This window comes from Acetobacter orientalis (genome assembly GCF_000963965.1).
Taxonomy (GTDB): domain Bacteria; phylum Pseudomonadota; class Alphaproteobacteria; order Acetobacterales; family Acetobacteraceae; genus Acetobacter; species Acetobacter orientalis.
Window position 1 is genome coordinate 57,672 of sequence record NZ_BAMX01000001.1, and the last position, 57,671, is coordinate 115,342.

General features: G+C 54.2%; 49 protein-coding genes (2 of these 49 cut by a window edge). 26 read left to right on the forward strand and 23 right to left on the reverse strand.

Going from position 1 to position 57,671, the window contains the following annotated elements; genetic code table 11:
- A protein-coding gene (gene cobD, locus Abor_RS00225; protein ID WP_084594285.1) for a threonine-phosphate decarboxylase CobD crosses the window boundary here: on the reverse strand, positions 1-231 show its start. Its footprint begins 924 nt before the window's first position; 231 of the gene's 1,155 nt are visible here — the first part of the coding sequence; its start codon is at positions 229-231; its stop codon lies off the left edge, out of view.
- Between cobD and cbiB the strand changes: the two genes are divergently transcribed.
- The 6 genes from cbiB to Abor_RS00255 all read left to right on the forward strand — a co-directional run bounded on the left by cbiB (position 230) and on the right by Abor_RS00255 (position 6,579).
- On the forward strand, positions 230-1,219 hold the full coding sequence (gene cbiB, locus Abor_RS00230) for an adenosylcobinamide-phosphate synthase CbiB (RefSeq protein WP_048839819.1): 990 nt from the start codon (positions 230-232) through the stop codon (positions 1,217-1,219). The genes cobD and cbiB overlap by 2 nt on opposite strands.
- Positions 1,216-1,854, forward strand: a complete 639-nt coding sequence (bluB, locus tag Abor_RS00235) for a 5,6-dimethylbenzimidazole synthase (protein ID WP_048839820.1) — start codon at positions 1,216-1,218, stop codon at positions 1,852-1,854. The genes cbiB and bluB overlap by 4 nt, the downstream gene beginning before the upstream one ends.
- Positions 1,855-1,965: 111 nt before the next feature.
- Positions 1,966-2,427 (forward strand): nuclear transport factor 2 family protein, encoded by a 462-nt coding sequence (locus Abor_RS00240; RefSeq protein WP_048839821.1) that lies wholly within the window; start codon positions 1,966-1,968, stop codon positions 2,425-2,427.
- A gap of 3 nt (positions 2,428-2,430) precedes the next feature.
- Positions 2,431-3,030, forward strand: a complete 600-nt coding sequence (locus Abor_RS00245) for a TetR/AcrR family transcriptional regulator (RefSeq protein WP_048839822.1) — start codon at positions 2,431-2,433, stop codon at positions 3,028-3,030.
- 197 nt (positions 3,031-3,227) lie between these two features.
- Positions 3,228-5,129 carry a hypothetical protein gene (locus tag Abor_RS00250; protein WP_048839823.1) on the forward strand — a complete coding sequence of 634 codons (1,902 nt, stop codon included), beginning with the start codon at positions 3,228-3,230 and terminating at the stop codon, positions 5,127-5,129.
- 154 nt (positions 5,130-5,283) lie between these two features.
- The gene (locus Abor_RS00255) at positions 5,284-6,579 is read left to right on the forward strand and encodes an MFS transporter (protein WP_048839824.1); all 1,296 of its coding nucleotides are present in this window, start codon (positions 5,284-5,286) and stop codon (positions 6,577-6,579) included.
- Between the two features lie 317 nt (positions 6,580-6,896).
- Here Abor_RS00255 and cobS read toward each other — a convergent pair whose 3' ends face one another.
- Together cobS and cobT are read right to left on the reverse strand one after the other, a co-directional pair.
- On the reverse strand, positions 6,897-7,715 hold the full coding sequence (gene cobS, locus Abor_RS00260; protein WP_048839825.1) for an adenosylcobinamide-GDP ribazoletransferase: 819 nt from the start codon (positions 7,713-7,715) through the stop codon (positions 6,897-6,899).
- Positions 7,712-8,755 carry a nicotinate-nucleotide--dimethylbenzimidazole phosphoribosyltransferase gene (gene cobT / locus Abor_RS00265; protein ID WP_048839826.1) on the reverse strand — a complete coding sequence of 348 codons (1,044 nt, stop codon included), beginning with the start codon at positions 8,753-8,755 and terminating at the stop codon, positions 7,712-7,714. Before cobT ends, cobS begins: the two co-directional genes overlap by 4 nt.
- Before the next feature lie 59 nt (positions 8,756-8,814).
- Here cobT and cobU point away from each other — a divergent pair, with 59 nt between their 5' ends.
- Positions 8,815-9,381 (forward strand): bifunctional adenosylcobinamide kinase/adenosylcobinamide-phosphate guanylyltransferase, encoded by a 567-nt coding sequence (gene cobU / locus Abor_RS00270; protein ID WP_048839827.1) that lies wholly within the window; start codon positions 8,815-8,817, stop codon positions 9,379-9,381.
- A 16-nt stretch (positions 9,382-9,397) separates the two neighbouring features.
- Here the strand turns inward: cobU and Abor_RS00275 are convergent, their stop codons facing one another.
- The gene (locus Abor_RS00275) at positions 9,398-10,519 is read right to left on the reverse strand and encodes a glycerophosphodiester phosphodiesterase family protein (protein ID WP_048839828.1); all 1,122 of its coding nucleotides are present in this window, start codon (positions 10,517-10,519) and stop codon (positions 9,398-9,400) included.
- Positions 10,520-10,595: 76 nt separating this feature from the next.
- Between Abor_RS00275 and Abor_RS00280 the strand changes: the two genes are divergently transcribed.
- Together Abor_RS00280 and Abor_RS00285 are read left to right on the forward strand one after the other, a co-directional pair.
- Positions 10,596-10,760, forward strand: a complete 165-nt coding sequence (locus Abor_RS00280; RefSeq protein WP_158319702.1) for a hypothetical protein — start codon at positions 10,596-10,598, stop codon at positions 10,758-10,760.
- A gap of 73 nt (positions 10,761-10,833) precedes the next feature.
- Complete coding sequence (locus tag Abor_RS00285) at positions 10,834-12,288, forward strand: NAD-dependent succinate-semialdehyde dehydrogenase (protein WP_048839886.1); 1,455 nt, start codon at positions 10,834-10,836, stop codon at positions 12,286-12,288.
- Positions 12,289-12,352: 64 nt separating this feature from the next.
- Here the strand turns inward: Abor_RS00285 and Abor_RS00290 are convergent, their stop codons facing one another.
- Positions 12,353-14,647 carry a TonB-dependent receptor gene (locus tag Abor_RS00290; protein WP_084594286.1) on the reverse strand — a complete coding sequence of 765 codons (2,295 nt, stop codon included), beginning with the start codon at positions 14,645-14,647 and terminating at the stop codon, positions 12,353-12,355.
- Between the two features lie 81 nt (positions 14,648-14,728).
- A complete protein-coding gene (locus tag Abor_RS00295) occupies positions 14,729-15,199 on the reverse strand; it encodes a DUF2946 family protein (protein WP_048839829.1) in 471 nt (156 codons plus the stop codon).
- A 225-nt stretch (positions 15,200-15,424) separates the two neighbouring features.
- Between Abor_RS00295 and Abor_RS00300 the strand changes: the two genes are divergently transcribed.
- The 3 genes from Abor_RS00300 (at position 15,425) to Abor_RS00310 (ending at position 18,044) form a co-directional block, all read left to right on the forward strand.
- On the forward strand, positions 15,425-16,468 hold the full coding sequence (locus tag Abor_RS00300) for an energy transducer TonB (protein ID WP_158319703.1): 1,044 nt from the start codon (positions 15,425-15,427) through the stop codon (positions 16,466-16,468).
- Positions 16,469-16,634: 166 nt separating this feature from the next.
- On the forward strand, positions 16,635-17,219 hold the full coding sequence (locus Abor_RS00305; RefSeq protein ID WP_048839831.1) for an acyl-homoserine-lactone synthase: 585 nt from the start codon (positions 16,635-16,637) through the stop codon (positions 17,217-17,219).
- Between the two features lie 120 nt (positions 17,220-17,339).
- Positions 17,340-18,044, forward strand: a complete 705-nt coding sequence (locus Abor_RS00310; protein ID WP_158319704.1) for a helix-turn-helix transcriptional regulator — start codon at positions 17,340-17,342, stop codon at positions 18,042-18,044.
- Between the two features lie 13 nt (positions 18,045-18,057).
- Here the strand turns inward: Abor_RS00310 and Abor_RS00315 are convergent, their stop codons facing one another.
- Positions 18,058-19,527 (reverse strand): cryptochrome/photolyase family protein, encoded by a 1,470-nt coding sequence (locus tag Abor_RS00315; RefSeq protein ID WP_048839833.1) that lies wholly within the window; start codon positions 19,525-19,527, stop codon positions 18,058-18,060.
- 172 nt (positions 19,528-19,699) lie between these two features.
- Between Abor_RS00315 and msrB the strand changes: the two genes are divergently transcribed.
- Positions 19,700-20,095, forward strand: coding sequence for a peptide-methionine (R)-S-oxide reductase MsrB (msrB, locus tag Abor_RS00320; protein ID WP_048839888.1), 396 nt, complete (start codon positions 19,700-19,702; stop codon positions 20,093-20,095).
- A gap of 27 nt (positions 20,096-20,122) precedes the next feature.
- Here the strand turns inward: msrB and Abor_RS00325 are convergent, their stop codons facing one another.
- Positions 20,123-20,815, reverse strand: coding sequence for a TetR/AcrR family transcriptional regulator (locus Abor_RS00325; RefSeq protein WP_232015020.1), 693 nt, complete (start codon positions 20,813-20,815; stop codon positions 20,123-20,125).
- A gap of 335 nt (positions 20,816-21,150) precedes the next feature.
- On the opposite strand from Abor_RS00325, the gene Abor_RS00330 reads away from it, so the two are divergent.
- Positions 21,151-22,764 (forward strand): bifunctional aspartate transaminase/aspartate 4-decarboxylase, encoded by a 1,614-nt coding sequence (locus Abor_RS00330; RefSeq protein ID WP_048839835.1) that lies wholly within the window; start codon positions 21,151-21,153, stop codon positions 22,762-22,764.
- 179 nt (positions 22,765-22,943) lie between these two features.
- Here Abor_RS00330 and Abor_RS00335 read toward each other — a convergent pair whose 3' ends face one another.
- A complete protein-coding gene (locus Abor_RS00335) occupies positions 22,944-23,675 on the reverse strand; it encodes an SDR family NAD(P)-dependent oxidoreductase (protein WP_048839836.1) in 732 nt (243 codons plus the stop codon).
- Between the two features lie 291 nt (positions 23,676-23,966).
- On the opposite strand from Abor_RS00335, the gene Abor_RS00340 reads away from it, so the two are divergent.
- The 3 genes from Abor_RS00340 (at position 23,967) to Abor_RS00350 (ending at position 27,167) form a co-directional block, all read left to right on the forward strand.
- Positions 23,967-24,932 (forward strand): thiamine pyrophosphate-dependent dehydrogenase E1 component subunit alpha, encoded by a 966-nt coding sequence (locus Abor_RS00340; protein WP_048839837.1) that lies wholly within the window; start codon positions 23,967-23,969, stop codon positions 24,930-24,932.
- A 66-nt stretch (positions 24,933-24,998) separates the two neighbouring features.
- Entirely contained in the window at positions 24,999-26,027 is a 1,029-nt protein-coding gene (locus Abor_RS00345; RefSeq protein ID WP_048839838.1) for an alpha-ketoacid dehydrogenase subunit beta, read from the forward strand.
- 3 nt (positions 26,028-26,030) lie between these two features.
- The gene (locus Abor_RS00350; RefSeq protein ID WP_048839839.1) at positions 26,031-27,167 is read left to right on the forward strand and encodes an acetoin dehydrogenase dihydrolipoyllysine-residue acetyltransferase subunit; all 1,137 of its coding nucleotides are present in this window, start codon (positions 26,031-26,033) and stop codon (positions 27,165-27,167) included.
- A 399-nt stretch (positions 27,168-27,566) separates the two neighbouring features.
- Here the strand turns inward: Abor_RS00350 and Abor_RS00355 are convergent, their stop codons facing one another.
- The 6 genes from Abor_RS00355 to Abor_RS00380 all read right to left on the reverse strand — a co-directional run bounded on the left by Abor_RS00355 (position 27,567) and on the right by Abor_RS00380 (position 35,027).
- On the reverse strand, positions 27,567-28,853 hold the full coding sequence (locus Abor_RS00355) for an NAD(P)/FAD-dependent oxidoreductase (protein ID WP_048839840.1): 1,287 nt from the start codon (positions 28,851-28,853) through the stop codon (positions 27,567-27,569).
- 127 nt (positions 28,854-28,980) lie between these two features.
- Positions 28,981-30,033 carry a WD40 repeat domain-containing protein gene (locus Abor_RS00360; RefSeq protein WP_048839841.1) on the reverse strand — a complete coding sequence of 351 codons (1,053 nt, stop codon included), beginning with the start codon at positions 30,031-30,033 and terminating at the stop codon, positions 28,981-28,983.
- Positions 30,030-31,025 carry a CobW family GTP-binding protein gene (locus Abor_RS00365; protein WP_048839842.1) on the reverse strand — a complete coding sequence of 332 codons (996 nt, stop codon included), beginning with the start codon at positions 31,023-31,025 and terminating at the stop codon, positions 30,030-30,032. Before Abor_RS00365 ends, Abor_RS00360 begins: the two co-directional genes overlap by 4 nt.
- 199 nt (positions 31,026-31,224) lie before the next feature.
- Complete coding sequence (locus Abor_RS00370) at positions 31,225-32,598, reverse strand: chloride channel protein (protein WP_048839843.1); 1,374 nt, start codon at positions 32,596-32,598, stop codon at positions 31,225-31,227.
- A 221-nt stretch (positions 32,599-32,819) separates the two neighbouring features.
- Complete coding sequence (locus tag Abor_RS00375; protein ID WP_048839844.1) at positions 32,820-33,734, reverse strand: cation diffusion facilitator family transporter; 915 nt, start codon at positions 33,732-33,734, stop codon at positions 32,820-32,822.
- An 81-nt stretch (positions 33,735-33,815) separates the two neighbouring features.
- Complete coding sequence (locus tag Abor_RS00380) at positions 33,816-35,027, reverse strand: cation diffusion facilitator family transporter (RefSeq protein ID WP_084594292.1); 1,212 nt, start codon at positions 35,025-35,027, stop codon at positions 33,816-33,818.
- Between the two features lie 129 nt (positions 35,028-35,156).
- Between Abor_RS00380 and Abor_RS00385 the strand changes: the two genes are divergently transcribed.
- Entirely contained in the window at positions 35,157-36,815 is a 1,659-nt protein-coding gene (locus Abor_RS00385) for an NAD(P)/FAD-dependent oxidoreductase (protein ID WP_048839845.1), read from the forward strand.
- Positions 36,816-36,837: 22 nt separating this feature from the next.
- Here the strand turns inward: Abor_RS00385 and Abor_RS00390 are convergent, their stop codons facing one another.
- Positions 36,838-37,644: an alpha/beta fold hydrolase gene (locus Abor_RS00390; RefSeq protein ID WP_048839846.1), complete on the reverse strand. Its 807-nt coding sequence runs from the start codon at positions 37,642-37,644 to the stop codon at positions 36,838-36,840.
- A 256-nt stretch (positions 37,645-37,900) separates the two neighbouring features.
- Here Abor_RS00390 and Abor_RS00395 point away from each other — a divergent pair, with 256 nt between their 5' ends.
- A complete protein-coding gene (locus Abor_RS00395; protein ID WP_048839847.1) occupies positions 37,901-38,740 on the forward strand; it encodes a hypothetical protein in 840 nt (279 codons plus the stop codon).
- 247 nt (positions 38,741-38,987) lie between these two features.
- On the forward strand, positions 38,988-41,465 hold the full coding sequence (locus tag Abor_RS00400; RefSeq protein ID WP_048839891.1) for a TonB-dependent receptor: 2,478 nt from the start codon (positions 38,988-38,990) through the stop codon (positions 41,463-41,465).
- A gap of 80 nt (positions 41,466-41,545) precedes the next feature.
- Here Abor_RS00400 and Abor_RS00405 read toward each other — a convergent pair whose 3' ends face one another.
- The 6 genes from Abor_RS00405 to Abor_RS00430 all read right to left on the reverse strand — a co-directional run bounded on the left by Abor_RS00405 (position 41,546) and on the right by Abor_RS00430 (position 51,259).
- Positions 41,546-43,534, reverse strand: a complete 1,989-nt coding sequence (locus Abor_RS00405) for an OPT family oligopeptide transporter (protein WP_048839848.1) — start codon at positions 43,532-43,534, stop codon at positions 41,546-41,548.
- Positions 43,535-43,797: 263 nt separating this feature from the next.
- Entirely contained in the window at positions 43,798-46,716 is a 2,919-nt protein-coding gene (locus tag Abor_RS00410; protein ID WP_048839849.1) for a TonB-dependent receptor, read from the reverse strand.
- 97 nt (positions 46,717-46,813) lie between these two features.
- Complete coding sequence (locus tag Abor_RS00415; protein ID WP_048839850.1) at positions 46,814-47,713, reverse strand: FecR family protein; 900 nt, start codon at positions 47,711-47,713, stop codon at positions 46,814-46,816.
- Positions 47,691-48,254 (reverse strand): RNA polymerase sigma factor, encoded by a 564-nt coding sequence (locus tag Abor_RS00420; protein WP_048839851.1) that lies wholly within the window; start codon positions 48,252-48,254, stop codon positions 47,691-47,693. Before Abor_RS00420 ends, Abor_RS00415 begins: the two co-directional genes overlap by 23 nt.
- Positions 48,255-48,393: 139 nt before the next feature.
- Positions 48,394-50,181 carry an alginate export family protein gene (locus Abor_RS00425; RefSeq protein ID WP_084594287.1) on the reverse strand — a complete coding sequence of 596 codons (1,788 nt, stop codon included), beginning with the start codon at positions 50,179-50,181 and terminating at the stop codon, positions 48,394-48,396.
- A 550-nt stretch (positions 50,182-50,731) separates the two neighbouring features.
- Complete coding sequence (locus Abor_RS00430; RefSeq protein ID WP_048839852.1) at positions 50,732-51,259, reverse strand: hypothetical protein; 528 nt, start codon at positions 51,257-51,259, stop codon at positions 50,732-50,734.
- 299 nt (positions 51,260-51,558) lie between these two features.
- Here Abor_RS00430 and Abor_RS00435 point away from each other — a divergent pair, with 299 nt between their 5' ends.
- Entirely contained in the window at positions 51,559-51,792 is a 234-nt protein-coding gene (locus Abor_RS00435) for a DUF3126 family protein (protein ID WP_048839853.1), read from the forward strand.
- A 152-nt stretch (positions 51,793-51,944) separates the two neighbouring features.
- Here the strand turns inward: Abor_RS00435 and Abor_RS00440 are convergent, their stop codons facing one another.
- Positions 51,945-52,565: a DUF2939 domain-containing protein gene (locus Abor_RS00440; protein ID WP_048839854.1), complete on the reverse strand. Its 621-nt coding sequence runs from the start codon at positions 52,563-52,565 to the stop codon at positions 51,945-51,947.
- A gap of 208 nt (positions 52,566-52,773) precedes the next feature.
- On the opposite strand from Abor_RS00440, the gene Abor_RS00445 reads away from it, so the two are divergent.
- The 5 genes from Abor_RS00445 to Abor_RS00465 form a co-directional block, all read left to right on the forward strand.
- Complete coding sequence (locus Abor_RS00445; RefSeq protein ID WP_048839893.1) at positions 52,774-53,550, forward strand: HesA/MoeB/ThiF family protein; 777 nt, start codon at positions 52,774-52,776, stop codon at positions 53,548-53,550.
- A complete protein-coding gene (locus Abor_RS00450; protein WP_048839855.1) occupies positions 53,547-54,044 on the forward strand; it encodes a DsrE family protein in 498 nt (165 codons plus the stop codon). Before Abor_RS00445 ends, Abor_RS00450 begins: the two co-directional genes overlap by 4 nt.
- A gap of 88 nt (positions 54,045-54,132) precedes the next feature.
- Positions 54,133-55,179 (forward strand): SH3 domain-containing protein, encoded by a 1,047-nt coding sequence (locus Abor_RS00455; protein ID WP_048839856.1) that lies wholly within the window; start codon positions 54,133-54,135, stop codon positions 55,177-55,179.
- A gap of 59 nt (positions 55,180-55,238) precedes the next feature.
- Entirely contained in the window at positions 55,239-56,675 is a 1,437-nt protein-coding gene (pyk, locus tag Abor_RS00460) for a pyruvate kinase (protein ID WP_048839857.1), read from the forward strand.
- A 141-nt stretch (positions 56,676-56,816) separates the two neighbouring features.
- Positions 56,817-57,671: the 5' portion of an SMP-30/gluconolactonase/LRE family protein gene (locus Abor_RS00465; RefSeq protein WP_048839858.1), read on the forward strand. 354 nt of this gene lie beyond the right edge of the window; only the first 855 of its 1,209 coding nucleotides appear in the window; its start codon is at positions 56,817-56,819; its stop codon lies beyond the right edge, outside the window.

Sequence of the window (57,671 nt, forward strand, 5' to 3'; positions counted from 1 at the left end):
TGTTGAAAGATCGTAATACGGTTGTGGGGCCTGCGGAAAATGACGCATAACCGTCTGCACTTGCCCCCCATGCGCGGGTAGCCCCCCTAATGCTGCTGGTTCAACACCTATGGCCGCTGCATGGGGGGGCATGGTAAAAGGGGGTTCGTTTGTAGCCTGCTCTAGCCCTGTGTGGCGGGGGTGCTCGGGCTGCTGCCTGTTTGGCCCAAGTTGTGAGCTAACCGCCTGCATGTTGTTCTTCCCTCTTTCCATCTGCCTGCCTGTTGCCGCTCTTGCTGCCGTGCTTGAAGCCCAATGGGGCTACCCGCAAATTTTGGTACGCAAAATTGGGCACCCGGTTATGTGGGTTGGTGCTCTCATAAGCAGGCTGGACACGGCACTCAACCTTTCGCATTTTTCGCAAACAAAACGCCGCTGGCTGGGCGTGCTGGGTCTTGCCCTTATAGTGCTTATACCCCTTTGGGTTACAGGTCTTGTATTGCAGGCGGGCTATGCTGTGCTGCCAGCATGGGCCATGCTAGTGGTGCAAGCGGTGGCTACTACAGCGCTGGTGGCGCAAAGGTCGCTTTGGGTGCATGTGGCGGCTGTGGGCCAAGGGCTACGCCGGGGCGGCTTGGCAGGGGGTAGGCAGGCCGTAAGCCAAATTGTAGGGCGCGATACCTCTGCCTTAACAGAAGCGGGTATTGTGCGTGCAGCCCTTGAAAGTCTGGCCGAAAATTTTTCAGACGGGGTGGTGGCCCCTTTATTTTGGGCAGCACTTTTTGGCCTGCCCGGTGCGGTTTTTTATAAAGCCGTTAACACAGCAGACAGCATGATAGGCCACCTAACCCCCAAGCACGCCGCCTTTGGCATGGCCGCCGCCAAGCTGGACGATGTGATAAACCTACCCGCATCTCGCCTTGCGGCATTATGCCTTGTGCTGGCAGCCCCGCGCGCCAACCGCAAACACGCATGGCGCGCGGTCTGGCGCGATGCACCCAAGCACCGCTCACCCAATGCTGGCTGGCCAGAAGCCGCCATGGCTGGCGCACTTGGCCTACGCCTTGCTGGCCCGCGCATTTATGGCGGTGTTAAAGTAGAAGATAGCTGGATGGGCCACGGCACCGCCAACGCCACCCTAACAGACCTAGAGCGCGGGTTGGCGCTTTACCGGCGGGCTTGCGGCTTTCTTATTGGCCTCTTGCTGTGTGCGGCGGCCCCCTTCATAATTGGGTTATGAGCGCACCGCATTTTTCAGCCGCCTTCCGTCAGGAACTTGAGCAACTTTTTATCTGGCGCAGAGATGTGCGGCATTTCCGCACAGACCCTGTGGCAGAATCCGTGCTGGATGGGCTGTTGCACACGGCCTGCCTTGCCCCTTCTGTTGGGCTAAGCGAGCCATGGCGCTTTGTGCGGGTAGATGCCCCAGAGCGCCGGGCTGTTATTCGGGCCAATTTTGCTCAAGCCAATGCCCAAGCCTTAACCGGCCATAATGGTGATGACGCCCAACGTTACGCCACACTCAAACTGGCCGGGCTAGATGATGCCCCCCACCAAATAGCCGTTTTTTGCGAAACAGACCCCACACAGGGCCGTGGCCTTGGGCGGGGTACTATGCCGCAAACCACGGTTTGGTCTGCTGTTATGGCTATCCATACTTTTTGGCTGGCGGCTGCGGCACAGGGTATTGGCGTGGGGTGGGTGTCTATTCTTAACCCGGCAAAGGCCGCATTAGCTCTAAGCGTAAACCCTAACTGGCAGTTTTTAGCCTATTTATGCGTGGGTTACCCGCAAGAGCAGGCCAGCACGCCAGAGCTTGAGCGCAAAGGGTGGGAATACCGCAACCCGGCCCGCCGCCGCTGGATAAACCGCTAAAACGCACTTTTTAACGCAAAATAAGCCTGCGTTGTTTTACGCGCTTGCCTTTGCACGCTCATTCTGTACCAATAGGTACACTTAATACCATTTGGTACAGGAGTCGTGCCTATGCGCCCGCCACTACCGCCCTTTACCCACGCAACTGCCACCCAAAAAGTACGCGCGGCAGAAGACGCATGGAACAGCCAAAACCCCCAGCAGGTTGCCTTGGCTTACACCCCAGATTCTGTGTGGCGTAACCGAGACGAATTTTTGCAAGGCCGTGCCCAAATAGAGGCTTTTCTGGCGCGCAAATGGGCAACAGAGCAGAGCTATAAGCTGGTTAAAGAGCTATGGTGTTTTCAAGGTAACCGCATTGCCGTGCGCTTTGCCTATGAGTGGCATAATACCCAAGGCCAGTGGTTTCGCTCTTACGGTAACGAAAACTGGGAATTTGAAGAAAACGGCCTTATGCGCTGGCGCTTGGCCTCTATTAACGACCTAAGCATTACCGAGGCCACCCGTAAGCTCCATTGGCACGGCCCCCGTAGGCCTGAGGGCCACCCCACACTCACAGAGTTAGCCCTTTAAAAAATGGCCCGCCTTATTGCCGAAAAATCAGACCTGATAGCCCCTTTAGCCGAAGTTTTTCGTGAGTATGGTTTTGAAGGGGCAACCCTTGCCCGCATAAGTGCTGCAACCGGGCTAGGCAAAGGCAGCCTGTACCACTTTTTTCCTGGTGGGAAAGAGGAAATGGCCCAAGCCGTACTGGCAGAGATTGCCCACTGGTTTGAGAGCCATATTTTTACCCCGCTTGGCACCACACAAAATAGCGCACACGCTATTGCGGGTATGTTTGCCGCAACTGCGGCCTATTTCCATACCGGGCAGCGTGTGTGCCTTGTGGGGGTATTTGGCTTAAATACAACCCGAGACCGCTTTGCCCAAAGCATAGCCGCTTATTTCACGCGGTGGCTGCATACGCTAGAGGCCGCTTTGTGCACCCTTGGCCATAAGCCAGCACAGGCCCAACTCTTGGCCTGCCAAAGCCTTGCTGCCATACAAGGGGGCATAGTGCTGGCCCGTGCCCTTAACAGCCCCCAGTATTTTGAAGCGGCCCTTACCCAAGCCAAAGCCCAGTGCTTAACTGTAAGCCCTACACCACATGGGCATAATAACCTGCAAAATAGTTAAATTTAAATTTAAAATAACACTTTGTTATAACAATTTGCGCAAAATCCAGTATGACAAAAGCGTGATCTGAAACCCACACTACTGTGACAGTTTCGATGAGCTTGACGTGAATCATTGCGCACCGCGCTGAAAAACGCTCTTGGTGTCAAAGTTTTCATAATATTTGAAAGTATATTAGGCCAAAGTAAGGGGTGAGTGTGAACACTGCTGCTTCAGAAAATTCGGTTTCCAAAACCAAGCTAGACACAAAACTTTTGGTGGGAACCCTGCTTTTCTGTCTCTTCAACAAACCCGCTCTTGCTTTAGCAGATGATGCGCAAGAACTCGCCGCCATTAAGGCCCAAATGCGCCTGCTTGCCGCACAGGTTGAGGCCATTGAGCAGCGCCAAGCCAAACGGCAGGGCTTAAAAAAAACGCAAACTGCTCTTGCTGGTAAAGGCCGCCATAATACGGGCTTGGCGGGGGGTAAAACAGCTACCGCCGCCCTTGGCTCTGGCCCGGTAGACCCGGCCATTCGTTTCTCCCCCGATACGCCGCCCGCATCTGTGGCGCAGGCAGGTGGCTTGCCCCTGCGCTCACACGGTAGCGGCACCAACCCCTTTGGGTTTGAATGGCTACCTGCATCGCAAGAGGTCGTAGGGCACCCCCGTTCAGCCATGGATCTGGCGTCTTCCAGCCCGTCTTCCATTACCCAAACATCGGTTGACCATTTGCCACCAGTTTTTACCATTGGGGGTATTTCGGTTAAGCTTGGCGGGTTTGTTGAACTCTCCAACATTGCGCGCGATTCCAACATGACCGCAGGCCCCGCCACGGCATGGGGCAACTTTCCTTACGCCAACAACCCCAACCACGGCCTAAGTGAAGAGCGTATTTCGGCCCAGCTTTCTCGTATGTCTGTGCTGATGGAGGCCAACCCCCGCAAAGACATACGCCTGCAAGCCTATATTGAAACAGACTTTGGCGGTGCGGCAGGTACTAGTAACAGCGTACAAATTAGCGGCTACACCCCCCGTATGCGGCAGGGTTATTTTACCTTTACGCAAAAAGACTGGGGCTTTCATCTGCTTATGGGCCAAGCATGGAGCTTGGTTACCAACTACTCCAAAGGCTTGCTCCCCCGCCAAGAGCAGTTGCCTGCGGTTACAGATAATAACCAGATACCCGGTATTGCCTTTACCCGCGTGCCCCAAATTCGTATTGGCAAAGACTGGCACGAAAAATACTGGCTCGGCCTGTCTATTGAAGACCCGCAGGGCACGGTGGATGCAAGCACGTTCTCAAAATCCTGCTCGCCTAACGGTAGCAGTTTCTCTGGGTCAAGCGTGCCAGCTGGTTACGGGCAAAGCGGCACATCATGTGCGTATTACCAAAACTCTGGCGGTGTGCTGCTTAATAGCGGCACACATTACACAGACAACCCCGCACCAGACATTGTGCTAAAAGCCGCAGCAGATACCAGCTTTGGTCATTACGAGGTCTTTGGCCTTGGCCGCTGGTTCCGCTCGCTTAGCGTTATGCCGGGTGAAAGCACGACCCGCAAACACACCCATTTTGGTGGTGGCGTTGGGGCTGGCCTTACCACGCCCTTGGGCACCAAAAAGCTGCAACTGGCGGGTAATATTCTGGCAGGTGAAGGGGTGGGCCGTTATGGGCCGTCTTTGTTGCCAGACACCACGCTTAATTCACGCGGGCAGCTTACGCCGGTGCCAGAAATTATTGGCTCTTTGGGTCTCATTGGGCACCCTAGCAAGTCTGTGCTGCTTTACACCTATGGCGGCGTAGAAACCGCAGGCCGTAAAAGCTACATGGGCAATGACGGCCATCAATACGGCTATGGCGTAAGCGACCTAAACCTGAGCGGTTGCTCTATTGAGTTTGGTAGCTGTAACGCCCAAACCCATACGCTGGCCTCTTTAACCGCAGGCGGCTGGTGGCACTTTATGGAAGGCCACTACGGCAGCATGATGGCTGGCCTGCAATACACCTATATTCGGAAGTTTGCCTTTAAAGGGAACGACGGCTTTGGCAACAGCGTAAGCCCCACTACCTTTGGCAACACGGTTTACGTAACCTTCCGGTATTTTCCGTTTCAGTAATGTAACCTGAAGGAGCCCGCATATGGTGCATAAAAACTCCCATTGCCTGTATCAGGGCTTTTCCTGACCCACTCCCTAGCCGCGCAGGCCAATGTGGCTTTACGCGCTAGGGCCTTCTTTCAAGTATTCCTTTTCAAAAAACCGGAAATTTTTCATGTCCGCTTCACAAAGCTCTCCTAACAGACCGGCGGCAACAGCCACCCCGGCTGCTCAACCGCAAAAAATCCAGCCCCTTTATGTTCTGGCCTGGTTTTTGTGTGCTCTGTTCTATTTCTACCAATATGCCATTCGTTCAGCCCCCGGCATTATGCAAGACGAGCTGACACAAGCTTGGGGCAACAGCCACCTTGGCCTCATGATTGCCTCTTACTACATTGTGTATGCACTAGCCGCACTGGCCGTTGGTGTGCTGCTTGACCGCTACGGCGCACACGCAACCATGCCGGTTGGTATTGGCATTACCAGCATTGGCTGCCTTATTTTTGCACAAGGCAGTGTGGCTGCGGGGCTTGGTGGCTACGTTATTCAAGGCCTTGGTGCTATTTGCGCCTTTGTGGGCTCCTCTTACGTGGCGGCGCGCTACCTACCAGCCCGCACGCTGGCGCTCTTTGTGGGGCTAACGCAGTGCCTTGGTATGGCGGGGGCCGCGTTTGGCTCCAAACCTACCCGTATTCTTATTGACCCCAACGGCTCTTTCCATATTCCGTGGCAAACGGTGTGGTTGGGTTTTGGCGTTATTGGCGTGTGCCTTGCCATTGCAACATGGTTTGTTATGCCGCGCGATAGCGGTGACAGCACAGACCACCACGGCCACTTCTCTTTTGCGAACCTGCTCAAGCCTTTCCGTACTATTTTTGGTAACCCACAAAGCTGGTACGCAGGCATTATTGGTGGCCTGCTCTTTGTACCCACCACCATTGGCGCACTGGGTTGGGGGGCGTCTATGCTCAATAAAGGTGAGCATGTAAGCATGGCTTTTGCAGCATCAGACGTTTCTATGGTGCCCATTGGCTGGGTTATTGGCTGCCCGCTTCTGGGGTGGATTTCTGATAAAATTGGCCTGCGTAAACCTGTGCTTATTGGCGGTGCGGTTGTGTTGTTGGCGGCCTCGCTCTGTGCACTTTATGTGCCGGTTGGCGTTATGCCGCGCTACTCTGTTGCGCTGGTTATGGGCATTGCCTCCGGCGCTGCCATGATCCCGTTTTCCACCATGAAAGAAGTGAACCCACCAGAAGTAAAAGGCACGGCTGCTGGCGTTATGAACTTTCTGGTTTTTGGCACAACAGGGGTGCTGTCACCGCTGGTTTCTGCCCTTATGGCGGGTGGCGCAACAGACAGCATGGCGCTGTTCCACCGTGCATTTATGCCGCTGGTTATTGGTATTGTGGTGGCTATTGTGCTGGCCTTCCGCCTGCGTGAAACAGGCTGGAAAGTGCAAAAACACGGCTAAACGCTGCGGCACACACACAGCAAGCCCAAAAGGCTGCCGGGCACCCCACCCGGCAGCCTTTTTTGTAGGTTGGTGTTTCAAGAATGCAGCATTGAGGTTTGAGAGGGTGTTTTTGTGGGCTGAAAAGGCAGCTTTGGCGGCCCCGGTGCCGTAAAATTAGGATATAAAGTGACCCATTCAGGCCGTAAAATGCCCCTAAAAGAACTAGATGATTTTTGGAATAACCATTTATGAAGAGGCTACTTTAACATTTAAAAACAAATTTTTATGCCCCAAAAGCAACCTTGCTTGGGCGCTAACTGACGTTGAAAAAATGCTCAGGGGTGTACGCTTGCTGTGAGGGCAGCCAGTGTTAAGCAGTCTGCTAGGGTGGCTGTGGCACCCAATACATCGCCCGTGTAGCCACCTAAATGTTTTTTGGCGGCATGGCTCAGGCAGAGTACGGCAAGAGCAGCCCCGGCGGGTGGCAGCATAAGTGCCAGAGCAGTGTGTGCAACAGCCCCAGCCCCAGCCCACCACCAAGCCCATAGCGCGTACGCCACTACAGTTATGCCTTGCGCTATGCCAAAAGCTGTTTTGGGCAAGGGGGAGAGGCTACGGGCCAGTCCATCTGGCCGGGCGGGGGGGAGGCAGGTTGGCACCCATAAAAGAGCCGCGCGTGCTAACAGCCCGGCTAGGGCTAAGGCAGGTATAAGGGTTGCAGCGGGTAGGGCGGCCAAGGCCCCGGCCCGGACAAGAAAGCTAAGGCACAGGGCAATAACGCCGTAGGAGCCAACGCGGCTATCGCGCATAATTTCCAGCTTGCGGGCGCGGGTATTTGCTCCGTAGCTGTCTGCCATATCGGCCAAGCCATCTTCATGAAAGCCGCCGGTTAGAGCGGTTTGTGCGGCGAGAGCAAGGGTAACGGCGGGCAGGGCAGCAAGGTGCAGCCCGCTTTGTAACACATAGCCCAGCCCCCCGGTTATGGCCCCAATACCTGCCCCCACAAGGGGCCAGCACCACAGCGAGCGCGCCAAGGGCCACGCAACCATGCTGTTACGCTGTGCGGGGCTAAGCAACCCCATAACCGGTAGGCGGGTAAGCAGGCCCAACCCGCTTGCTAGGTCTTGCCGCACGGTGTTGAAAAAACCTGTCATACGCGCTCGGTTACTGCGGCTTGGGCAAAGGTGGCCATACCAGTGTGGCAGGCTAGCGCGGCCCGTAGTAAAGGCACAGCCAAGGTGGCACCAGAGGCCTCACCTAAGCGCAAACCCAGCGAAAGCAAAGGGCTTAGCCCAAGGTGCTTGGCCAGTCTGGCGTGCCCAGTTTCAGCCGAGCAATGGGCCAGCCATGTGTGGGCCAAGCCGTGTGGGTGCAGTTTAGCCAAGGGCGCTACGGCGGCCGTGCACACATAGCCATCTAGCAGCACGGGTATATGTTTGTGCCGTGCGGCAAGGGTGGCGCCTAGCATGGCGGCAAGTTCAAACCCGCCGAGTGTGCGGGCGGTTTCAAGCGGGTTGGTTAAGGCGCCAGCGTGGGTACGCAGGGCGGTATCAATTACGTGGGCTTTGTGCTGTACGCCTGCATCATCTAGCCCGGTGCCGCGCCCGGCCCATAATGTGCCTGCACCACCAAATAGCCCTGCGGCTAGGGCTGCTGCTGCGGTGGTGTTGCCTATACCCATTTCCCCTAGGCAGAGCAGGTCGCACTGTTCTGGCACGGCATGGTAGCCGGTTTGCACGGCGGCCAGAAAGTCGGCTTCAGACAAGGCGGGGGCGGTTGTAAGGTCTGCCGTGGGGCGCAGGCCAGCAACGGGTACCACCTGCAAATTGGCCCCGGCTATGCGCGCAAGCTGGTTAATAGCGGCCCCGCCACTTTGAAAATTATGCACCATTTGGGCCGTAACCTCGGGCGGCCAAGGCGAAACCCCTTGCGCTACCACCCCGTGGTTGCCTGCAAAAACAAGGCACAGCACCTGCTCTAGTACCGGTGTGGCGCGGCCCTGCCAGCCACCAAGCCACGTAGTAAGTTGTTCTAGCTGCCCCAAACTCCCTGCGGGTTTGGTTAAGGTGGCCTCTCGCACGGCAATGGCCTGTTGGGCGGCGGTGTTGGGGCCGGGCAGGTTTTGGCAAGCGGCTTGCAGGCTGGCAAGGCTGGTAAACAGGGCGGGGGTGGGCTGCGGGGTAAGTGGTGGCATGGGGGTAATTTTGTGCTGTTATGCGCGCCCATGCAATTGGCAAAAGAAAGTATGGCGGTATGAGCACGCATAGCCTTGGCGCAGAGCAGGCAAAAAACAGGCAAGGCCTACACAGCACAACCTTGGTTTTGGGGGGCGCGCGCTCTGGTAAAAGCCGCTTTGCAGAAAGCCGCGTAACAGCCCACCCCACCCCGTGGGTGTATGTGGCCACAGGCCGCGCGTTTGATACAGAAATGCAAGAGCGTATAGCCCACCACCAACGCAGCCGTGCCAAAGGCTGGCTGACAGTAGAAGAACCTTTTGCCGTGCCAGAGGCCCTGCGCCTGCATAGCACTACGCCGTTGCTGCTTGATTGCCTGACCCTGTGGCTGACCAACCTGTTGTTAGAAGAGTATGACATTGCCGCCGCAACGCAGCAGCTCATACACGCTTTGGCCAGCCGCCAAGCCCCCACTTTCTTGGTTGGTAACGAGGTAGGGCTTGGCATTGTGCCAGAAAACGCACTGGCCCGCCGCTTTAGAGACGAGGCCGGGCTAATGCACCAAAAACTGGCCGCAGAGGTAGGGCGCGTGGTGTTTATAGCCGCCGGTTTGCCGCTGGTGTTAAAAGGTGAAAGGAGGCTTTAAGGGGGCGTGCAGGGGCTTAAATACGGTCAACCGCTTTGCGGCCAATGGCGGGGTCGTCTGTAAAAAAACCATCTAGCCCCATGTCTAGGTAGCGGCGTATTTCTGCCAAAGACCCTTTGACATTGCGTGCGCTGTCGCCCTCCGTATTACGGAGCTGCTTTGGTAAAAAGGCGTTTTCTGGGCGGCACGTATAGGCATGCACAAGCAGGCCTGCGGCATGTGCGTCGTCCACCAATGTGGTGGGGGCTAACCATGCGCCTTGGGCATCACGCGGGATAAGGTCTGTAAGAGACGGGCCAATAACATCTGCGTAGCGCCGCACAGCCTTTAACCCTTCAGGGGTCATGAGGTCTCCAAACGTGGTTTTTTCCCCTTTGGCGAGTAGGTCTGGTGGGGTTTCTGTACGGCCCCCCATAAGCAGCATAACGGTGGCTTGCGGGTTAATGGCTTTAACCGCTGCATTGAGGGTGTGCAGGTTGGTTGTCTCAAAAGACTGCACCTCTAGCGGGGCGCTGCGGGTGTAGGTGTGGGCCGCAATGATCTGTAAAAACGTGGCTTCTGGGTTAAAGCCGAGCGCATGAAAATGAGTAGAGTTTTTGATCTCGGGAATAAGCCCAATCGAGCGGCCACAGGCTGCGGCTTCAGCGGCTACAAAATCAATCATTTCTTCAAAGGTTGGTACGTCAAAATGCCCATTATAACGGGTATTGTGGGCACGGAGTTTGGGCAAACGCTCGCACGCACGCAGGGTTTTAAGCTCGGCTAGGGTAAAGTCTGTTGTAAACCAGCCGGTTTCTTGTTTGCCGTCTATGGTTAGGGTGCGGCGGCGGTTGGCAAATTCTGGGTGGCTGGCCACGTCTGTGGTGGCGGCAATGTTGCTTTCGTGGCGGCAAACCAGCACACCGTCTTTTGTGGGTACAAGGTCTGGTTCTACAAAATCTGCGCCATCTGCAATGGCTTTGGCGTAAGAGGCTAACGTGTGCTCTGGCCGTTGGGCCGAGCACCCACGGTGGGCAAATACCAAAGGCCGCGCACTGAGAGACGGGGCCGCATGGGCTATTTTATGGGTAAACAGGCCAGCGGCACAGGGTGTGGCCAGCGTTGCTTTCAAAACGGTACGGCGCGAAAAACCAGCCATCTTTTGCTCCTGACACAGTGCCGCGTGCCCTATTGGGTTTGAGGCACCCACTATAGGGGGCGGAGTGTAGGGCAATATGCAGCCGGTGCAATGGGGTATGGCCATGCTGGCGCGTAACCTTGTTACCCTACAGTGTATGGGTAGCCAGTTGGGCTACGCTAAAGGGGGAACCCTACTGCCTTGGGCAGGTTTAATATGGCGGGTATGCCCCCCAAGCCCCCTTGCGCAAGAGCAACGATAATGCTCTGTGTTCGGGCACGGAAAAGCAGGGGCGTGGGTCTGCCTGCTTCTATAGTAAGAATGAGAGAATGCGCATGTCAGATGAATTTTTGAACGTCCAGCTTCTGATATCCGGCACATGGCAAGACGCAGCAGATGGCCGTACCCTGCCACTTTTAGACCCCGCAACGGGCGAGACAATTGGCAAAATTGCGCATGCCTCTAAAAAAGAACTGGCTCTTGCCGCAGAAGGGGCAGCCAAAGGTTTTGACGCCTGGCGCACCCTAACGGCTTGGGACCGCTTTGTGATTATGCGCCGTGCCGCCAACCTGCTGCGCGAGCGCGCCCAGAGCATTGGCCGTATTATGAGCCGCGAGCAGGGCAAACCGCTTGAGCAGGCCATTATCGAAATTCAGGGCGCAGCCAACGTTATTGAATATTTTGGTGAAGAAGGCCGCCGCCTGAACGATGTGCTGGTGCCCCCGCGCGCGCCAAATGTTGAGCAGCGCGTACTGCACCGCCCAGTAGGGGTTGTTGCTGCCTTTACACCTTGGAATTTCCCTATCAACCAGATTGCCCGCAAACTGGGTGCGGCACTGGGTGCGGGGTGTGCTGTTATTGTAAAAGCGCCAGAAGACACCCCCGCATCTCCTGCTGAGTTAATCCGTGCGTTTTTGGATGCAGGCGTACCGGCTGGCACCGTGTCTTTGGTTTATGGCGAACCGGCTGAAATTTCAGAATATTTAATTGCCCACCCGGTTGTGCGCAAAATCTCGTTTACGGGGTCTACCCCTGTGGGCAAGCATTTGGCCGCACTGGCCGGGGCACAAATGAAGCCCGTTACCATGGAGCTTGGTGGCCACGCCCCCGTTATTGTGTGCGCCGATGCAGACCTAGACAAAGCAGCCGAGCGCTTGTGTGCCGCCAAATTCCGCAATGCTGGGCAGGTCTGTATTGCCCCAACACGCTTCTTGCTTGAGCAGAGCATTGCGCCAACCTTTGTTGAAAAATTCAAAGCCCGCATGAACGCTCTTAAAGTGGGCCGCGGGGTAGACGAAGGGGTAACCATGGGCCCGCTGGTTAACCAGCGCCGCGTAAAAGCCCTGCATGACCTGGTTGAAGATGCCCGCGCAAAAGGGGCCACCATTTGGCAGGCAGAAACGGCTATTCCAAACGAAGGCTGCTTTTTTGCGCCCACGCTTATTCTTAACCCTACGCTTGATATGCGCGTTATGCAGGAAGAACCGTTTGGCCCGCTGGCCATTGTGGCAGACTTTACCAGCCTGAGTGACGCCGTAGCAGAAGCCAACCGCCTGCCTTATGGGCTGGCAGCCTATGCTTACACCAGTAACGAGCGCACCCAGCGCTTGTTGGGTGAAAAAGTAGAGGCGGGCATGGTTGCCATTAACCACCACGGCATTGGCGTACCAGAAGTGCCGTTTGGCGGCATTAAAGATTCCGGCTACGGCACGGAGGGCGGGCCAGAAGCCCTGCGTGCGCACACCTATATTAAGTTTGTTTCAAGCGAGCAGGCCAAGGCAGATTTTTAATCTGCTTTGGGGCAACGCCTTACAAGAAAAAAGCGGCCTTTAGGGGCCGCTTTTTTTGTGCCCTTTAAAAGGTAGCTGTTAGGCTAACATTAAACGAGCGGCCCATGCCCGGTAGGGCGCGTGTATAGCCAATATAGCGCGTATCGGTCAGAGAGAGGCCACCAAGGGGCAGGTAGTAGGGCTGGTTGAAAATGTTATCGACCCCGGCATCAAGGGTTAGCATTTTCCAGTTATAGCTGCCGCCAAGGTTAAGCAGGGCATAGCCGGGGGTGCGGGGTTCGGCGCGTAGGTAATCGACTGTGTCTTTGGCTTTGACAAAGTTCATCTCTACCCGGCCTTTCCATGGGCCTACGGCCTCAGTCACGGCTACCGTGCCGTTAAGGGGCATCATGTGGTACAGGCCTGAGTGTGTTACCTCATCTTGCCCGCGTACCCAGTTGAGCACGCCGGTAAATTCCCCTTTGCCAAAGCGGTCTGTGTTCCACAACGTATAATGGCCAGAGGCATTAATGCCGTAGGTTTGTGCGTTATGGTTGGCAAATTGCAGCAGGTGCCGCCCGTTTGAGAACGTGCCCGCCTGCACAACATTTATGTAGTTATGGACGTAAGAATAATAAGGCTGCACTTTAAGGCCCCACCGCCCGGCCGGGGTTGGGTCGTGCCAGTCCAGCGTTACGCTGGCGGTATTGGCAATTTCAGACTTGAGGTTGGGGTTACCAACATAGCCGTTGCCATCCCCAAACCACCCGATCATGCTAGATGACATGCTGCCGGTGCCCCACGCATAACGCTCATACAAATTAGGCGCCCGAGACTTACGGGCGTAACCGCCTTCTAGCGTAAAGCTGTCTGTGGCTTGCCAGCGGGTCATGGCGGTTACATCAAAATTGGTATCGGTACGGCCCCGTTTGCGGGCGTTAAAGGCACGGGCGGCAGTGGCGTCTGCCATGTTCATCATGCCTGTCCAAGAATACGGGGCTACATCTCCGGTGTTCATCATCACCAGATCATTGCGAAAACCTAGCAGGGTAGAAACACGGGGTGTCCAGTGGGCTTCCCACTCGGCAAAATGGCCAAGGCGGTCGCGGTGGCCGTTGTTAATATTGTGGTAGGTGTTTGGCCCCATCATCATGCTGCCCATAAGGGGGGGCCACCAGTCGTTTAAGCCTTCGTGGTCAAAGCTGCTACCCAGTTTAAGGGTGTGCTTTGGCCCCAGCGGTATGGTGGCTTTAAGCGCGTAGCTTACCTGCCGGGAATCGTTGTTCATGGGCATGCCCTTTGTGGGGCTGTGGCCACCTTTGTCGCGCAGCATGTTCATGGCATGGGTAACGCGCTGCCAAGAGCCACGGGCTTCTAGCTGGCCCCAGTTAAAGCTGCCTGTATATTTACCGTTTACAAAAGTAGAGCGGTTGTTGGTCATGTCCATATACTGGTTGGCAAAGCCTTCACGCGGGGTGTCTTGCTGGCCAAATGTTACCACGAGCAGGTGGTTGTCTTTATGCAGCCCGGCGGTAACCGCATGGTTATAGGTCACATAGCTGGTTGAATGCACAGCCCCCATGCCAGCCCCACCCCGGTAATTGCCAGACTGATCGTAAGAGCCATTATAGCGCAGGCTAAAGGTGTCGTTTGCTACGGTTAGCGCACCAGATGCACCGTAAGCGCCGCCATTGCTGCGGTAAGTGCCACGCACACGGCCTGTTACCAGCAGTTTGTTGTTGCGGGCAAAGCGGGGGTCTGCCCGCTCTACATCTATGGTGCCAGCTATGCTGTCTCCGCCCATACTCACGGGGGTTATGCCAGCAACGCTGGTGGCACTCTGCACGCTGTCTGGGTCTATGTAAGATAAAGCCGGGTTCATGTGGTTGGGGCAGGCTGGCTCAATGCGCATACCATCTACTACGGTTGCCACGCGGTCATCTGCCATGCCGTTAAGCACGGGCAGGTTGGCCAAACGCCCGCCCCCATAACTGCTAAAGCCCGGCTGGTTACGAAAGAGGCTAGAGGCATCTGGGCTTGAAAGGCGCGACATACGCTGCGTGCTGGCATCTGGGCTGGCAGCGTTTAGGGGCATATCAGAGAGAGAGGTCTCGGTATCCTCCTCGGCTGCGGTGGTTGAAATATCGAGCCGGGGCAGGGTTACAACCGGGCTACTGGCTTGCTGTGCCTGCGTACCGGCAGCAGCATTTGTTGCGGTTGCACTGGCTAAAGGTGTGGCCCCAATGCTGGAGGCTACGATTTGCACCGCTGTTTGAGCGCGGGCAGTACGGTAGGGCAGCGGTGTGGCGGCTGTGGCGCACAGCGCGGCAAGCACCCACGCGGGGCCATTGCCCCGGTGGTGGCTAAAAGAAAAAGACATAAAGACAGATCCTGCAAACAAGGCATGCAAAGCGGTTTTCTGGCCAAAAGGGTGGCAGAAAGGCTCAGTAGGCTGTGTTTGTCAGGCAGGTGGCCCGCGTGAAGGTGGTAGCCCCAGCGCAATAGGGGGCGGCCCGCGTGGGGTAGAGGCACAACTGCCCCGCCGTATCCAGCGCTGTATAGGTGGCGGCACCAGTACCACCCCCAAAGGCAGTGCTGCGGGGAGTGACAGCAACGGGCACAAAGGGCAGCTTTCGCTGCCGTGGTGGTGCTGTGGCGTATGCTGTGTGTTTGTACCACCCTGCTGCATGCTGTGCATGTGGTGCCCGGCCATTATGCCGTTATGGGGCATTATCATGGCAGGGGGGTGCGCAGGCGGGCTGGGTGTGTTGGGGGCAATATCTACCCCTAGCAGGCGCTCTATGGCCGCACGGGGTAGTTCATCTGGTAGAGAAAAGCTCTGGAGTGCCAACAGCCCCAAAAAGCCCAGCAGTGTTACCGCAACCAGCGGCCACTTTAGCAGCGCAGTAACAGGGTTGAGGGCGCGGGGCATAAGAGCGGCTAAAACTCCTTTGCGTGTTCGGTTTAGGTCTTGCAGGTGTTGGGCACCAGCAGCGCACTGCCTGAGGGCACAGTGATGTGTGCCACATGCGGGGCAGCTTTGGTTGCTGTGGGCTGTGCAACTACAAGCCGGACACGTAATCAAACGTGGTGTAAGCTCTTGGCTGGGTATAAAGCCATGCCGCGTATTTGCAACAGGGTAAACAGTACAACCGCCGTGCACACTCGTATGCCAGACCCCCGCCTGCCACGACACCAGCCAGACACAGCCGCACCTGTGCCTGCGTTGGGGGGCATTGTCTGGGCGCAAGAACACGGGCCTGTGCCACGCCTTAACCCTGCTACAGTTTTAACGGCTGGGTTGGCGCCATTGGGGGCTACCCAACCGGGGCCGGAGGGTACAGCGCATACAGGGCCTATAACCGGCATGGCAGGCGGGAGTGCGCAAAATGCCCTACAGCCTGTGCCAGCGCGGTCTTTTTCTGGCCGAGTCTTTGGGGTGGCGGCTTTGTGTGCTGCCGTGTTGCATGGGGTGGTATTGGTGTGTTTGCTGGCAAACCGCGCGGCCATACCGCCTACCAGCGCACCGGGTGAAAAATCTGTGCAAATGGTGTTTGAGACACACGCCAGTGCCCCGCCACCACCTGCCGTGGCGCACGCCCCACAGCCTGTGGCCAACACGCCGCCCATGTCTATGGACGATACCCCGCCACCCGTAGCCCCACCCCCAGTACCGTTGGCAACCGAAACCTTGCCTGATGTACCGCTGTTTAAACCGCTGCCACCCCGGCAGGTACAGGCGCATAAACACACTATGCCGCCTATGCAGCATGGCGCTAAACCAGCCCCACCAGCCCCACCAGCCCCACCAGCCCCACCAGCCCCAACGGGGGAACATGCCCCTACCCCTAACACCCAACCCCAAGCAGTTGCCCCAGATGGGGCGCAAGCTGTGCATAATGCGCCAGTTCCGGCCTCGGCTGAGCATGCGGCAAAAGGGGGGAGTGTAACGGCGCTACGCTGCACACCGCCACAAACCCATTACCCCGCAATGGCCCGCCGTTTGCATGAAGAAGGTGAGGCCGTGGTTGAGGTCTCTTTAGCCGCAACAGGTGCGGTGCAAGCCGTAAAACTGGTGCAAAGTACGGGCTATGATGACCTAGACGCACAAGCCCTAACCGCCGCCCGTGCTTTACGTTGCACCCCGCCAGAGGCCGCAGCACAGGTGGGGCGCATACCGGTGGGCTTTCATATTCATTAAAAATAAGACCCTGTTAGGGTAACAGCCAGCAGGCTTGGGGCATGCGTAAAGGGAAAGAGCAGGGTACTCTTTTTTGCAAAGGTCACGGTGAGGTGTTTTGTTATAACATATAGAACAACGCAGGCATGGTGTTTCTAATGGTTGCGCTTAAGCTGGAGCCCCACACATGCCGTATGTGTTTTCTTATAAAGAACGCCATAGCTACGCCACCGCCTACGATAAAATGATTCAGGCCCGCGCCACCGTATTTGGTGATAGGCCAGAATGGCACGCCGCCATTAAAAACAGCCGTGAAGAAGACGAATACGACCGTACCTGCAACCCGCTTTACTTTGTGTCTTTAAACAAAGATGGTGAGCATAGTGCCTCTTTACGTATTATGCCGACCACCGGCCCCACCATGCTACGGCGTGAATTTCATAAATTTTTTGATGACTGCCCAGATATTATTAGCCCCGATATTTGGGAATGCACACGTATGTGCGTAACCGGAGACAGTGCAAGCCCAGAAGGGCGGGCTGTGACCATTCAAGTTTCAAAAGCCCTGTGCCGTATTGCGTTTGAAAATGGCATTAGCCAGCTCTCTGGCCTGTATTATAAAAACATGAACCGCATTTACCGCCGTATTGGATGGGAGCCGTTTTTGCTGACACACGCCCAGCATGAGCAAGACGATATTTGCTTAGGGCTATGGAACGTAAACCCAAGCGCTTTGCGTCACATGTCTGAACGGCAGGCCATGTTGTTTTAACAATAGATATTAATATTGTAATGTTTTATTGAGAACAATTCTTGAATTCAATAAAAGTGTTGTTGCTTATTTAACATTTGGTGCCTATGCTCAAGCCTGATGCTTGTACCACCACGTGTAATGCAGGAACTTGTTTGCGCTATTGCCAATGCATCTTCCTTGCTTGAATTAAAAGAGAGTGTAACACTCGTGCCCAGCATGGGTGACTTACAACATGTGGTGTACCATTACTTGGGTGACCCACAGCACCCGCCCCCACCAGAACCCGGCTTTACAACGTACCCAGATGCCTGGGTGCAGTGCTACTTAGCCAACGACTATGCGCGCATAGACCCGGTTATTCAGCGTGGGTTACGCTCCATTTTACCGTTTGAATGGAGCGAGCTTAAAATAACAACGCCAGAGCAACAAAAGCTGTTTGCAGATTCGCAGGCGTTTGACCTTGGGGCTTCGGCCCTGAGCATACCTTTATGCGGTCTAGCCGGAGAGCGCGCCGTTTTTACGATTACAGGTAGAAATGCAGATACGTTTAACGGCCCTATACGTATTAGCTACATACGTGACTACCAGCTTGTAGCCACGTATGTGCACCAGCGTTTTGTGCGTTTGCGTAACTTGGTGCCAGAAGAGCATTTTGCTCTCTCTCAGCGCGAAAAAGAATGCCTCAAGCTGGCATCGGAAAGTTTACTGGGTAAAGAAATTGCCCACCGGCTTAAATTGTCCGAGCCTGTGGTGCGGCTTTATTTGCGTGTTGCGCGCCACAAACTTGGCACAACCGATACAGGCCGCGCTGTGGCCATAGCCAAACAACGCGGCCTTATTTAAATAAGGTGTATTTTTAATCTTCCTTTTGTCGTGCAGGCAGGTTTTTGTAATGGGCTAACGCAACGGCCCGTGCCTCTTTTAAGTCTACTATCGGGTGGGGGTAGGTTTTACCAAGGTGCAGCCCTATTTGGCGGCACAAGGCGGGGTCTGCTTTCCAGGGGGTATGGATAAGTTTGTCTGGTAGGTGGCGCAATTCTGGCACCCATGTGCGAATATAGGCGCCAGTTGGGTCAAATTTTTCAGACTGCCCAACCGGGTTGAAAATTCTAAACCAAGGTGAGGCATCAATGCCGGTGCCTGCACACCATTGCCAGTTCATGGCGTTTTGGGCTGGGTCTGCATCAACTAAGCGGTTATGAAACCAGACCTCGCCTTTGCGCCAGTCTGTAAGCAAATGCTTGGTCAGGAAAGAGGCCACAACCATGCGTACACGGTTATGCATCCACCCGGTTTGGTAAAGCTGGCGCATGCCTGCATCAACTAAGGGGTAGCCTGTTTGGCCCTGTTGCCATGCGTGCAGCAGTTTTTGCGTATTTTGCCACGGCATGTCGTTAAATTCTGGGCGTAGGTTTTCGGTTGCCAGTGTGGGGTGGTAAAACAACTGGGTATAGGCAAAGTCGCGCCAGCCGAGTTCAGACAAAAATGTCCATGCATTTTCGGCTATGTGGCCGTGTTTTTGTACAGCGTCTTCAACCGCGTGCCACACTTGCCGGGCCGAAATAAGCCCCGCCCGTAAATAGGGTGAAAGGCGCGATGTTGTGTCTTTGTCGGGGCGGTCGCGCTCTTGGCTGTAGCGGGCCACGTTGTTTTCAATAAACTCTTGCAGCATGTCGTGGGCATCGGCTTCAGAGCATGGCCAGTCTTGCTCTGCGGCGTTTGCCCCTTCGGGTAGTGTGTGGGGGGGCAATGTGTGTGCGTGCTCTGCCAGTGCGTGGGCGGCTTTTGGCCATGGGGCAAAGGTGAGCGTGCGTGGGGCAGAAACACAGCGCCCCGGTGGTGGCATATCGCGCACGGCCCGCCACCATGCGGTAAAAACCTTATAAGGTTGGCCACTGCCAGTTTGCACTGTCCAGGGTTCATGCAGCAAGCGGCCGGGTAGGGAGTGTACGCAAACCCCTTGGGCTTCTAGCGTGGCTTTAGTTTGGGTGTCTTGTGCTTTGCCGGTTGGGTCGTAACGGCGGTTCCAGAACACGGTCTCGGCGTTAAAAATTTTGGCAAGCTGGGGCACGGCCTCTGGGGTTGTCCCCTCTACCTCAAGCAAGGTGCCGCCCTGTTCGCGCAGGGTTGCGGCTAAAGCGCTGCGGGCTTGGTTTAGCCACCAGCCAATAGCGCCGGGGCGTTGTGTGTCGGGGTCGTGCACAAAGGCGCATACAACAGGCTGCCCGCTGGCATGGGCAGCATTAAGGGCTGGGTTATCTGCCAGCCGAAAATCATCTCGAAATAGCATGATAACGGGGCGGGGTGTGAGCACTTGGGTATTCATTTTTGCACAGTGTCATGGCTGTTTTAGCTTTGACAATGGGCCAAAAACAAAGGGGTGATGTGCTGCAACTTTTGTAACATAGGGGGCGTTACGGGCAATCAAACTCTGCCTGTGCTACGTGTGTGCGCTAGGCCGCATAGCGTGGCCCCCTGTTATGTTAGGAGCAGCAACCATGCCAGATAACGCCCCCAAAACCGGCTGCGGAGCGCGCCCGCTAACCGCAGAGCAAAACCATATTTTGCGTAAGCGCGGCACTGAATACCCCGGCTCTAGCCCGCTTCTTGCTGAAAAACGCCAAGGTATTTACCACTGTGCCGGGTGTGGCGCGGCACTGTTTTCTTCAAGCACAAAATACGAGAGCGGGAGCGGCTGGCCCTCTTTTTACGCGCCGCTAGAGGGTGGGGTTAAAAGCCACCGTGATACAAGCCACGGCATGGTACGCACCGAGGTATGCTGCGCGCAGTGTGGTGGCCATTTAGGCCATGTCTTTCCCGATGGGCCACCCCCAACAGGGGAGCGGTACTGCATGAATGGTCTGGTACTGGAGTTTGTGCCCGGCCCGGCATAAAGCGTTAAAGCGCTGGGGCGTGTGCTTTTAGGCGGGGGCCGTGCCAACAGCCCGTATAAACATGGCCCAGCCACGCTCAAAAAAATCATGGCGTTCTTGGGCGGTTGTAAAAGGGGTTTTGCCAAAAAGGGCCTGCTCTAGCGGGGTGCCGGTAATAAGGCCGCTTAACAGGTTGGCGGTTGTGGCATCTGCTAAACCCTGCCTAATCTGGCCTGCGGCTTCAGCAGCTTTCAGCAGGCGTAAAATGCTGGAATCAATCGGTTCGCCAATGGTTTGGGTCGCGTATTCCATAAGGGTGGGGTAGCGGTAGGCATCGGCTATTAAAATGCGGTAGGTGCCTAGCGCCATGGGTTGCAGCGTTAGGTCAAGTAGCAGGCACATAACATGTTTAAGCTCCTCAAGCGGGTTCTTGAGGGGGGTCTCCTTCATGGTATGCACCACGCAGGCGGTCAGGTTGGTAATAACCGCCTTAAACAGATCTTCTTTGGAGGCATAGCGGCGGTACAGGGTCTGCTTACTGGCAGAGGCCTTGCGCGCAATCTGGTCTACAGATGTGCCAGCGTAGCCGTGTTCAACAAACAACCCGGCGGCAACTTCTAGCAGGTATTGGTCAAGCTGCTCTGTATCTTCTGGCGTAGGTCGGCCACAGCGGCGCTTTTTGCCCTGCAGGCAGGGGTTGAGCATATCCAGCAAACTGGTTTTCCGCTTGGGGGGGGTCATTACGCACAATCTCGAAACAAGTGGCGTGTGCCACGCATGGAAGTTAAAGAGAGGGAGAAGAGAAGATAGAGGCTCATATACCACAAAAGAGGGTGAGAATGCGCCTGCTCAGTTTGTTTCACTCTATTTTGCGCTTAATTACAACTGTTGCTGTAAAAAAGAGCGCGTAAAACGGTGCTTGGCACGCTTTACCTACCCTTGCAAGTTTGCGCCCCCACGATAGGATGCACGGCTCGCGCAGGTGTGAGTGTATGGCAGCTACTCGGTTTTGAGGGAATAGCTTTAGAACAAAGCCCCCTATAGTAACATGCCGTGCTGCCGGTAAGGAAAAGGCCATGACGACCCCTTCCGATTATGAGAAATTTCGCAATTTAAGCCCCTTTGAACTCAAAGATCAGCTTATCGCTTTGGCCTCTGGCCGGGGGCAGCGCACCATGCTGGATGCAGGGCGCGGTAACCCCAACTTTCTGGCAACAACGCCAAGGCAGGGTTTTTTCCAGCTTGGGCTGTTTGCTGCGGCAGAATCTGAGCTGTCTTTTTCTTACATGGCAGAAGGCGTGGGCGGCCCCCCGCAAAGAGACGGCATAGAAGCCCGCTTTAATGCGTTTGTAGCCGCCAATAAAGACCAACCCGGCGTTGCGTTTTTGCGCCGCGCACTGTCTTATGTTCGCGACCAGATGGGCTTGAGCGCCGAAGGCTTTTTGCTGGAAATGACAGCGGGTATTTTGGGGTGCGACTACCCCATACCACCGCGCATGCTCAAATATTCCGAAAAAGTGGTGCGGCAGTACCTCCTGCGTGAAATGGCGGGCGGCACCATGCCCAACACCAGCACCGACCTGTTTGCCCTAGAGGGCGGCACTGCGGCCATTAGCTATATTTTTGCCTCGCTGAAAGAAAACGGGCTTATAAAACCGGGTGACAAAGCCGCCATTGGTATGCCGGTTTTTACCCCTTATGTTGAAATACCCGAGCTGCGCGAATACCAACTGCAAGAAGTCGCCATAAACGCCACCCCAGAAAGTGGCTGGCAATACCCAGATACAGAGCTGGATAAACTGCTCGACCCCGATGTAAAGGTGTTTTTGGTGGTTAACCCCTCCAACCCGCCATCGGTTAAAATAAATGATGCAGGGCTGGCTCGCATTGCCGAAATTGTAAAAACCAAACGGCCCGACCTGATTATTGTGACAGATGATGTGTACGGCACATTTGCAGACAATTTCCGCTCTCTTTACAGCATGTGCCCGTATAATACTGTTCTGGTCTATTCTTTTTCAAAGTATTTTGGCTCAACGGGCTGGCGCTTGGGGGTTATTGCCACCCATGCTCAAAACGTGCTGGACAAAGCTTTGGCAGACTTGCCCGAGGCAGATAAACAGGTGCTCGATAAACGCTACGCCTCTTTAACGCCTGATGTAAGAAGCCTGAAGTTTATAGACCGGCTGGTGGCAGATAGCCGCACGGTTGCTCTTAACCACACGGCTGGCCTTTCTACGCCCCAGCAAGTGCAAATGGTGCTGTTTTCTCTCTTTGCCCTTATGGATGGCCGAGACGCTTATAAAACAGCCCTTAAAAACCTACTGCACCGCCGAGAACTTGCCCTATACCGAGACCTTGGCGTTTCTGCCCCAGATGATGACGGCAGCACGCATTATTATACCCTTATAGATATGGCAAAGGTGGCAACGCAGCTTTACGGCACCCGTTTTGCCCGCTGGCTCATGACACGGGTAGATTACAAAACCATTCTGTTTCGTATAGCAGAAGAAACCGGCGTGGTGCTGCTACCCGGTATTGGGTTTGCTGTGCGCAGGCCATCGGCTCGGGCGTCTCTCGCTAACCTGAACGAATACCAATATGCCAGCATAGGGGCCGCGTTGCGCCGTATGGCAGATGAATATTACGCCTTATATAAACGCGAGAAAGAAACCGCAGCCCCAGAATAGAGAGTGCTTAAAAGGGGCTTTTGCTACAAAGCCCTTTATTAAGGATGCGGGCTTGAGGGGGCTGCTAAGGTAGTGTTTTTTAACCCACACAGCCCCATTGCTGGGGGGCGTATGGGTTAAAAACACCACTATAGCCCTGCTTTTGCCACCCAGTAGGCAGCCAAAGCAGGGGCGTTTTTTTACGCTAACAGGCCACCATCTACAGGCAGGGCTGCGCCTGTAATGTAACCTGCATCTGGGCTGGCAAGGAAAGAAACAGCCCGTGCAATATCGGCCACTGCACCGTATTGGCCCGTTGCGACAAAACCTGCCAGTACAGCAGCCCCTTCAGTGTGTGAGGGGTTCATGTCTGTATGAATGGGGCCGGGTTCTACCACGTTAATGGTAATGCCCTTGGGGGCTAGGTCGCGGGCGGCACCTTGGGCAAAGCCACGCAAGCCTGCTTTGGTAGCAGAGTAAATAGACAAGCCACCAAATGGCGCACGGCCCGCAAAAGCAGACCCCATAAGAATAATGCGCCCACCTTTTTGCATATGCTGGGTGGCTTCGTGGGTTTCTACCATAACGCCACGCAGGTTGAGGTTAAGGGTTTGCTCAATCTGCTCAAGGGTTGCGTTTTCAATGCTGGTATAGGGGTAAGCACCGGCGTTGCACACCAAGGTGTCCAGCCTGCCAAAATGCTTAACGGTTTCAGCCACAACCTTGCGGTTGCCTTCAACGCTGGCGCCATCGGCTTGAATGGTAAGCACTTTACGGCCTGTTTTGCGCAGTTTTTCAGCCAGTTCTTCTGCACGGGTGGCACTGCTGGCGTAGGAAAGTGCAATATCAAACCCATCGGCAGCAAGGTGTTCTGCAACGGCAGCGCCAATGCCACGGCTTCCGCCGGTAATTAGGGCGACACGGTTTGTCATCGGTTTTTTCTCCTTTGTAAGTAAGCGGGTGGGTACCCGCCCAGCAGTAGGTGTGCGTGTGGGCCAGTTGTAACTGGCCAACCTGTTAGCGGCCATAACACATGCGTGTGACACCCGCTAAGGCACTGTGTTGCTTTTGGCTGGCGCGCGGTAAAAGGCCAATATTCCATTTAAGAAATTCACATATACGTGACGCGTATAAAGTGAACTGACATTTCGCTTGCATGTTGTAACATGCAGCGCGTGACCAGAGCGCAAGCTCGGAGCAACAAAAATAATAAGGAATTCCTCATGCAAATAGCCAGAGATGTCCTTCTTCAGTCTTACCGTGCCATGCGTACCATTCGTGTGTTTGAAGAACGGCTGCATGTCGAATTTGCGACAGGCGAAATACCGGGTTTTGTTCATCTTTACTGCGGCGAGGAAGCCTCTGCCGTTGGGGTGTGCGCGCATTTAAGCGAAAACGACACCATTGCCAGTACGCACCGTGGGCATGGGCACTGTATTGCCAAAGGTGTTGATGTAGGCGGCATGATGGCCGAAATTTATGGCCGCCAAACCGGCGTGTGCCGGGGTAAGGGTGGGTCTATGCATATTGCAGACCTGTCTAAGGGTATGTTGGGGGCCAATGGTATTGTGGGCGGTGGGCCGCCGCTTATTTGTGGTGCAGCCCTTTCTCATAAAACACTAAAAGATAACGGTGTAGCCGTTGCTTTTTACGGAGATGGCGCCTCTAACGAAGGCTTTACCCTAGAAAGCTTAAACCTTGCCACTGTCTGGAAGCTCCCTGCTGTTTTTGTGGTGGAAGATAACGGCTATGGTGAGGCTACGGGGTCTTCTTACGCGTGTGCGGGCACACAAAAAGACCGCGCGGCAGGCTTTGGCATGAAATATCTTGAGTGTGACGGCACAGATTTCTTTTCTGTGTATGAAACAGCCGGGGAAGCCATAGCCCATGCCCGCTCTGGCAAAGGGCCGGTTATGCTGCATGTGCATCTTAGCCGCTGGTATGGCCATTTTGAAGGCGATGCCATGACCTACCGCGCAGCAGGTGAAGTGGCCCGAGAAAAAGAAACACGTGATTGTCTGAACATTTTTCGGGATAAAGTGACACAAACTAGCCTGCTAGACCCCACAGCCCTAGATGACATTGACCACGCGGTTGATGATGAAGTGGAAAGTGCTGTGCAGGCCGCAAAAGCCGCACCATGGCCTGAAGATAAAGCCCTTATGGCAGATGTGTATGTTTCTTACTGAGTAGTATTTTCCCGCCAACAGGTGGCAAAGGCTGGGCCGCCATTTACAAGGGATGAAAAAAGAACAATGAGCAAAAAAAGTTTTCGTCAGGCCATTAATGAAGCCCTGCGCCAAGAAATGCGCCGAGACCCCCACGTGGTCTTGATGGGCGAAGATATTGCAGGTGGGCAGGGCGGCACCTCTGGCGTAACCGATGCGTGGGGTGGTGTGCTGGGTGTTACCAAAGGGCTTTATACAGAATTTGGCCCAGAGCGCGTGCTCGATACCCCAATTTCTGAAGCTGCTTATATTGGCGCTGCGGCTGGCGCTGCGGCTACCGGCCTGCGCCCGGTGGCAGAGCTTATGTTTGTAGACTTTATTGGCTCCTGTTTGGATCAGGTGCTTAATCAGGCTGCAAAATTCCGGTATATGTTTGGGGGCAAAGCCCGCACACCTATGGTTATTCGGGCTATGTATGGGGCCGGGTTTAATGCCGCCGCCCAGCATAGCCAGTCTCTCTACCCTTTGTTTACGCACATACCGGGTTTAAAGGTGGTTATTCCGTCCTCTCCCTACGAGGCAAAAGGCCTGCTTATTGAAGCCATACGAGATGATGACCCTGTGATCTTTTTAGAAAACAAGGTGATGTATGATGATGAGGAAGACGTACCAGACGAGGCCTACACCATTCCGTTTGGAGAGGCGAACCTAACCCGCGAAGGGCAAGATGTTACCATTGTTGCCATAGGCCGCATGGTGGGTATGGCCAACGAAGCGGCAGACCGGCTGGAAAAACAGGGCATAACCTGCACAGTTATAGACCCGCGCACCACCTCTCCGTTAGATGAGCAGACTATTTTGGAATGTGTGGCAGAAACGGGCCGCCTTGTGGTGGTTGATGAATCGAGCCCGCGCTGCAACATGGCGTGCGATATTTCAGCCCTTGTAGCAGAGCAGGCGTTTCATACACTTAAAGCCCCTATTAAACGGGTTGTGCCGCCGCATACGCCGGTGCCATTTTCTACCCCGCTTGAAAAATTGTATATGCCCAGCGCAGATAAAATTGAAGCTGCGGTTAAATCTCTCATGAAACAGCACACGCACGAGGTTGCCTAAGCCATGGCCCAAACACTTGTAGCCCTTACCATGCCCAAATTTGGTCTTGCCATGACAGAAGGAAAACTGGCCAGTTGGACAGTTGATGTAGGGCAAGCCACAAAACAGGGCGATGAACTGGCAGATATTGAAACCAGTAAAATTACCAGCGGCTACGAAAGCCCCGCAGCAGGCGTGCTGCGCAGGCAAGTGGCCCAAGCGGGTGAAACCTTGCCCGTAGGCGCGTTAATTGGTGTGCTAGCCGATGCAGACGCAACCGAGGCTGAACTAGACGCCTTTATTACCAAATTTCAGGAAGAGCAGGCCCCCCAAGCAGAGAGCGATACTGCTGAAGGCCCATCAAGCGCACCGCACCCGGTAGAGGTTGCAGGCTATACCCTAAACGTGCGCGAGGTAGGCAGTGGTGAGGGCTTGCCCCTGCTGTTGGTGCATGGTTTTGGGGGCGACATAGGCAACTGGCTGCTTACACAAGACAGTTTGGCAAAAAACCGTAAGGTAATTGCGTTTGACCTACCCGGCCATGGGGCGTCTAGCAAAAACGTGCAAGATGGGTCTTTGGCTGGGTTGGCCAAAGTGGTTGCCAGCTTGCTTGATGCGCTTGGGGTGAGCAAAGCGCATGTTATGGGGCACTCCCTTGGTGGGGGGGTGGCCCTTACAGTATTGCGTGATGCACCAGAAAAAGTGGCGTCTTTAACCCTTATTGCCCCGGCAACGATTGGCACACATGTTAATGCCGACTTTATAACCGGCTTTACAGAAGCAGAGCGTAACCGTGCCGTACAGCATGAGTTAGAAAAACTGGTTTACAATAAAGCCCTTATTGGCCGTAAAATGGTAGATGCCGTAGTGCGTGCCCGCCGCCTAGATGGCGCACGAGACGCCCTGCGCACCATTGCCAGCGCCTGCTTTGATAATGACCGCCAGCGTGATGCCCTGCTGCCTGTGCTTGAAAAAACCGATATACCCGTAGAGGTTATTTGGGGGCAGGAAGATGCCATTCTTTCAGCAGACGCTGCTAAAACTTTGCCAGATAAAGTAGAGGTACACGTACTGGCAGAAAGTGGGCATTTACCCCAAATGGAAAAAGCGGCTGACGTAAATAAAATTGTTGAAGAATTTTTGGAAAAATCTGAAAAATAACAACAGAGTTCTAAAATATACCACTTAAAACAGGGGGCACCCTATAAGGTTGCCCTCTGTTTTTGTGTGTAGGCTTAGGGCTTTAAAAGCTATTTTTCTGGGGGTTAGGGGCTTTTAAAAGCCTACATGTAAGCCTCATATATTCCAGCCCAACAGCCCAACAGCCCAACAGCCCAACAGCCCACACAACAGCACAATGACTTTAGATCGGCCTAATTGCGCTGCAAAAGCACGTAGCTAGATACTCAATTTTAGTTTTACAGAGTTTTCTTATGCGTGTTTTCACGGCGCAACTGGGGGCAAGCTCTATGAAACAGCCAGTGCAGTTCGGCTCAAGAGGGGGTTGGTGCATGCAAGCCGGTTAAATGAAAGCACCGGCTTGCTGGCCCAATGGGCTGTTTAGTCCATACGGATAGAGGGGCGCACAAACCCGTCTAACCAGTCTGTAAAGCAGGCAATAAGGCCGCGTGGCAGGCCGTAGAGTTCAATTTGGTGCTGGCGGTACAGGGCGGTGTGGCCAAGGCGGGCACTTAGGCCGTGCAGGGCGCCGCCGCCAAAGGTTTTACCATCTCCAAACGTGCCCCAGCCGTTATAGCTGCCAAGGGCTACAATGGCGCCGCGGTTGTTAAACTTAAATGGCGGTATGGCCGTTTTGTTTAAAATCCAAGCAGGTAGATGTTTGGCAAGGTGGTGGGCTTCTTGGCGGGCAACCTGTGCGGTAGGGGGCAGCGGGGCGTCTTGAATAAAAGAGCAGTCGCCTACTGCAAAAATATGCTCATCTTCTGTGGTTTGCAGGTTGGGTTTAACCACAAGCTGCCCACCACGGGCACAGTCTAAACCGTCCATCACGCGGGTTACATCTGGCGCTTTAACGCCTGCCGCCCAAACACGGAACTGTGCATCAACACGTGTGCCGTCTTTTAAAATAAAGCCTTTTTCGTCAACCCCGCTCACCATAGCCCCTGTGCGTACAGAAATCTTGAGTTCTTCAAGCTGTTTATGCGCAGCTTCAGACACATCTTCAGGGAAGGAGGGCAGAATACGCGGCCCGGCTTCTAGCAAGGTTACGCGCATTTCTGGTGTTTTAGGGGTAAAGTTGTAAAGCGAGCCAATATCGAGTGCTTTATGGAGCTCTGCCGCTAACTGTACGCCCGTGGCCCCGCCGCCTACAATGGCAATATCAAGCGGTGTGCCGCGCCCGTAGGCTTGCAACAAGGCATGGCGGAAGCGTTCGTTAAAGTTGTTGGCTTCAACCACGTTGTCCAGAAAAATGCAGTGTTCCAGCACGCCGGGGGTGCCAAAGTCGTTCGCGCGGGAGCCTATGGCAAAAATAATGGCGTCGTAATCAAGGTAGCGCTCTTCTAGCAGTACGTTGTTTGCGTCCTGCTCTACCAATGGGGCTAGGGTAATGCGGCGGTTGGCGCGGTCTAGGCCCGAAATTTCGCCGTAGCAGAAACGAAAATGATGGCCCGCAGCATGAGAGATAAAGGTAATACGGTCGTTTTCGTTCCGGGCTGTGCCTGCGGCAAAGCAATGGAGCATGGGTTTCCAGACATGGGCAAACCCCTTGTCTACCAGCGTAATGTCTACCTTGCCCGAGCGGCCAACACTTTTACCAAGGCGTGTTGCCAGAGCAAGGCCGGCAATACCGCCGCCCACAATCACCAACCGAAACGGATCGCTCATACTGATACTGTCCTCCCATGCTTTCTCCCTCTCTCATTGGGGGGAAAGCCGATATACGCAATGCACTGCTTGTTGAGGTCACGCACTTGTTGTCTGCCAGACGCTACAGGTCTGGCAGACCTGCGCGTTAGGCAGCGGCGAGATCAACTAGGCCGATCAGCCCTTCTTCTGTACCAAAACCAAGCATGCAGCCGTCTGGGCTGTAGGCCAGAGCACTTATGGAGCCGTTACCACCTAAAAGCACTGGTAACACTCGTTGCGTCGTAGTTTCAATCATCAGCACGGTGCCATCTGCAAAACCAGCGGCTAAAACCTCTTGCTGCGGGTGGAAAGCCACCTGTGTGCAAGGTGCTCCGCCTGCGCTGGGTAGCTCTTGTGGTGGCTTGCCCATAGGGCCGCCCCCAAAGAAAGGCCACATTACCACAACATCGGCCCCGCTGGTGGCCAGCCATTTGCCATTGGCCGAAAACGACATGGAGCGCACCTTGGTGGGGTAGCCGCTCATGCGAATATTATGGCCATCTGACAGCCGCCAGCCGTGCAGGTCGTTATCTTGCATGGCGGTAATAAGGGCCTCGCCTTGTGGGTGCATGGCTATGCCAATATGGCTGCCTTTCCATTCAAGCTGGCGTGGGTTGTCACTTTTAGACTGGGTGTACCACAGTGACGCACCGTTATAGTGCGAGGCCGCAATGCGTTTGCCCTTATTATCAAACGCAATGCCGGTTACAGATGAGGGGTGCTCAAACGTTTTAAGCACGCTGCGGCCTGTGGCGTCGCGCAGTTCGACCTGCTTGCCAGATGCTGCGGCAATAAGGGCGGTTTTGCCATCAACATAGGTGGCAATATGCTCTACCCAGCGGCGGCCTTTGCCAAGCTCTTCAATTTCGCCGTGCATATCAAGGCGGCAAATGCGCCCGTCATCACCGCCGGTTAAAAAGCCGTGAGGGTCTGTATCTGGGGTAAGGCACAAAGTAGGGCCGTCATGCACGGCATGGGTAGACCACGCGGCAGAATTGCCTAGGTCTGCCCTGTGGGCCACAATTACATCGCCTTCGCCAGTGGTAAAAGCAAACCGCTGGTTATCGCGCGAGGCAGCGCAGGCGGTAATCTGGCCTTCTACGGTGCGCGTTGCGCCGCGTTTTTCTATGAGGCCACGAATGGTAAGGGTCTGGCTCATGCTACGGCACAGCTTTCAAACCCACGGCGGAGCTGCGGGCGGTTAAGGTTGCGACCAATAAAGACCAGCCGAGATTCTTTGGCTTCGCCGTCTTTCCAAGGGCCAATATTATTGCCATCGGCCATCATATGTACGGCCTGAAACGCAAAACGGTCTGGTTCGCCCGCAAAGTTTAAAATGCCTTTGGTGCGCAGCATGTCGCCGCCTTTTTCTTGCAGCAGGGCGCTAATCCAGAGTTGGAACTTGTTCGCATCCAGTGGGGTTTTCACCACCAAAGACACACTATTTACGTCTTCTTCATGCTTGTGGTCTGGGTGTTCCAGAAAATTGGGCATGTTTTCAAGCACGCGTTGCAGGTCAAACCCGCCCCGATCCATAACGTCTGTTAATTTCACGTTGCCTTTTTGGGCGTGGTGAATAGGCGCAAAAGCGTTAATGGCCCGCAAGGTGGCCTCAACCTGTTGCAGTTTGGCGGCGTCAACTAGGTCGGTTTTGTTCAGAATCATCACATCAGCAAAGGCAATTTGCTGGTTGGCTTCTGGGCTTTCTTTTAGGGTTTGCTCAATATTAAGGGCGTCAACCACGGTTACCACGGCGTCAAGCCGGGTTTTGGCGCGCACGTCTTCATCAGCAAAAAAGGTCTGGGCTACGGGGGCGGGGTCTGCCAGGCCGGTGGTTTCAATAATAATGCCGTCAAATTTGCCACGGCGTTTCATCAGGCCGTTGAGAATACGAATAAGGTCGCCACGCACGGTGCAGCAAATGCAGCCGTTGTTCATTTCAAACACTTCTTCGTCGGCATCGACCACCAGATCGTTGTCTACGCCAAGTTCACCATATTCATTGATAACGACAGCGTACTTGCGGCCATGCTCTGCGGTAAGAATATGGTTGAGCAGTGTGGTTTTGCCTGCTCCCAAAAACCCGGTGAGAACGGTAACAGGCACCAAATTTTGCGGCTGCTGGCCGGTGGGGGAAAGAGCGTCAGACATTAAACAGAGCCTCCGTTAACACGAACAAGTGCCCTCTCATATAAGGCGGTGGGGTTTTATGCGCCAGAGAGAGGGGGCAAAAGAGCGCGGATATTCTGCGCACACTGGCATGGCCGCGCGGGCTATAGGGCGCGCGGTTTATGCAAAAAACCGGGTAGTGTGCCCTTTAAGTCCGTTGCCAAGGGCTGTGGGCACAGGCTTAGCGTGCGGTATCTGTCGCTGTAGAGGGGCGGGTAGAGCTACCGGGTTTATGGTTGGTTGAGCGCAAAAATTTAACCGCCAAAGCACCGTACAAAGCATGGCTGCACAGGGTGCGCGACACGGCAAAAGCCAAAAAGGCGCTGGCCAGCAAAGCCAAGGTTACCTGCTGGTTATCGCACATTTCCATAACAATAACCGTAGCCGTGAGCGGAGACTGCGTAACGGCGGCAAAATAGGCCACCGTGCCCAAAAGCACCACGGCACCGGGGGTGGTGTGTGGTAAAAACTGGGCTATCCAACCCCCCATGCCCGCACCAACAGAAAGGGATGGGGCAAATAACCCGCCCGGAATGCCCGAGCAGTAAGATACAATGGTGGCAAGGCATTTGAGCACAAAGTAAGAGGCTGGGTAGTGCTCAGAGCCCACAATAATATCTCGGGCTTGTTGGTAGCCTGTGCCGTAGGTCATGCCGCCAGACACAAGGCCAATACAGGCTAAAACCAGCCCGCACAGGGCGGCAAACGCAACGGGGTGGTGTGTTACAAACGCCCCAAGCTTGCCCGGAATACCACGGGAGATACGAATAAGCAGGGCAGAAAAAAGGCCACCGCTTAACCCGCCTACAACCCCACATACCAGCACGGCCAGCCAGCTTACACCAACCGGCACCACGGAATCTGTATGCCCAAAATAGGTGTAGTTACCCACCATAGCTATGGCGGTAACACCCGCCAGCACAACGCAGGTTAGCATGGTGCCGCTGGTGCGTTGTTCGTAAGAGTGGGCAAGCTCTTCAATGCCAAACACAATACCGGCCAAGGGGGTGTTAAATGCTGCAGCTACCCCGGCGGCCCCCCCGGCTTTAATAAGGGCATGTTGGCGTACCGGGTCATGAATACCCATAAAGCGGCCCACTGTGTGCATAATGGCGGCCCCCACCTGCACGGTTGGCCCCTCGCGCCCGATAGAGGCCCCGCAGAGCAGGCCAAAAGAAGTAAGAAAAATTTTGGCAATGGCGATTTTGAGCGAGAGAACTTTATCAACCACTCTAAAGTCGTTTAGGTGCATGCAGGCAATAGCTTGCGGAATACCGCTGCCCTGCGCGCCCCTAAACCATGTGCGGGTAAGCCACGTAGAAAGTGCCAGCCCGCCGGGTAGCACGCCCAGCATAAGCCACGGGCTAAGCGCCAGAATATGGTTGCGCAAGGTGGCGGCTTTATCTGCCAAGGCAGCAAAGGCTACAGCCACCAGCCCCACCATAATGGCACCAGACCAGTAAATGAGTTTGCGCCGCCAGTTGACGGTACCAGCCTTGGCTTGCTCACGGATGTGGCGAAGTTGCACAGAGGCTGCGCGCACGCTAGCGGGCATAGGCAATAATCCTGTTTTTCAAGAAAACACAGCGCCTTTTAGCATGATCTTCTTGGCTGTGAAGTATAGTCAACACAAAACAAGGCTTTTTATAGAGCGCGGGTATAACAGTATTTTACACATTGTTTCTCGGGTGGGGTTTGAGGGGCCGCGTTGTGGCGTAAATTAAAACACAAGCAAGTGGGTTTTAGACGCCACGCTGGCCCTTTGGGTTCCCTCTTTTAGGGTATTTTGGGCCGGGGCCAAAAAACAATGCCCTCATGCTTGGCCAAATTATCTGGCTCAACATGAATATGCACCAAAGTGTTGCCCATTTTTTTACGCAAAGCGTGTTCTATGCGGTCACAAATTTCGTGCGCGTCATGCACGCTCATGCTGCCCGGCACCACTAAGTGAAAATCTAAAAACGTAATGGCCCCGGTAATGCGTGTGCGTATGTCGTGTGCTTCTATGGCGCCCCGGCCGTTATCGGCAATAACATCGCGTATTTCGTCTAAGGTGGTGGGGTCTGGGGCTTGGTCCATCAAGCCTGCTATGGAGTCCCGCATCACCTCCCACCCAACGCGCAGCACGTTAAGGGCAATAAGCCCCGCCAATACGGAATCAAGCCGTGCCCAGCCGGTAAGGGGTATAAGCACCATGCCCACAACCAGCCCAACCCCTGTCCAGACATCAGACAGTACATGCTGCCCTCCGGCCAATAATGCGGGAGAGCGGCGGTCTCGGCCTGCGCGTACCATGGTTAGGCCCCACAGCAGGTTAACCAGTGTAGCCGCACCATTGAGGGCTATGCCTTTTATGGGGGCTACGGCGGGTTGGGGGTGGTGCCAGCCCAGCCAGGCCTCGTGCGCAATAACGCCTGCGGTCAGTAGCACCAATGTGCCCTCTGCCACGGCGGAAAGATATTCGGCTTTGTAATGGCCGTAAGTATGGTTGTGGTCTGCCGGGCGCTCGGCAATGCTAAGCGCCCACAAGCCCCCTAAAGCTGAGACTACATTGATAATGGTCTCTACCGCGTCTGAATACAGGGCCACGCTGCCGCTTACGGCCCAAGCAGCATATTTAAGGCCCAGTGCTACCAAGCTGATAGCCAGACTACACAGGGCAATGCCCTTGTTGGTTTGGGGAAGAGGCAAGGCAGGTACACTCTTGTTGGGGGCAAGGGAGAGAAGGGCCTACCAGCAAGCCCCCCGTTTGGAAAGTGCCTGCCCTGTGTATCAGACCGTGTGCGGGTCTGTCAGGTGGCAGGTGGCCATGTAGGTACTTTCTTCTATCTGCACGGTGGGGTGGGCAATATTAAAGCGGGTGCGCAAACCCTCTACCACCGTATGCAGCAGGGTGGTTTGTGCCTCTTCTGGGGTGCCAGCAAGGGGCTGTGTTTGGGGGCGTACCAAATGCACGGTCATGGCGGTTTCTGTGGTGCTTAGGGGCCATATGTGTAGGTCGTGCAGGTCTGCCACACCGGGTACGGTGCGCAGATAGGCTTCTACTTTGGTGTAATCAACCGTGCGGGGCACGCCGTCTAGGGCAAGGTCGAGTGAGTCGCGCAATAGCCCCCATGTGGTGAGCACCACCAGCACAGAAATGGCAAGGCTTACCGCAGGGTCTATCCATGTTAGGCCGGTAGCCAGCACTAAGCCGCCCGCCACCACAACTGCGGCAGATGTTACGGCGTCTGAGAGCATGTGCAAAAAAGCCCCACGGATATTGAGGTCGTTTTTCTGGCCAGAGGCAAAGAGCAATGCCGTGGCCCCGTTTACGACAATACCAATGGCGGCCACAATCATAACCGTTTTGCCAGCAACCGGGGTGGGGGCCATAAGCCTACCAATAGACTCCCACGCAACCCCGCCTGTTACCAGTAAAAGAATAACCGCATTGGCCAACGCCGCCAGAATGGAAGAGCGCCGTAGCCCATAGGTAAACCGTGCGGAGGGCGAGCGTTTAGACAGCACCTCAGCCAGCCATGCCGCAGCAAGGGCCAGCACGTCAGACAGGTTGTGCCCGGCATCTGCCAAAAGGGCGAGCGAGTGTGAGAGCACCCCCCACAGGGCTTCTGCCGCTAGGTACACAACATTTAGTGTTATGCCTATGGCAAAGGCCCGCCCGAAAGAGGCCGGAGTATGCACATGCTGGTGGCCAAACCCATGATGGTGGTGGTTGCAGCCGCCAGCCTGTGTGTGTTCATTTTCGTGGTCGTGGTCGTGGTCGTGCGTGCAGCCGCCCTCTTGGTGTGCCCGTTCAGGCATGCTGGCGTGGCCACATTCATGCGTATGGCTGTGTGCTGCCTCGTGTGCCGCAGCAGGGCTGTGCGTGTGTGCCTGTGGCACAGCAGCCGCTGTGGCGGGGGTGGGGGCCGAGTGCGTGCATGGGGTAGTATGCGCTGTTTCGGCTGGCGAACGGGGCTGCTGGCTGGGCGGTTTGACCATAAAATGCTGCATCCTTTTAAGCATGTCTGCAACGGCACCGTTGCGCTTGGGCGCTGTCCGGCATAGGGAAGCCCGGTCTGTGCTTTTCTGAGTTGATTCCTCTCTACCATATTTGATGAAGGTCGCGCCATGCTCCGACTGACTGAACTGCGGCTACCGCTTGACCACACCCCAGAGGCGCTAGAAGCCGCCATTTACGAGCGCCTGTCTCTTGTGCCGGGCACCTTGGAGCGGTTTAGCGTGTTTAGGCGTGGGCACGACGCCCGTAAGCGTTCAGCCATTAAATTGGTTTATACTCTGGACTGCGTGGTAAAAGACGAGGCCGCCGTTCTGGCCAGTTACAAAGCGGCCCACCCCAAAGACAGCCACGTTGCTCTCACCCCAGACATGGCGTGGGTGCCCCCGGTTACTTATGGGGCAACGTTGGCGGCCAAGCCGGGGTTTAAACGCCCTATTGTTATTGGGGCAGGGCCATGCGGGTTTATGGCCGCCCTTATGTTGGCCCGTATGGGGTTGCGGCCATTGCTGTTAGAGCGTGGCAAGGTTGTGCGTGAGCGCACGGTAGATACGTTTGCCCTATGGCGGCGCTCTGAACTCACCCCAGAAAGCAATGTGCAGTTTGGTGAAGGGGGCGCTGGCACATTTTCTGATGGCAAGCTGTATAGCCAAGTGCGAGACCCCCGCTTTTTAGGGCGGCAGGTGTTGAAAGAGTTTGTAGCGGCTGGCGCACCAGAAGAAATACTCTATCTGGCCCACCCACATATTGGCACGTTCAGGCTTGTGAGCATGGTAGAGCATATCCGTGCGGAAATTGAGGCCGCAGGCGGAGAATACCGTTTTAGCACGCGCGTAGATGGTCTGGAGTTTGAGCACGGCACCCGCCGCCTGCGGGGTGTGCGGACAGCACAGGGCGACGTGATTGAGGCAGACCACGTTGTGCTGGCTGTAGGCCATAGCGCGCGTGACACATTTGCTATGCTGTATGAAAACGGGGTGGAAATGCAGGCCAAGCCGTTTTCTATTGGCGTGCGTATAGAACACCCGCAATCTGTTATTGATACAGCCCAGTTTGGCCCCAGTGCCGGTAACCCGCTTTTGGGGGCGGCAGAATACCGGCTGGTGCACCACGCCAGCAACGGACGTGGTGTGTATTCTTTTTGCATGTGCCCCGGTGGCACGGTCGTAGCAGCAACATCGGAAGAGGGGCAGGTTGTTACCAACGGCATGAGCCAATATTCCCGTGCAGAGCGTAACGCCAACTCTGGCATGGTGGTAGAGCTCCGCCCCGGTGAGGATTACCCCAACGACCCGCTAGCCGGTATGGCCTTCCAGCGTGAGTGGGAGCGTAAAGCCTTTATTGCGGGGGGCGAGAATTATTACGCTCCAGCCCAACGCGTGGGTGACTTTTTAGCAGGCCGCCCGTCAACAACCTTGGGCGCGGTTGTGCCGTCTTACAAACCCGGTGTTACCCCAACAGACCTGGCAACATGTTTGCCCCCGTTTGCGGTTGAGGCCCTGCGTGAGGCTTTGCCGCTCTTTGACCGCAAGCTCAGAGGCTTTGCGATGGAAGACGCGGTTATGACCGGGGTTGAAACCCGCACGTCATCACCTTTGCGGGTGCCGCGTGGGCAAAATGGGCAGTCTCTTAACACACCGGGACTTTTCCCTGCGGGTGAGGGCGCAGGCTATGCGGGGGGTATTCTCTCTGCCGGTATAGACGGCATCCGTATTGCCGAGGCCGTGGCACTTAGCATGGCAGGCCGCCCAGTAGAAGGGTTGGGGCTTTAAGCAAAGCCCCAACCCATAGGGCTTAATGCGCAGCGTTGAGTGCGCTGTGCTTGCTTACAAAGTCTTCTACCAGTTGGGCAAAACGGAGGGGGGCGTCTGCATGCACCCAGTGGCCCGCACTCCCTATGGTTTCTAGCGTATAATGCGGAAAAAGCGCGCGCATGCCCGCAAAGTTGTGTGGCTGAATATAGGGTGAAAGCTCACCCTTTAAAAACAGGGTTGGCCCGTTATACACGGTGCCAGCGGGCAGAGTGGGCCAGTCCATAATAGCAGGCAGGCTGTGCATAATATCGGGCAGGCCAATGGCCCAGCCGGGGTTTTCGCCTAAGGTCATATTTTGCACCATCATTTGGCGCACGGCTTCATTGGGTATTAAGGGCCGCAGCAGGGTTTCTGCCCCTTTACGGTCTAATTCGGCCGGAAAATGCAGGTTAGCAAGGTCTGGCGGTACGTCCATGCGGGTAAAGCCGCCCTCGGCCGGGGCTATGTCTGCCACAATTAAGGCGCGTACCTGCTCTGGGTGGCGTAGGGCCAGCATCATGGCGGTTTTGCCACCCATAGAGTGGCCAAGCACAATGGCGGGTTCAGACGTATAATGGGCAAGTGTTTCGCGCACATCATCTGCCATGGCTTCGTAGCTCATGGGGCCGTGGGGGCTGGCGCCGTGGTTGCGTAAGTCCATAGCAAAGGTACGGTGCGTTGCTGCAAGGCGGCGTTGCACAAAGCCCAGATTACGCGCACGCCCAAATAGCCCATGCAGCAAAATAATGGGCGGCAGGTGGGGGGCGTCTGGTGTTTCAGGGCCACGTTCAATCACGTTTAGCAGCACAGGTTCAGGTATCCTTTTACACGCGGTGCTACGGCCTAACTGCCGCTAAAAGAAAGACTTTTACGCATAACGCTTATAAAAGCGAGGGGGCAAGCCCTGCTTTGTCTTCACCTTATGGCGAGAGAGCCGCCCACAGGCTTACGCAACTTTGTCTAGTATGCAGCGTTTAAAGCCAAGACCCAAGTATGGTGTGGTATTTTACCACGTTTTACTTTGGGTGTGCTGTTATTTTGGTCTAAATAAGGAGAGGGAGACCATGAAGCGCTGCCTTGTTATTTTAGACCAGCCCGAGCATGCACCGGCCCTGCTTAACGCGGCAGCACAACTTGTAGCCCTTTCTGGCGTAAAAACCTTAAATATTTTGGCGCTGCGCCCTAATGCGGCTGCCAAAAATGTGGCCCAAGCCCCAGCCGAGGCCTATTTGTTTGAAGAGCAGCACCGTAGCCGTCTTGCGGCTTTGCATACACAGTTTTGCCACTGGTTGCAGACAGAATACCACCATGCTCAAAAACAGGTTGAAGAAACAGAAGTAAACTGGCTGGTAGATGATGGTAAAAAAAATACCAGCATAAGCAGTTTTGCGCAGGAGGCAGATGTTATTCTGGCCACCATGCCCCAAGGCTCAAGCCCCGCTAGTTTAACAGAAACAACTCTGTTTGGCCTTGCCCGGCCTGTGCTGCTTATTCCACCTTATTGGGACGGAGGTTATGGTTCGTCCATTCTGGTGGTGTGGGACAACAGCGTATGCGCCCATAAAATGTTGCAAGCCAGCCGTACCGTGTTGGCGCGGGCCTCTTTGTTGCATTTGCTGGCCCCACATGGGCAAGAACTCCCTTATAGCCTTTTACCCCCCGTTATGATGGAAGAACACAGGCTGGGGCAGCCGTTTTCTCTGCCCCGTGTTATGCATACGGTTGCCACGGCTAAACTGGCTTACCCAGCAGACCTTGTTGTGTTGGGGTTTGACCTTGATTGCACACACAACACACAGTCTGGTGGCGGTATAGCCAATAGCTCTGCCGGTGCGGCGTTGCAGGCTGCGCGCGTACCCTTGTTGGTGTGGGGCAGCCAGCCTGCACAGCAAGTGTATGGCTAAAGTGAGCGTAAAACAGGCTCTTACGCATGCATAAAAAGCGTAACAGCCTTATTGTTATAACATGACGGAAAAATATTTTTACTAGAATTTTATTTATTATCAATGAGTTAATAAAAATAAGCACAATGCTGTATATGCGAATGGTTTGCAGGCGCGGTGTTGCATTGCAACGAATGATATTGAGAATCATTATTGCTAACGGCTAAGAGGCTCCACCTTCTTATTTTTTGGCTATGGTGGAATGCTTATGCGTGGTTCTCGTGCTCGTGGGTCTTTAAGGCCTACGCCTTTAGCTGTCAGTCTTGCCCTTGGGTGTTCTGTTGCTGCCAGTTGGGCCGACGAGCAGGCCAATGCTGCCACACAGCCAGACCAGCATAGCTATAAACATGGCCATAGCCATGCCCATGCAGGGCATGCCGCCAAAGCAGCGCCAGTGCAGGCAAAGCCAGCACCAGCCACCACACCTACCGCCCAACAAACGGCGGCAACGTTAAGCAATGCCAAAGGGCACGGGCCACAAATTGTTGCCCAGCAAGATGGCTCCAACGCAGAGGAGTGGACAGTTGTTGCCTCTCCCATGAACACCCTGCGCACACCTATTGGCCTTAGCCGTATGCCACAAGACGTGCTGCATACCCCCCAGACCATTGACGTTGTGCCGCAAATTTTAATGCAGCAGCAAAATGTTAAGTCTTTAGATGAGGCTTTAAAAAACGTACCCGGCATTACCGCTTCTGTGGGTGAGGGCGAAGGCGGTATGTCTGGTGACCAGTTCTTGATCCGTGGGTTTGCTGCACAGAACGATATTTACGAAAATGGCTTGCGCGACTTTGGTGTTTATACCCGAGACAGCTTTGATTATGACCATATTACGGTTATTAAAGGCCCGTCTTCTCAGGTATTTGGTAACGGCACAACGGGTGGCGCTATTAATATTACCACAAAAACCCCGACAGCCCATAACCATGTTGATGCCAGTTTTTCTGGTGGGAGTGGTTCGTATTACCGTGGCACTCTAGACGTAAACCGCAAAATTACAGACACCATTGCCGTGCGCCTTACCGCCATGGGTAACGAAAATAATATGGTGGGGCGTGACCAGCTTTATTCCCACCGGTGGGGTATTGCACCGTCAATCATTTTTGGTCTTGGTAAAAAAATTAACTATACAATCGAGTATTTTCACCAGACAGATAACCGTATACCCGATTACGGGGTGCCTACCGTGCTTAAACCCGGCACGTCTTACGCAAAACCAGTTACAGAATATGGCGTAAACCGTAAAAACTGGTATGGCACCACGTTCGACCAAGAAAACTCCAACGTGGATATGTTAACAGGCCGCCTCCAGTGGGAAGTAAACCCGCATATTACAGTTTATAACGACACCCGCGGCGGCCTTTACAGGCGGTATTTTTCAGCATCGCAGGAAGGGTGTAATGCAACATGTTCAGGGTATTTTTTCTCTAATACACCAGAAAAAGCCATGGTGTCCCGTATTGGTGGGGTAGGTGGCCCTAACCCTTACCAGCAAAATGACTGGTCTGTACAAAACGTGGCCTCAGTTGTGGCTAATTTTAATACAGGCACCATTAAACACCAGATGATTGCCGGTGTTGATATTGAACATATTTACGACCGCCGCCAAAACTATGCTTATAACAACCCAAGTGCCCGTCAATATACCAGCCTGCTTAACCCCAACCCTAACGTACCGGGGTTAGATGTGGGTACAGATCCCGCAAATTACGGAAATTTGGTTAATATTCCTAACGGTGTTGGCCGTAAGGAATGGAAAACCAGCTCTGCAACAGATGTCGGGGCCTTTTTCTCTGAACAGGCATGGCTTGCACCGTGGTTCTCGGTTAAAGCGGGTTTCCGTTGGGACCATTGGAGCAGTAACTATGCTGCTACAGGTGGCGAGCAGAGCACCGTTAGTAAAGGTGTTGTCGTACAAACTCCGGATACACGTTTGGGGCAAAAACAAGATACCTTTAACCCCAACGTTAGCCTGATGTACACGCCAAACGACCACACAATGGTGTATTTCAACTGGGCTGAATCTACCACGCCACTCGGGCTTTATGTCACCAATAGTTCTGAGCCTTTGACGCCTAAAAATCAGAAATTCTCACCAGAACGTAGTAGACTTTACGAAATTGGTGCCAAATACTCAGCATTTCATGACCGTATTGGCTTTACTGCTTCTGTCTTCCGTCTGGAAAAAGGGAACTCTATCTTAACCGACCCCAGCAGCGGCACTGTTACCTCATCTGGTGATACGCAGCGCAACCAAGGCTTGGAGTTGAGTGTTTCTGGCCAGCTCTTGAAAAACTGGACCATGATTGCAACCTATGCGCGCTACGACAGCCAAACAACAGGCGGCACCTTGGCTGATATTGGCAAGCAGGTACAATATGTGCCCCGCAACCAAGCAACAGTGTGGAGCACATACGAAATTGCTCCCAAAACACTGTATAACCTTACTGTAGGTGGTGGCGTAACATGGCGCGAAGGCGTGTTTCTAGATCCAGCCAACACAGCCCGCGTGCCTGCTAACGTTGAGTTCGATGCTGTTGTATCGCATCAGTTTGGGCCGCATTGGAAAGTTGCCATGAACGGCTATAACCTTGCTAACCGCCTAAACTACGGCAACCTGTTTAGTAACCGCGTTACCCCTTCTGTTGGGCGGGCTTTCTTGTTCAACTTGTCTGCCAATTACTAAAGATAGAAAAAGACAAAGCCGTATTCTGTAAAATAATTAATTCAGAATACGGTTTTGTATAAAATGCCAGATAAATTGACTTACGTGGAGACAGCGTTGTTCACAACACGGCGGTAGAACCACACACAAATTACACTAAACACTCCAAGTCCCAATACTGGGGCAAAAGAATGTGGCAGCCATGCAGCAAGAGAGAGCGGGTCTTCTGCTCCCATAGCGCCTGCCACTATAGCAAGGCCAACGCCTGTCAGGCTTTCGCCTACAATAAAACCAGAGGCTAACATGGTGCCAACAGTGGCATCATGCTCTGGCACGGCTGTTACTGGTATTTCAGTTTTAGCACCTGTTTTTCTCTTGTTGTGCATAATGTGGCGTTTAGCAAACCAGCCAAGCATAGCTCCTAAGGCTAAGGTAATGCTTACAGAAGGTGGTAGGTACAGGCCAACGGCAACGCCAAGTGGGGGGAGGGCTAAAGCCCTGCGGCGTAAGGCTAGGTCGAGTATAACCAACACCACACCAAGGCCCATACCTAAAGAGAGCATGCTCCAGTCCAGAGACTGCGTAAAAACCCCTTTGGCAATAAGAGCAATAAGGGCTGGTTGGGGGGCAGACAGGGCATGGGCGGCGTCCATACCCGGCCGGGGCATAGCGCCTGCAAAACCGTAAGCTTGGTAAAGAATATTGAGCACTGGCGGAATAACCGCCGCCCCAACGACACACCCGGCCAGCAACGCGACTTGCTGTTTCCAAGGCGAGGCTCCAACCAGTTGCCCTGTTTTAAGGTCTTGTAAGTTGTCGTTAGAAATCGCGGCAATAGCGGTAATGGCAGACAGTACCAGTATAGTAAAACCAGTTGCTAACGTTTGCCCGTTAGCCATAAGCGCTTCTGGCACAAGGCCGCAGGCTTCTAACCCTAAAATCATGAGGGCAGAAAGAACGGCTGCAATAATAACAATGCCAGAAATAGGCGAGGAAGACGACCCAACAATACCAGCCATATACCCGCAGGCGGCCGCCATAACAAAACCAAACACGATGCAAAAAAGCACAGCCGCAACCACAAGCGTGCCAATACCATGGGCCACAGGGGCTAAAAATGCACTAAACAACACGCCTAATGCGACAACAGTAAAGGTGAGTAACGCTATAAGGCTGCGGGGGCTTAGGTCTTTGTCTTGCTCGGTTGTGCTGGGGGTGCGGTGGGCGTGCAGCATGGCGCGTAGCCCCCGTGCTACAGGGCCAATAAGCTCTATCAATGTCCAGACAGAGGCCATAGCAATGGCACCGGCTCCCATAAACCGTACTTTATGCAGCCAGACCGAGTGTGCAAATTCTGCTGCTGCCAGATGGGTCGTGTTAGCCGTGTGGGCAGTTAACCACGGTACGCCAACCCCCCACGCCATTATGCACCCAACCAGCATAGCAAGCCCCCCGGCAACGCCTACCAGATAACCGGCACCAATAAGCGCCAGAGAAAGCCCGCCTGTTGCTTGAAAAATGGCGCCCCCAAGGCTTGCTGTTGCGCTTATGCTATCAGCCACAACGCGTAGGCCATTACTGGCAAAGGTAAACAAGGCTGCTATTACGCCACCGCTCACTAAGGCTTTAAGGCTTTTTGTGTTGCCGTTTTTGCCCCCTGCACGCAAAATTTCTGCTGCGGCAACCCCTTCAGGGTAGGGCAAGCTGCTTTCTGTCACTAAGGCACGGCGCAGCGGAATAGTAAAAAGCACGCCTGCAATGCCGCCAGCCAAAGAAATACCTGCGGTTTGCCAAAAGGGAAAATTGCTCCAGATACCCGCCATAATAAGGCCGGGAAATGTTGCGAACACACAAGACAATGTACCCGCCGCCGAGGCTTGGCTTTGCACCATGTTGTTTTCAAGCAGGCTACTGTTACCCAATGCCCGCAGCACCGCCATTGAAATAACAGCCGCCGGAATAGACGAGGCAAAGGTTAAGCCTATGCGCAACCCCAGATAGACGTTTGAGGCAGTAAAAATAACGGTAATAACCGCGCCAAGAATAAGCCCGCGCAGGGTGAGTTCTCTTGGGGTAGGGGCGTGTGGCATACGCGGGCCTCTTGCAAACAGAAAAAGGGGGCCATACCCACTTTGGAGTATGCCCTTCTGTCTCGATAGAACGCGCGTAAGGCTTTGTCTGCCCTAAAATTGAATTGATGGTGTAATGATACCCCGACGGGGCTGTTTGTTGCACCGAAATAGCGCTTGGACAAAAAGCAAAAAACGCGTGACCTCATGAAAGGCCACGCGCTGGATAGGTTTAGGTATAACAGTGTGTAAGTAACAGGTTGGTTTTAAAGTAATAAAGTGATTTAGTTATAAACTAGCTCAAAGTAGATGCTGCGACCGTAGTTTTCTTTGGCTTCTAGGCGGTTAAGATGTTGGCCGTAATACATGCGTGTATGTGAGCCAGCCAAATTGGAAACTTGGTATTTAATACGTAGGTCGTCAGTGATGTCATGCCATGCCCCGATGGAGAGGTCTGGCTGAGAGCCATAACCATACATCTGGGTTGGGTCATCGTTCAGGCCTTCAAGGTATTTTGCTGAATAATCGAACGATGCTTTGATAGCCCCCCGGATTTGGGGGATGTGCCACGTTACACTGCCGTTAAAGACATATTTCGGCTGTTCGACCAGTTGGTGGAGTTTGTAAGAAACGCCAACCCCTTCGTAGGTCATACGGCCGCGCATCCAGGTGCCGCTGGCATTAATATCAAACGACTGCTTCCATGGGCCTCTAATATTACGGTTAACAAACGAGACCTCAACACCCATAAGCGTAGAAGTGTTAGAGTTACGAGGCTGTGTTACGTAAGTGAGCTGGTCATCAATCAGTTCAGTTGAACGTGTTTTATAAATATCGTGTTTGATGATTTTGTTAAAATAAGCAACGCTTAGCACCGCGCGACCACGGTTAAAAAATTTATCGAGTGAGGCATCAAAGTTTTGTGCTTCACGGGGTTTTAGATTGGGGTTACCGCGCGAAAGTGTGCAGTTAACATCGCCAGCTTGAATATCGTTATTATTGCCACAGCTCAATTGTTGAGCTTGCGCTAGGTCGGTTGGTTGTGGGCGTCCAACAGATTGGCTGTAGACGGCATGGAGTATCAACTCCTGAGGGAATTCATGTACAAAAGTTAAAGACGGTAGTGGGTTAATATAGCCACCGCTCTTTTTATTAATATTGCCTGTCGCGTTTGAACCATCTGTTTCAGGAATATAGGCGTTAAAGTTTACCGCATCTGCGCGCACGCCGGCAATGAGCTCTGAATGTCTCCATTTGTAATGGAGGGAGACATAGCCATCAAAAAGCTGTTCTTTATAGCGGAAATAGGCCAGCTCTGTGTATTGACGAGACTTATTGACATCAAGCGTTTGTTTATCCCACGGGAAATTGGTCAGATCAAAAAATGGCCCGTTAGGGTTTTTCATGTTTGGAATAAACATACTGGAGCTGGCATTGCCGCCAGGGTTATACCAGAGCTGATCAGAAGAGTTAGTGGCATTAAGGCCACGCCATTCAAACCCGGTAGCAAACCCAAAACCATGAGAATTTGCCTTGAGGTTACGTGTGTAGTCTAGGCGCACGTTGGCAAGACCTTCGTGGTCGCGGTCATATTCTTGCTGCACATATTGGTATTTGTAACCGCTATTTAGCAGTTTGTTCATGTCGCTAATGTTTACGAGATTAGCAACATTATTTTTGTCTATAGTGTAATCTGCCAGAACAGCACTATCTGGGCTTTCGTTGGGGTAGGCGCGAGCGGCTACGTAAGGCTCGTGGTCAAAATAATCTTCCCAAGTATATCCTGCACGCAACTTAAGAGTAGATATATTGTCGTGCCATCCCAAATCACCCAAAACACCATTGGTGTTCATTTTCCAGTTATCTTTACGGCCAATAGTCCGTGCACGGTAAATATATTCACGGCCACTGGTTGGTGTCTGGTCTATAACAGCCGGGTTAATATAATGGGTTTTTCCGTTTAATTTATAGGCTGGTGCTTCATCGAGTAGGTATTCGTTATGCTCCATAAAGGAGTCTTCCCAGCGTTGGTAGGCATATCCCATAAGGGAAGCAGTTAAACCAGTATTTTTTGGGTGCCATTCTAAACGCGTGGCGCCACCTAATGTGCTGAGGGTGTTAGAATAGCTGCCGCCGTCAACGTAACGGGGGGCTGTCATACCATTCCAACCGGGTGTGCTTGGGTCGTTTGGCTTTAAAACCTTTCCATTGGCATCATAGTAGTTATAGCTATCTTGTTGCCATTTTTTAGTCGTATTACGTGTGCGTTGCTGGTAGCGGAATGATGTAACAATACCGAACTCTTTATCTTTACCAAATCTATCTGAGAAAACAACTTTGGCACCTTGGCCAAAGTGAGGCGACATGCCTTTTATTCTATTGGCCCCAGCAGAGCCTTTTTCGGTGCCATAAATGCCGTAAGCGTTAATGTATTTGTATAAGCCTTTATGATCGAAAGCACTGCGTGAATGCATTTCGATATCAGCACCAATCGCACCACCATCTTGTTCAGCAGTAAATGTTTTGTAAATACTGTCTTCTCCGGTCATTTCTGCCGGAATATTTTGCAAGTTTACTCGGCGTCTAATACTACCGCCATCGCTGATACTGGCCAGTGTTATGCCGTCAAGCGTGGTTTGGTTGAGGTCTGAAGAAACGCCGCGTACACTGATATAGCGAGGTTCATCACCGTTACGAATGCCAGTAACACCGGGTAATTGCGTAAGCATTTGTGCGATAGATGTGGCACCACCAAGGTTTGACAGGTCATCATAGACCATTGAGTCAACAACGCCTGCAAAATTGCGCTTGGTGCGCAACTCACGTCTGTGGCCTTGCACAGTCAGGTTGTCTTCACTGTTGGCTTCTGTTGTATGAGAGCCTTTAGTCTTTTGCGTACGCAGCGTTATGAAATTTGGGTTTGAGGCGTCAATCTTGAAGGAATTTTTCCCTACAAGTTTATGGAGTGCCTTAAAGTTATCCATTTTGCCATAAAGCGGGGCAGAGCGCAGCGTGTCTGCTACTTTGCCATCAAACGCGACATGCAACCCCGTTTGGCGGCTAAAAGCCGTTAGGGCAGATGTGAGCTTTTGCGCCGGAATTGCAAAAACGCTTTGTGTGTCTTGGGCAACAGAAACAGTTGGGGCAAAGCACGCTACAGAACAAGACAGAGCGAGCAAGCGAGACCGGCTTAGGAAAAACATTTATACAACCTTGAGTGAGACAGACGCATCTACCCCTAATGAGTCAAATCCTCACTTATTTCCGTCGGTTTTTTTTGTGACAGTTTCGAGACAGATCTTATTCAAGAAAAATATGGTGTGTGTCTTCTCTTACGTGCCCACCCAGAATGGCTTTAACCGCGGCTGCAAAGACATCTGGCCGGTTTAAGTCAAAAAGGCCGGACAGGCGCATGTCAGCTAACCTGAAAGAGGGTACGAGTTGTTTTTGGTTGTATCTGTTAAAAATATCTGTGGCTTCAGAGAGTGTTTCTGTTGCTAAAGACACTTGGCCTTGTGTCCAGGCTATCCACCGTTCAAGGGTGTCTTGCTCAACAGTACTAAAATGCAACCTGCCCTGTGGGGTCATGGTAACGTGTGCACCCGCCGTAAGGCGTTTACGCTCACCTAGCCTTTGGCCCTGTAAAAAAGCTGTGCCGGTAACAACCACAGCACTTTCATATGCGGGGCCTTTGGTGACAAGCAGGCTGCCATTAAGCAAAAAACGCATGGTATGTGTTTTAACACAGCGTTGCGTGTCGGTAATAAAGCAACGCCCCAAAAGCAGAGATGTCTGCTCAGATTTATCTTCAAGCTGGGTGGCGCAATCCAGAATAATTTGGCGTTGTTTTGTGGCTTGGCACTTCAATATGTTTTTTTGCGTGCTGTAATATGTGCTGGCTTCACCACTTTTTGCGGGCACAAAAAAAGCCGCGACAGAGGCCGCTACTGCCGTCGAGATAAACGCCCGGCGGGAAGGCAGGTGTGTATGGTGGGGCAGGCTAAGAGTGGGGCTGTAGAGTGCTTTGGCCCTGTCTGTTGCGTGCCATATGGCTTGGCTGCGTAAAAACGCTCCCTTATGGCGGATATCTGCTTCGAGCCAGCTTTGTAATTCGTGTTGTTCGCGCGGGGTAAGGGCGCGTCTGTCTATACGGGCGACCCAGTGTGCGGCAACGTCATCAAGAGAGTCTTCTGTTGCCACGGGCTAATCCTGTTATTGCTTTTTGTGGGTCTTTTTCACGCTGCCCGTAAAGTTTAGAAATCAGAACAAGCGCACGTGCAAGACGTTTTTCTACACTACTTTCTGAAATGCCAAGTTTTTTAGAGCAATCTTTTTGCGAATGGCCGTTTATTTTTCTGTCTATAAAGACGCTGCGGCATTTTTCTGGAAGCTGTTGAATAGCATCTTCCAAAAAGCGTAGCTCTGCGCGCGCGTTGGCAATCTCTTCTACAGAAGGGGTTTGGTCGATAAGGCTGTCGTTTTGTAAATCAGCCAAAGCTGTAACGTTTACAATCTGGGCCTTTTTGTAATGGCGTAAAACCAGATTGCGGCAAATGGTATGAAAATAACCGACGGGGTTACTGACACGGCTAATATCAGCCTCAGACAAAATAACGTAGGCTTCTTGAATAATATCGTCGGCTTCAAAATCGGGGAAACGCGCTAACCATGCCCGTACGATATGCTCGTTCGGTAAAATATAACTCGCCAACCAATGGCTACGCTCTGTGCTTGCCAGCATAACCCTGCTCCACCCCCAATGCAGGGGTTATTTAGCAGTTTGCGGCTTTTTGTTTGTGAAACTATTATGACACTCGCAACGCCTAAGAAACTTTGCTGCCTTTGTGCTCTAAAGCACAAAGGCAGCAAATACGGTGGCTTTAGAACGTGAGTTCTAGGTTGCTTTGTACGTATGCCCCAGAAGAGGCCCCCGTTTTGATAAGGGCTTTGGAGGCAAAAACATACTCACCATCTAAGCTGAACGTAACGTGGCGGGTGGCACGCCAGGTAAAGCTGGCCTGTGGCATGGTGGCCGTATACCCACCGCTGGGCCTGAAGGCGTAAGCCGCAGTTGGGTTGGAGTAAATGGCATCATGCACGGAGTTACGCCATACAACCGGTACTTTGAGCAAAAGCGTAGTGTTGCGGCTTGTGGCAATGGTGGCAATTGGCCCAACATCAACCAAGTTGGCGTTGCCAATATAGGTACTTAGGTCAAGGTAGTAAGCGCTGGGCACAAACGGGCTAAGAAAGCTGCCCCATGTGCTGGTTTGGCTTTTGCGGGTGTCTCCGCCTGAAATATCATCGGCTTGAATGCCAATGGCAGGCCGCCCCCACCAATGGGCAAAGCGCCAAGAAATTTGGGCATTGAAAGAGTAGGCAGAGACAGGGCGTGTAGGGCCGTATTTAGCCGCCCGAAACTCGCCGCCTTGCCACATGCCCCCCAATGAGAACTCGATAGGGCCAGCGTTGCCCCACACACGCATGCCGGGGGTGTCGCGCCGGGTAGAGCCCGCAATGGTGCCAGTGGTAGAGGCAATGGGGTTACTGGCTAGCAGGTAGCCCATAAAGAAGGTGTCTACAAAAACCTGGCTGTTGCGGTTTAAGAACTTAAAGTTGGGCACAGCGTAAGAGGTGTAGGCCCCGTACCAGCGTGTGCGGTAGCCCACTTGGTCATGAAACGCCGTAGTAGGGGCGTTATTGGTTAAGGTTAGGTCAAACAGGTCTACACGAAAGCGCTTCCAGAACGCATAGCCGCGCACACCGTTCCAGGAATACGGTACGGCTGGGTAAACCGAGCCTGCGGTAATGTAGGGTGGGGCATCAAGAAAGCTCATGCGGCCAACCATGGCCCCCATTGTAGCACCCAGCATATGGCCACGTACTTCGATAAAGGCTTGTTGAGCATCTAGCTTGCTGCGCCAGCGGCCCCCGGCGTAGCCGTAATAGTTAATACCGCCAGCCTGTGCGCTAAGCAGTTCTCCATACAACCGCACATGCTCGCCCAAATGCAGGTCTGCTCCTGCGTTCCAACGTAGGTTGGAGCGGTAAGATGGGCTTGTACGCAATGTGCCAAACCCGGCTTTTTGGTCATAAAAGCCATGGTGGCGGAAGTTGCCGCTTAAAGACAGGTAAATAGAACCACTTTGGTTGAATGGAATATATTTAAGCGGGTCTAGGGCATCTATGCGGTTTTTGGGGTCGCGTAGGTTAGACCAGTCTTCTGCCCAGCGGGAAACGGCATAATAACCCACTGTACCAAACCCTGCCGCAGCGCCGGTATTGGCGTTAAACACACCCCAAGGCCCTTGGTGCAGCAACGCAGAGGGCTGGGGGGCAAGCTCCAGAGATTGTGGCTGCCCGTATGCTTCTGGGCGGCTGGTGAGAGGGGGGAGCAAAACGTTATCCCAAAAGCCGGGGTGCTGGTGGGTTGTGGCAACTGGTGTGGGGCCGTGGGGGTCTGGCAAAACCATTTTGCTGCTGGCTGGGTGGGTTGTCGGCGTGTGCGGGTATTGGGCCTGCGCAGCATTGGGCGCAGTTTCTGCTGCTTGGGCAGGCAGTACCCCAAAGCACAGCAACATACCAACAGAGCCAGCCATAAGCGGTGCAATAGGCCGCAGGGGCAGAGAAGTGGCACGGCGGGGTGGAAAGAAACAAGCATGGGTCATGGCGCTACGCTTCAGCAATTCTTACAGTCTGGGGGGCTCGCGTGGCAGGCACTGGTGTGCTGCCTGCTGGCAAGGGGGGCGGGTGCCGGTTAGGCTCGCACAACAAGGCCGCTAAGGGTCTTGCGCCTTAGCGGTGCGGTGCGGGCTGCACCCTTGACTGGCCGCGCAATAAGAGCGCGAAAGCGGGTGCATGAGGTGTGGAGGGAAAGAAGAAACATGAAAGACAGTCCCCCTATTGGGTTGCATAGTTAGGAGCGGTCTCCGGCTATGCTATTTTGTTTTTCTGACTTGTGTTCTTGGTATATCTGTTCTGAGTCAGTGTCATATCGCATTTGCGTGTGGAACAACGGTGCTATGCGCAAGGGGTAGAAAGCCTGAGCCGCAGAAAACTGCGGCAAAGCACAAAAAGGCCCGTGTGCTGCGCTTCTTAACGATAACAAGAAGACTTTAAAGAATAATTTAAAGAACCCTGCCAGTGTATAAGCATGGGCCTGCACAAAGCGGCACGTGCTGCTTTGCGTATGGTTCTGTACGCTGTGGTGAGCGGTTTTTAGCTGCCAGAGGCTTTGCTGTCCAAAGTATCTAGGCAGCGCTTGGCGCGTACAGCCAGTTGGCTGTCATGTACGCTGCTAACGGCCAATTGGGCATGGCTGCGCCAAAGGGCGCTCATGCCGTTTGGGCTGCAAATGGTCGTTGTGCTTAAGGGCGTTGTTGTGTCTTCGGTGGTGGCGGCCAGCATGGCGGTTGGGTGGGTTATGAGAGTGTGCCGCATAGCTTGCTGCAAAGAGCGTGTGGTGGCCGGGCCTGCTAAAGGCATAAGTGCGGGCAGCAAGCGTGCGGTTTCAGGCTGGCCTGCGGTTATGGCAAGCCTGACCTCGTTCCATTTATGGTCGTGGTTTAGGGTTTCAGCGGCCTGTCTGGGGCCGTCAACCGCAACCATTTGCACAAGGTGCTGCGCGCTAGATTCGGTGTTGCCATACGGCACAGGTTGCAGCGGGCTGGTGTTTAAAGACAAAAAAGCCGCACCAACGGCGCACCCAATAAGCCCCAAAAGGGTAGATGTGCGTGCAAAATGCATAATTTAACTCTCCCCCTCTTTTGCTTAACGCGGCGATATGGGCGCGCTGTCTTACCTGTGTGTGCCGTGGTTTTTGCCAAAACCGACCAACCACATCGTTTGCGCTGAGAATAGCTTGCAGAAAGTGGCGCGGTGAAGGCAAAGAAACGGAAAGGTTGCGGCGAGTGGCCAGCGTGTCCTATAGCGGGCGCATTCGGTTGAAAAAACAGATCACGCGCCACAGCTTAATCCCTGCATGCCGTGCTCTGGCTTTTACACATCATAGACCCCTTTCTTTACGGTAAGGATTACGAGTTACCATGAGCGGCAGCACACCATCCCCTTCTGAAATTGCCCGTTTGCAGGTGTCTTTGCGCCGCCTGCTGGGCTCACCCAACCTTACAGTTAACAAGCCACCCCGCGCTGGTATGTCTGTTGAACTGGCAGTAAACGGCGAAGTTATTGGCACCATTCACCGTGATGATGATGAAGGCGAAGTGTCTTACGCCATCAATATGGTGCTGTTGGAAGAAGACCTGCCCCCAGAAAAATAAGGGCAGGCTTTTGAACCCATACGGGCGCTTAATTGGCCCTGTATAGGGGCAAAGCGCATAGTGCGAGATACAAAAAAGGCTGCATCGGCATTATGCCGTGCAGCCTTTTTGTTGGCCCCTTAGTAGGGCCAGATTGCGTATAAAATTACGCCTTAAGCGTTAGACGGGGCAACTGATGCCGTAAGGGTAGGTTGGCGCTGGGTTGGAAACTGCACGTTGGTAATTTTCCAGCGCCAGCCTTGAATATGCATTTCAATTTTCAGCGGTGTTTCGCCCTCGTGCCCCGGTAGGGGTAGTTCGGCCTCAAACTGGTCAAGGCGTGCAAAACGGAACGAAGCATGCGTGATGAGGCTGGAAAAGCTGGGGGCAGAGGCCGCCCGGCTTTTAGGGGCCACAGCGGGCATGGCTTCATCTACCAATGTGCCAAGGTTGGCTTGTGTTACGTGCACATCGACCGCGTTAGAGACAGCGGTGCTGGCAAAAGACGTACCAAATTCTGGCAGTTCGTCAGAGGCAGGCTGGAGCAGGTTCATGCCAGACAAAGCCTGCTGCTTAAGTGAGGAATCGAGAGAACCCCAGTTAATAGCAGCACCAAGAGAGGCCATGTCGTGCGTTTGCAACGAGGCCCCAACGCCCCAAAGCGTTACAAACGGAGAGGCAAGATACAGCCCAAATGCGGTAGCACAGGCCCCAACACACAGCTTCCGCGCTGTCTGGCGCGGCGGCAGACCTGCGGGTCGGGCAATACGTCCGACTGTGGTTAAGGCTTTCATGGAGCGCATTCCTCATATGCTAAATTGACAATCGATGTATAGCAGACGCATGGCCCCTATGCATAGTTTCATAACAAATTCTTCATAATAATTTTGAGCAAAGCCCTTGGGGTGTGACAGCACGCCCCCAAATGCTTACACAAGCCCCATGTTTGGCACAGCCATGCTGGGCCAAGAGGTAAGATACAAAAACGGGCAGGGGCAGAGCATGACGCTTGAGTTCACGGAAGAGGAAATTCAGCGCTATTCTCGGCATATTCTGTTGCCAGAAGTGGGCGGTACAGGGCAGGCGGCTTTGCGTGCGGCATCTGTGCTGGTGGTAGGGGCAGGGGGGTTAGGCTCGCCCGTAGCGCTCTATCTGGCCGCAGCCGGTATAGGCCGTATTGGTATAGTTGATGACGATGTGGTTGAGTTGTCTAACCTGCAACGCCAAATTGTGCATGAAACGTCAACAGTAGGGGCGCGCAAGGTCGACTCGGCCAAAGCGCGGCTTTTAGCGCTTAACCCTGCTATTACGGTTGAGGCATGGCCCCTGCGTTTAAACGCCCAGACAATAGAGAGCCTTGTAAGCCGCTACGATCTTGTGTGCGATGGGTGCGACAATTTCTCGACCCGCTACCTTGTTAATGCCGCGTGTGTGCGGGCCCGTAAAACTCTGGTTTCAGCTGCTGCTCAGCGGTTTGGGGGGCAGCTTTCTACCTTTAAACCGTGGCAAAGTGGGCCGTGTTACCATTGCCTCTACCCCGAGGCAGACGGTGAGGCCGACGGCCTAAGCTGTAGCGATGCCGGTATTTTTGGCGCGGTAACGGGTGTTATGGGCACCCTACAAGCGACAGAAGTGTTAAAAGAAGTGCTAGGCCTAGGCACATCACTGGCCGGACGGTTGATGATGTGGGATGCTCTGTCTAGCCGTTTTACGACCATTGCCCTGCGCCCCGACCCCGCGTGCCCGGTGTGCCAGGCCAAACAGGGTGCGCCCGCATGAGCCTTTCATCAGGGTCTCGTACCCCGCCTACGCCAGCCCCTGCCCCGCACCACCCAACGGGGGCGGCGCTTGGTCTTTCTGGTTTGTCGGTAGACCTGTCCCAGCGAGAGGGCGGCGTGTGCGACCTTGCCATTATGGTGGTTGAGGCCCGGTATGAGCGTATTCATGCGGCGCTTATGCTGGCGGTAACGGCCTGCGCACTAGGCCAGCATGTGGTGCTGTTTGGTATGGGGGCAGGCGTTGCCGCCTTTTGCCAAAATTGGGACGGCCTAGAACAAGCCGAGCGCGACGCTGGGCGGCAAGAAGCAGGGGTGGCTGGCATACAAGACCTGCGTACAGCCTTGCTAGAGTTTGAAGAAGCCAGCCTTTTGGTATGCGACTCCGGCCTGAAAGCCATGAAGTTACCAGACGAAGCCTTGGTAGAAGGGGTAGCCTGTGTGGGCCTGCCTACTTTTATGGACAGGGCGGGCACAGCCCGGCTGGCAGTTTTCTAAGGTCTGTGCTTAGTGCGGGGTGCGGTTTGGCCACTCGGGTTGTGTTAGCCTCTTGCCGCCACGTTTCTCTCTTGGCAGGGATGCAGCCATGATGTTCACACTTCCGCTCTCAAACCGCTTTCGTTTGTTGTCCTGCCTTGCTGGGTGCTGCGTTGCTTTATCTGCCGCACAGGCGGCAGATAAAAAGCCAGAAGCGCATAAACACCACGCGCATACTCTTTCTGCCCATGGGGCAGAGGCTAAAAAGGCTGAGGCCAAAACAACGGCTACTAAAGCAGCCGCCAAAAAAACGGGCAAAAATGCAGAAGCCCATAAAGAGAGTGCGGCAAAACACGCCCATGCAGCCCACCATGATGCCAAAGTGCAGGCAGCTAAAGCCAAGCATGGTGCGCACCATGGCACAGACAAACACCATGCTGCGGCAGTGGCAGCCGGTGCAGGCGCTACTGCTGCGGGTGTAGCCGCGGCTGGTGCTGCTACCGCGGCCACGCCAGATGCCGCTACAGCCGCAGCCCAGCAGGCCCAAGGCGCCACAGCCCCCGGCACCCCAACAGATGATACCCCAAAAGGGGCCGTAACCGGCCAGCCTTTGCCCCGTTATGCGTCACTCCGGGCAGATGAAGTGAACCTGCGGGCCGGGCCGGGCAGGCGCTTTCCTATTTTGTGGGTGTACCACCGCCGTGGCATGCCCGTGCGTATTGAACGTGAATTTGATGTCTGGCGTTTGATAGAAGATTCAACGGGCCAAAAAGGCTGGGTACAGCAGGCCACAGTTGCCGGTGGCCGAGACTTTTTAGTACCCGGTGAGCCCCCCGGTGATGAAAGCCCGATAGCAGACAAAACCGACAAAAACGGCGCAAAAATACCAACCCCCGGCCATATGGACAGCCGCGTATTGGGCACCATAACCACCGCAGCAGAAGCAAAAGACATACCGGGCAGCATTGTTATGCGCAGCAGCGCCAGCGCAGATGCCCCAGTGGTTGCGGTGCTTAAAGCCGGTACGGTTGGCTCGGTTAAGGAGTGTGCAGCCGGGTCTGATTGGTGCAGGGTAGCCGTTAAACAGTATAGCGGTTGGGTTTCGCGCCGTGCCATTTGGGGGGTAGATGCCCAAGAGGGTATTGCCCCGTCCTGAGCATAGCCAGAATACGGCCCCAAAGCTGCCAGCCGTGGCCAGAAGGAACAGGAGACACCATGCCAGCACAACATGCGCTGCAATGCCGGACAAAAATTGTCGCAACCCTTGGCCCGGCCTCGTCTGATTATGAAACAATACGAGACCTGGCTTTGGCCGGGGCAGATGTGTTTCGGTTCAATTTCTCCCACGGTACACACCAAGACCATGCGGCGCGCCATGCCGTAGTACGGCGGGTAGAGGCTGAGTTAGGGGGCGCTATTGGCATTCTGGCCGACATGCAGGGCCCTAAGCTGCGTGTGGGTAAATTTGCCCAAGGCCGCGTAACCTTGGTGGCGGGGGCTCTCTTTAGCCTAGACCTGTCTGACCAGTTGGGTGATGAAACCCGCGTACAACTTCCCCACCCAGAAATTATTGCCGTAGCCAAAGCGGGCAGCCGCTTATTGATGGATGACGGCAAACTGGCCGTGGTGGTTGAAAAAGTTTTTCCTGACCGTTTGGAAACCCGTGTTGAAATTGGGGGCGTGCTCTCAAACAACAAAGGGGTAAACGTACCAGACGTAACGCTGCCCATTCCCGCCCTGACAGAAAAAGACCGCAAAGACCTAGAGTTTGCCCTTGGCCTAGGGGTAGACTACGTGGCCCTATCTTTTGTGCAGCGCCCAGAAGATGTAAGCGAAGCCCGTACGTTAATAGGTGAGCGCGCCAACCTGCTTGTTAAGCTTGAAAAACCGCAGGCGATGGAAAACCTAGAGGCTATTTTGGCCCTGACAGATGCCGTTATGGTAGCCCGTGGCGACCTAGGGGTTGAACTACCGCCAGAAAACGTACCGCTGGCGCAAAAGCGTATTATCCGTTTGGCGCGTAAGCTGGGTAAACCAGTGGTGGTTGCCACCCAAATGCTTGAAAGCATGATCTCATCACCCACGCCTACACGGGCAGAGGCATCTGACGTGGCAACGGCTGTGTTTGATGGGGCCGATGCTGTTATGCTCTCGGCTGAATCTGCTGCGGGGCAATACCCGCGTGAAGCCGTGCAGATTATGAACCGTATTATCTGGCGTATTGAGCAAGACCCAGAGTGGCAGTCTAGCATGGCGGTAGCCCGCCTTGCGCCAGAAGATTACGTGGCAGATGCCATAGCCAGTGCTGCCCAACAGGTGGCAGATACCATAAAAGCTGCCGCCATTGTGGCCTATACCCACCGTGGCGCTACGGCATTTCGTATTGCGCGTGAGCGCCCGCTTTGCCCCGTGCTTGGGGTAACACCCACCCAACAAGCCGCCCGGCGCATGGCGCTGGTATGGGGGGTGCAGGCTTTTGTGCAAGAAAGCAGCAACCCCGTAACCAGTGTTGAGGCTATGGTAGAAACCGCACAGGCCGTAGTGGCCAAGGCCCGGGTTGGCAGTACGGGCAATACAATTGTTATTGCAGCGGGCCTACCCTTTGGGGTGGCAGGGTCTACCAACCTGTTACGTGTTGCCAAAATACCCTGATACCCCAAGCCTTAACCAAGGGTACTAGGCGGCCGTGCGCGGCCTAGCGCTCTACCCACATGACACGCGGCCACCCACAATGGCCCCAAACGTTTACCGCCAGAGTTAAAGCCCCGTAGCGGCGCAGGAGAGCACAAAGCCATGACCCCACCCCTAACCCCACTGCGTAGGCGGAGCATGTTGCAGGGGCTGGGGTGTTTGTCTGCTGGTTTGGCGGTAGGGGCAGCGGCCCCGCCTGCTGCCGAAATGGCTGAAACCGTGCGCCCGCCAGATGTCACCACCACCCCACCCCGGCAATGGGGGCCAAGCGCGCCGCCGTCTTACACCCCAGACCCAGATGTGCTGGTTATTGACCGCTCATTTAAAGACCTGCTGTTTGGTGCCGCCACCCTGCACCGCGTGTGGGACCAGGGCACATGGCTAGAAGGCCCGGCTTGGTCGTCTGAGGGGCGGTATGTGTTGATGAGTGACACCGTAACCAGCCGCCAGTATCGCTATATTTGGGAAACGGGCGAGGTTACTGTTTTTAGGCCTGAATCGTACCATTCTAACGGCAATACCTTTGACTATCAGGGCCGACAGATTTCGTGCGAGCACTTTCTGCGCCGGGTTATAAGGTGGGAGCATGATGGGTCTGTGCATGTTGTGGCAGACCATTACGAAGGCCGGCCTTTAAACTCCCCCAATGATGTCGTTGCCCACCCCGATGGCAGCGTATGGTTTACAGACCCCAGCTACGGCACCGGCTTTACCGAAGGCCACGCCGATGAGCCGGGCGGTGAAGCCAACCCCGATGGGCGCATTCGTTGGCGTGTGGGGGCTGAGCTGGTTGGTGTTGTGGGTGGCACCAAACGGCAGGCAGACCATACGTTTAGGGTAGACCCTTCTGGCAGGGTAGATGCCGTTTTAACCCAAGCCCAACTGCCTAACCCCAATGGGTTGTGCTTTTCGCCAGACCATAAAAACCTTTATGTCGTGTCATCTGGGCGGCAAGCA

Excerpts from the sequence above, each read along its gene's own strand:
- cbiB (WP_048839819.1), top strand. The coding sequence starts at position 230 with ATGTTGTTCTTCCCTCTTTCCATCTGCCTGCCTGTTGCCGCTCTTGCT.
- bluB (WP_048839820.1), top strand. The coding sequence starts at position 1,216 with ATGAGCGCACCGCATTTTTCAGCCGCCTTCCGTCAGGAACTTGAGCAA.
- Abor_RS00240 (WP_048839821.1), top strand. The coding sequence starts at position 1,966 with ATGCGCCCGCCACTACCGCCCTTTACCCACGCAACTGCCACCCAAAAA.
- Abor_RS00245 (WP_048839822.1), top strand. The coding sequence starts at position 2,431 with ATGGCCCGCCTTATTGCCGAAAAATCAGACCTGATAGCCCCTTTAGCC.
- Abor_RS00255 (WP_048839824.1), top strand. The coding sequence starts at position 5,284 with ATGTCCGCTTCACAAAGCTCTCCTAACAGACCGGCGGCAACAGCCACC.
- cobS (WP_048839825.1), bottom strand. The coding sequence starts at position 7,715 with ATGACAGGTTTTTTCAACACCGTGCGGCAAGACCTAGCAAGCGGGTTG.
- cobT (WP_048839826.1), bottom strand. The coding sequence starts at position 8,755 with ATGCCACCACTTACCCCGCAGCCCACCCCCGCCCTGTTTACCAGCCTT.
- cobU (WP_048839827.1), top strand. The coding sequence starts at position 8,815 with ATGAGCACGCATAGCCTTGGCGCAGAGCAGGCAAAAAACAGGCAAGGC.
- Abor_RS00275 (WP_048839828.1), bottom strand. The coding sequence starts at position 10,519 with ATGGCTGGTTTTTCGCGCCGTACCGTTTTGAAAGCAACGCTGGCCACA.
- Abor_RS00280 (WP_158319702.1), top strand. The coding sequence starts at position 10,596 with ATGCAGCCGGTGCAATGGGGTATGGCCATGCTGGCGCGTAACCTTGTT.
- Abor_RS00285 (WP_048839886.1), top strand. The coding sequence starts at position 10,834 with ATGTCAGATGAATTTTTGAACGTCCAGCTTCTGATATCCGGCACATGG.
- Abor_RS00290 (WP_084594286.1), bottom strand. The coding sequence starts at position 14,647 with ATGTCTTTTTCTTTTAGCCACCACCGGGGCAATGGCCCCGCGTGGGTG.
- Abor_RS00295 (WP_048839829.1), bottom strand. The coding sequence starts at position 15,199 with ATGCCCCGCGCCCTCAACCCTGTTACTGCGCTGCTAAAGTGGCCGCTG.
- Abor_RS00305 (WP_048839831.1), top strand. The coding sequence starts at position 16,635 with ATGCCGTATGTGTTTTCTTATAAAGAACGCCATAGCTACGCCACCGCC.
- Abor_RS00310 (WP_158319704.1), top strand. The coding sequence starts at position 17,340 with ATGCAGGAACTTGTTTGCGCTATTGCCAATGCATCTTCCTTGCTTGAA.
- Abor_RS00315 (WP_048839833.1), bottom strand. The coding sequence starts at position 19,527 with ATGAATACCCAAGTGCTCACACCCCGCCCCGTTATCATGCTATTTCGA.
- msrB (WP_048839888.1), top strand. The coding sequence starts at position 19,700 with ATGCCAGATAACGCCCCCAAAACCGGCTGCGGAGCGCGCCCGCTAACC.
- Abor_RS00325 (WP_232015020.1), bottom strand. The coding sequence starts at position 20,815 with ATGACCCCCCCCAAGCGGAAAACCAGTTTGCTGGATATGCTCAACCCC.
- Abor_RS00330 (WP_048839835.1), top strand. The coding sequence starts at position 21,151 with ATGACGACCCCTTCCGATTATGAGAAATTTCGCAATTTAAGCCCCTTT.
- Abor_RS00335 (WP_048839836.1), bottom strand. The coding sequence starts at position 23,675 with ATGACAAACCGTGTCGCCCTAATTACCGGCGGAAGCCGTGGCATTGGC.
- Abor_RS00340 (WP_048839837.1), top strand. The coding sequence starts at position 23,967 with ATGCAAATAGCCAGAGATGTCCTTCTTCAGTCTTACCGTGCCATGCGT.
- Abor_RS00345 (WP_048839838.1), top strand. The coding sequence starts at position 24,999 with ATGAGCAAAAAAAGTTTTCGTCAGGCCATTAATGAAGCCCTGCGCCAA.
- Abor_RS00350 (WP_048839839.1), top strand. The coding sequence starts at position 26,031 with ATGGCCCAAACACTTGTAGCCCTTACCATGCCCAAATTTGGTCTTGCC.
- Abor_RS00355 (WP_048839840.1), bottom strand. The coding sequence starts at position 28,853 with ATGAGCGATCCGTTTCGGTTGGTGATTGTGGGCGGCGGTATTGCCGGC.
- Abor_RS00360 (WP_048839841.1), bottom strand. The coding sequence starts at position 30,033 with ATGAGCCAGACCCTTACCATTCGTGGCCTCATAGAAAAACGCGGCGCA.
- Abor_RS00365 (WP_048839842.1), bottom strand. The coding sequence starts at position 31,025 with ATGTCTGACGCTCTTTCCCCCACCGGCCAGCAGCCGCAAAATTTGGTG.
- Abor_RS00370 (WP_048839843.1), bottom strand. The coding sequence starts at position 32,598 with ATGCCCGCTAGCGTGCGCGCAGCCTCTGTGCAACTTCGCCACATCCGT.
- Abor_RS00380 (WP_084594292.1), bottom strand. The coding sequence starts at position 35,027 with ATGGTCAAACCGCCCAGCCAGCAGCCCCGTTCGCCAGCCGAAACAGCG.
- Abor_RS00385 (WP_048839845.1), top strand. The coding sequence starts at position 35,157 with ATGCTCCGACTGACTGAACTGCGGCTACCGCTTGACCACACCCCAGAG.
- Abor_RS00395 (WP_048839847.1), top strand. The coding sequence starts at position 37,901 with ATGAAGCGCTGCCTTGTTATTTTAGACCAGCCCGAGCATGCACCGGCC.
- Abor_RS00400 (WP_048839891.1), top strand. The coding sequence starts at position 38,988 with ATGCGTGGTTCTCGTGCTCGTGGGTCTTTAAGGCCTACGCCTTTAGCT.
- Abor_RS00405 (WP_048839848.1), bottom strand. The coding sequence starts at position 43,534 with ATGCCACACGCCCCTACCCCAAGAGAACTCACCCTGCGCGGGCTTATT.
- Abor_RS00410 (WP_048839849.1), bottom strand. The coding sequence starts at position 46,716 with ATGTTTTTCCTAAGCCGGTCTCGCTTGCTCGCTCTGTCTTGTTCTGTA.
- Abor_RS00420 (WP_048839851.1), bottom strand. The coding sequence starts at position 48,254 with ATGCTGGCAAGCACAGAGCGTAGCCATTGGTTGGCGAGTTATATTTTA.
- Abor_RS00425 (WP_084594287.1), bottom strand. The coding sequence starts at position 50,181 with ATGACCCATGCTTGTTTCTTTCCACCCCGCCGTGCCACTTCTCTGCCC.
- Abor_RS00430 (WP_048839852.1), bottom strand. The coding sequence starts at position 51,259 with ATGCATTTTGCACGCACATCTACCCTTTTGGGGCTTATTGGGTGCGCC.
- Abor_RS00435 (WP_048839853.1), top strand. The coding sequence starts at position 51,559 with ATGAGCGGCAGCACACCATCCCCTTCTGAAATTGCCCGTTTGCAGGTG.
- Abor_RS00440 (WP_048839854.1), bottom strand. The coding sequence starts at position 52,565 with ATGAAAGCCTTAACCACAGTCGGACGTATTGCCCGACCCGCAGGTCTG.
- Abor_RS00445 (WP_048839893.1), top strand. The coding sequence starts at position 52,774 with ATGACGCTTGAGTTCACGGAAGAGGAAATTCAGCGCTATTCTCGGCAT.
- Abor_RS00450 (WP_048839855.1), top strand. The coding sequence starts at position 53,547 with ATGAGCCTTTCATCAGGGTCTCGTACCCCGCCTACGCCAGCCCCTGCC.
- Abor_RS00455 (WP_048839856.1), top strand. The coding sequence starts at position 54,133 with ATGATGTTCACACTTCCGCTCTCAAACCGCTTTCGTTTGTTGTCCTGC.
- pyk (WP_048839857.1), top strand. The coding sequence starts at position 55,239 with ATGCCAGCACAACATGCGCTGCAATGCCGGACAAAAATTGTCGCAACC.